This is a genomic window from Bradyrhizobium sp. WYCCWR15520 (genome assembly GCF_056174665.1).
Genome location: NZ_JBWBWM010000002.1, coordinates 225943 through 283236, shown reverse-complemented (window position 1 = coordinate 283236; position 57294 = coordinate 225943). Strand labels below are relative to the sequence as shown.

Genomic DNA, 57294 nt, shown 5'->3' with positions numbered 1-57294 from the left:
CTCCACCGGCCTGCCGCCGCATCAATGGCTGCTTCGCCAGCGCGTGAAGACAGCCAAGCAGCTGATGACTGTCCGCGATCTGCCGCTCTCGGAAATTGCGATCTCGGCCGGGTTCGCCAATCAAAGCCATTTTACGCGGGTGTTTTCGGCCGTGGTCGGCGTCAGTCCAGGGGTTTGGCGCCGAGATGCGCAGGACATCCCGGAAAGCGAGACCTGATCCAACATTACGCCGGCCGCCTCGTCCGTTCATCGGCGCTTCGCCAGTGAAATGACGTAGGCGGCGCGGCGCGCCGCAAAGATCTCGTCCGGTGGATGCCCGATGCCTTCGGCGAGATTTGCCGGATCGAAGACGGACGCGTCGCACGCGTCATCCGCCTCAACACCCGTGATGACGATCGTTCCCAGCCGCACCGTGTCGCGACTGTCCTCATCCGGCCATCGGACGGTCACGTCCATGGTGGGATCGCCGGGACGGTCGAGCAGCGCCATCACATTGAACCGGACATCACCTGCAGCGATCCGGCTTTCGAGCTCGTCATGCAGGAAGTCGGCAGGCTTTGCTCTTGCTTCCTCGTCGGTCAGCGTGACGTCTTCGCCCACCGGAACGGCCTTGAACTTGATGAACCGCGTCTCACCCTTTGCATTCGTCGCTGGAAAAGCGTGCACACCCCAATAGGTCGTGGCCACAAAACTCGCCGGCAGCGGATGGGCGGCGATGTAGTTCGCCTGATGCAGCGTTTCGGGATTGGCGGCGGAGAATGCCATGATGTTCGCCATATCCGGCTTGCCGTTCGTCCCCACCATGCGCGCCATGAGGAAAGCCAACATCTGATCGGGCGTCCTCGCAAAATGTACCGGTACGCTCTGCAGGAGAATGTTCGAGCGATGGTCTTCGTCACCGAGCCTGAAGCTGAAGCCGCGCGGCACGAATTCGTTGGTATCGGCCACGTGCGGATCGCTACCGCCCACCGAAAAGCGCGCCAGCACGCGCGATGGCCTGGTGAAGCTGCGGGATTTCGTAATCTCTTTCGCCCGGTCCGAGGCGGCATAGGTGCCGCGAACGCACCGGCCTTTGGCAAAGCTCGCGCGCGCCTTCGGATCGCTGGCTACCCCTTTCAGGGCGTCGACGATTGAGGCGGGCGTGGCGGCGCCGGTTGGGAACTCGGACATACTGAAATCTTGAGCGTGAGCGTTCGGTGTGCGTTTTGGCGCCGGACAGAACCGGTGTCTTCCTCAAAACGATCAGGCCTTGTCCGATCCTGCTGCCGGCTGCCCATCCACGAGGCACCATGCGCCCGGCTACCAGGCAGCGAACCGGTCTCTCCGCCCACGGGCTAATTCACCCTAGACCAGGAGATTAGAAATACGAGCCTCCCGTAGGGTAGCCCGGACGACGCCACGCGACGCATCCTTGGCGCAATCTCGTCAATGGAAGTGGGAGAGAGAGATGCGCGCAAGCGAGCGGCGACAGGGAGCGGCGAGGCCGGTTCGGCGTCGGGGAACGGTCCTTTCCGGGCGGTTCGATGCAATCCGCCATGACAAGCTGGCCTATGCTGTCGGCAGCGGAATAGAAGCGGAGAGCTTTTCCGACGAGATGCTTCTGAAGGGGGTCGCGGAAGGCGACAAGGCGTCGATGCACATCATGTTTTCCCGCCACCGCGCAAAGGTGTTTCGCTTCATTCAGAAGATCGTTCGGAATGCGGCCATTGCCGAAGATCTGGTCAGCCAGGTGTTTCTCGACGTCTGGCGATCCGCAAACAGGTTCGAAAATCGCGTGCGGGTTACCACATGGCTATTCTCGATCGCACGCCTCAAGGCGTTGTACTCGCTGCGGGAACGAAAGCATGAGGATATCGATCAAGACGATGTCGTCGGGATTGCCGATGTCGTGGATACGCCCGAAGCCGCGCTCGATCGCAAGAAAACGAGTGCGATTCTACGTTCATGCATCGAAAAGCTGTCTCCGGCGCAACGCGAAATCATCGAGCTGATCTATTATCACGAGAAATCTGTCGCCGAAGCCAGCCGGATTGTCGGCATTCCCTCTGCTACCGTGAAGAGCCGGATGTTCTACGCACGCAAGCAACTTGCGCGGATGCTTGTCAACGTCGGTTTTGTGGCTGCAACGGCCAGAACTGACATTGATGAGAGAACGGAAGAACCGCCATCGCGTGGATTGCCGTTCGAGATGTGGCGGGGGTCATCGGCCGTTGCACAGGAGGCGTTCGAACGTCGCACATGATCCGCTCGATGATGTCGGCGCGGAGCGCGCAGAGCGGGGAAAGCAATTTTCGCATTAATGATGTTCCAAATGAATCATTAAAGGAGTCTCCATACTAGCGGCAATTCCGCCATTTCGACCCGGATGCAGGCCCAAAAGCCGTAGTATTTGCAGGCTGTTTGTCGCCGCCCTGGGGCCGTCTCAGGCAGGCTCCTCTTCATGAGGCCATTATTAAAATCCTAACGAATGCGTTGGGCTGGAATTATTCATGCCCCGGGAGGCGCAACGCCTTCGCACACGAAAGAGCCATATGGATAAAACTGTAACGGTCGGTTTGAGCGGCGGGCAATAGTCTCCCCGCCAAATGCCCCTGAGAGCCTGCGAGAGGCTCTTTGGGGGTGTCCGATGTTTTCACGTGATCTGGCCGGTCCGGCCAGCAGAGATGCGATCGATGGCTTCGATGCGATCGCCAATGCGCTCGATCAGGGTTTGGATTCCGCCAACAGGAAATGCTCCGGGCTGACCGACTTCCTTGCCATCGCCGCGGGCTGGCTGGTTCTCGGCGCGATTATTTTTTACCCCAGCCTCCAGCTCGTTGCGATCGTGGTCTGCGCAGCTTTCCTGGGAACGCGTTCGTTCGCGCGTCTCATCCTTGGCCCAAGCCCATCCGCCGTGCAGCCGCGCGAAGGCAAACCGCCGCTGGCGGCCTAACTATTCGGCTGCCGCGCTATCAGCAGCCACGGCTGGCTGTGGCAACGTAAGGTCGCCCATGTGCACTGGGTAAGAGTGCGAAGTCTTGTCCCAGACGAGAGCCGTGCCCGATATCCGGTGACTGAGATAGATGCGCACGGCGCGCCAGGTTGCGAAGAAGTTGACAAAATTGCCGACGACCAGTCGCGGCGCGGCCATCAGGGCGTGACGAAGGTTGTAGATCATGCCTGTGAACGTCATTCGGTTGAACAGGCGCCAGACCAGAAACAGGAAGTTCACGAAGAACAGCCACATCGCCCAGTTCTGGTTCAATAGCGTATAGACAAACTGCCTTTCGGGATCAAAGACCGCCCGATAGAGTTCGAATATGGTCAGATTGGCGAGCGCAAAATAGGCGAGCATGACCGCCGGACTGGTGATCACGCCCTTTCTGTCCCGCGCCAGAAAATACTTGGTCCCGAGCGAGCCTTTCCAACCGTGCTCCTGCGCGCCCTGGAACACGATGCCAAGCAACCAGCGCGCGCGCTGGCGATAGGCGGCCTCGAGACCTGACGGAAAGAATTCGCGGGTCGCCACCGGCAGGGTCCGGTGGAGAATGCCGGGGTTGCCGCTGTCGATATCGATGTCGATCGCGTAGCTGGCCGGATAGGCGATGAACGCGGAATTGAACCCGAGCTCCGAGACGCGGAACGCGATGTCGTAATCTTCCGTGAACGACGACGTCCGGAAAGCCTCGCCCTTGTTCTGATCGTTGAGATGCTGGATCGCCTCCCGGCTGAAGCATGCCGAGACGCCGGCACAGGGAATGACGCCACTGATGCGCTGGCGGACCTCGAGGTCCTTGGTGTGCATCTCGGCGAACTCGTCCATGTAGAGGCCCGCGATGAGCGAGGTGATCGGCCGGGAGAACGAGTAGACCGGCAACTGGATGAAGTCGTAGACGTCGACCAGCTTGTTGAAGAGCTTGAGCTCCAGCGGATGAATGAGGTCCTCGGAATCGTGCATCACGATTCCCGCGAACTGGATGTTCTGCTCGGCCTCGAACATGAAGATGTCGGATATCGTCTGGTTCAGACAGTCGGCCTTGCTGGTCGGGCCGTCATGCGGCACCAGCACCATGTGGATGTTCTTGTACAGCCCCTGTGCCTTGCGAACCTCGGCCTGGGTGAGGGGATCGTTCAGATATACGCCGACGAAGTAATGCGCGTGCTCGTAGCGCACGAGCCGGGAGTTCGATGAAAGCATCGAAAAGATGACGTCGTGCTCCTTCCAGCACGGCACCATGATGGCGATCGGGCGCTCGGGGATCTGCTCGAGGATCTCCACGCTCGGCAATTCCTTGGACTTGCTGTCCGCCGTGCCCATCAGCCGGCTGGTCCAGTACAGCAGGTCCACGAATAGATCGTCGAAGCTGGAGATCGTGATGATCACAGCCGCGATCAGCATCAGAATCTCGACGACATAGAGATATTGAAAGATAAAGGAAGGGGCTTGTGTCATTTCTCAGGACGCGTGGTGAAGCTGAGCGATTTCGGCGGAGCGCATTTGCGGCGGCAGGACAAATTGCCGGTAGAGGGCCTCGACGATCCGCTTGCTGGCGTGGCCATCCCCATAGGGAAATACCGGCCGCGCCATGCGGGTGTATTTCGTGCTGTTCTTGTTCAACTCGGACAACGCGCCAAATACCGCGTCGCGAGAGGTTCCGACCAGTTCGACTACCCCTGATGCTACCGCCTCAGGCCTCTCGGTCACGTCGCGCAACACCAGAACGGGCTTGCCAAGCGCGGGGGCCTCTTCTTGAAGGCCGCCGCTATCCGTCACCACGCACCAGGCATTCTGTATCGCGGCGACGACATCGCGGTAGCCGAGCGGATCGACCAGCCTGATCCGGGGATGACCCGAAAGGATCTCGATCGCTGTTTCGCGTGCGTTCGGATTGGGATGAACCGGAAAATACACGGCGACGTCGGGGGTGAGATCGACGAAGGCCCTGATCGCGGTGAACGCGTCGCGCAGCGGTTCGCCAAAATTCTCCCGCCGATGCGCCGTGAGAAGGATGGTCCGCAGCCTGGGAAAGTCGGCGGGCAGCACCGGTTTCGAAGCCGCGACTTCCAGCAACGAGTCGATCACCGTATTTCCGGAAACGATGATCTTCTCCCGCGCAATGTTCTCCCACACAAGATTCTGTGCCGCGGCCGACGTGGGTGCGCAGTGAAGAGAGGTGGATACGGCAATCGACCGGCGGTGAAATTCTTCGGGGAAGGGCGCATCAAGGCTTGGCGTGCGCAATCCGGCTTCCACATGCACAAAGGCGATCTTGCGGTAGAACGCCGCGATCGACGACGCATAGGCGGTCGTCGTGTCGCCCTGGGCGAGCACGCAATCGGGGCGAACCTGCCCGAAATACCGGTCCAGGCGGCGAATGAGCAGGCTGGCGAGGGCCGCCGGCGTGTGACAATTGCTCCGGTGCCGGATCGAGAGGTCCGGACGGAGGTCGAATTCGGCAAGGGTGCTGTCGAGAAGGTCGCTCTGCTGGCCTGATGTTACGACCCGAACGACCGCCCATTCGGCTTTGCGCAGCCTGCGAACGATGGGGGCTACCTTGATGACTTCCGGGCGGGTACCAACCACGAAGACGAAGGTGCGGACAGGCGTCGAGTTGCTGAAATGCTCTCTGCGAGGGTGATGCATACCTTGCTTTCTAAAAACATCACGTCGTCCCCACGACACGAAATACCAACCGAAATACCCGTCCCATTATCCCTGCCCGGACGGCACGATTAGAAATCGGCGGCAATTTAGCCCGCAGCCCTAAATCAGACAATTGATTTAAATGGATTTTCGGAGATTACCGTGGAAATGCGGAGGGGATTTCGATCCATGGTAAATGCGCGCCCGTATTTATACGTGCAGCATAATGCTTAACCATCAGCCCAGAAGCGGTTTTTGGTGAGGTAAAGACCGCCGAGTTGGAAGCGGATCTCGCACCAACTCGGTCAGTTAATCCTGAACCGCTTTAAGAGAAGCATTTGTGAATCGGTCATCCGCGAGCCGCGGGCTTCCATGGGCCTGGCTGGGAAAGAACGGTTCGGCGGACGCGGGAGAGAAATCCCGAGGTCGAGTTCCGCCTTGCGCACCTCTTTGCGAAGCTGCTGAATCTCAAGATAGGTATTTACTATATCGACCGGCATAAAGGTGATCTCAACCGAGCAGCCCGAACTCCGAAACCCAATCCCTTGGTCGGGTAACAACACCATTAGGAAACCGGCAATGGCCTGCGGACGCCATGCCATACAAATGGGCTTGCACATGGGTTTGCCGGCGATTTCGCCGCTTGCGCGATAGCGGTGGAAGGATCGGATATTTTGCTGGCTGCCGGTGGTTTACCGCAGGACGCCACTCTTTACCGCGAAGACAAAGTGGTTGACGAATGTCTCAAGCCCGTCGCGCCGATTTCCCTCGAGGTTTTCGGCGGCCATGCGCAGGGAGGGATGGGGGCGTTGTTCAATGGCGTCCAAATCCGCCGAAACGGCTTCAAGGGCATATCGCAATCGCCTCAAATCGGAACTGAGTTTGGTATCCACGGCCGCCACCGCTGGAAACAGAATTAAAAAATTAAAGTTTAAAGCTAGAATATAATATTGTGGCGGTCAATGCGGCGGGGATTGAAAGTCTTAAACGATTTTAGGGGCTTACGCCCGTAAAACCCCGGTCCGGCGCCATTCTCACATTATCTGACTGGCAGGGCGGACCCGACACAAGCCTGTAATCTCGTTTTTGCAATGGTTGCCCACGATGCGGCGGCGCGACCCACACCGAAGCTGATGTCCGCTCGATCTTGGAACGACGTATTTGCTGCGCAGCGGCTCTAGCGCGGGACAAAAAAGAAGCCGCCCTGCGGCGGCTTCTCAATCCAGGTCGGAGCACTGATCAGGCCGCGAGTGTGCCGTTGCGACGGCGATAAGCCATATAACCCACACCTGCGAATCCAAGGATCAACATCGCCCAGGTCGAGGGTTCCGGAACGGCCTCCACATTGAGCGATACGTTGTCGAAGTATTCCGCGTCAACGCCGACACCCGGAGCGAAGCGGCGCGTCACTTGCAACGATAGCGTATGCTCGCCCGCGGACAGCGTCGTCGTGAAGCTGAGCGTGTCACGCAGCGTCCACCCTTGGGGATTTGCGGTGACGATGCCGAAATCATGGCTGTCCATCAACTGGCCGTCGAGCAGGACGCTAAACACGCCGATGCTAGCAATGCTACCGCTAGCGCTTAGCCAATGGTCTGCAATGTTGGCAAAGAACGTCGCCGTGCCGCCCGTGGTGGTAAAGGTCTGGGTAACACCGCCACCTTCCAGGGTCGAGCTGGAAGGGTTGGCTCCCGCGTTCAGGGCCAACGCGTTCGACGGGCCGGATCCCGACACGTTGAAGGATTTGATCGCAGGGAGGTCGCGCGTCCCACCCGCATAGCCCGGAATTTGCGAGATCGTACCGTTCGTGGTGACGTACCCGGTCCAGCCTGTAAGGCCCGATTGAAAGTCGCCGTTTGTGATCACCTCGACAGCTTTGGCTGGCACGGTCGACACAGCAAGAAGAACAGCGCAAGACAGTTTGGCGATAGTGCCAACCATTTAAGTAAGCTCCAGTTGAGAACCCGCGGCGGACGCTGAATGGTCCCCGCTACGGCTCGGTCGATGACTGCATCCCAAGGCTGGGCCTGAGTTCTTATTCAATTCAAAGTTAGCCAGCCGCCGACGGGTCTAATGTTTTATTATGACACGTTAATGTATTTTTAATGGTGCTGTTCCCGTGTTGATTGCCTATGCGCTCAGGCGAGCAAGTGCGTTGCTCGCGCGCGCTCTGTGCGCCGATATTTCCGGGCGCTTATCCATTGTTCTGTGAGCACGGACATTTGCGCCAAAGAGAACGCCTTAAAGAGGCGGGCTTTAAATCTAGGCTCAGGCGAGTGAATGGGCTTCCATCGCCCGCCGATACACGATGAGGCTAACCGCCCGGTGGCCGCGAAGTGCGTGCCTGCAGGGGGCGCGTGACGGAGGCAATTGCTTGCTACCTGGTTTAGCGAAATTTATCGGCCGCCGTCCGAGCCGGGCGATGATGATCGTGGGCTTCGCTAGTGTTGGCTTCTGACTTACCTCTCAGAGGTCGTATCACGCCAGACGCTGGCCTCGTAACCGTCAATCACCTGCGAGGTGTGGGTGAATTCCTCGAGCTGACGCAGCGGCTCGATGATCTTGCGTGCCACCAGCACGGTATTGGGTTCGGCGTTCTTCTGCATGTGGCCGGCGACGTCGATGACGCGATCCGAGATCGTCTCAAGAGGGGTAGAGTCGTCGAAGTAGACCAGGCCCGCGTTCACGCCGCAGCGAACGGCGAAATCCGCCTTGGACAGTTTCACCTCGCGGTTGAACACCTTGAGGCTCTTGATAACGTCCTTGCCCGACTGGCAAGCGTCCTCGACATGGGCGAAGCATGCCATCACGCCGTCGGGCGTCCAAGCCGTCTTCAACACACCTCTGGCGCGGAAGATGCGCTCCACGAGCTTTCGATACTCTTCGAAGTCATACTGAATTGATGCATGGTCCTCGCCGGCCTTCATTCCCGCCGAGCCAACCACGTCGATGGCAAGGAAAGCCACTTCGCGGCCGAACGTATCGAGCTTCTTCTTGGTTTCGGCGAATACCCGCAACAGCTCCTGACGGTTCACGGCCTTGCCGCTTTCCGCCATTCGCAGCGTCGTTTCCAGTTCGGCGTCGAGCCTCGAGCCCGGCTTCACGCCTTCTTTCCGGCGCCAGGCCTGAGCCGACTTTCGCAGCAGCCGCCGGTTCTGCGCGGTCTGCGAGCGCTGGGCGACGGCGCCAGAAAAAATGGTAACGAGAATGGCGAGACCGATCAGGATCCAGTCGGAGCGATCGCTGCCGGCAATGTTAGTCGGCACATAGCGATGCAGAATCGGCACCGATTTACTGAGGACATACTCGCGCGCCTCGAACAGCTTCGCCGGAACCGTTGCATTCCTTGGATTGTCGAACAGGACAAACAGCTTGGGGCCGAGCAGAACCACGATCAGGGCAAAAGTTGCAACACCCAGAAGTTTCCTTAGTCCAAAAAGCACGTGAACCAGGATCGATTTAGGAGCTTCACCATGAACCACTTTGATTGTCCCCAGGCTGAGCGGGCGAGACGCTCAAGCAGCCGCCCGGTCAGCTTATAGCTTGCCATCCGCTTGAGTGGCAAATCGCCCACTTCAACCAGACGCAGTACCAGCGATTTCCGCAGCCAGCTTTGCGACGAGTGTCGCCGTCAGGTCATCGGTGACGGCGTTCCATCTGCGTCGCCAACGTTAGGCTCGAGGGCGGACAGTGCCGCCGTCTTCAGCCGGACCGGATCGCGCTCGCCGTCGCCGGCTACCTTCAAAATGGTCGCGGCGATCGAGCGAAGCTGCTGGTCCGATGCCGGTTGCGGCAATGAAGCCTCGGCGTCCTCCAGGGCTTTAGACATCAGTTCGATCGTTCGTGGACCAAACGAGGGACCACCAAATTTTCCGTGGTCCAATTCCTCGATGATCCGACGGGCCTTTCCGTTCGGTGCGTATTCCGTGGGAGCCGGTGCGGCGTCTTGCAAGGCTTCGTGCTTCGGATCCGACGCGAGAGTCCCGCCTGGGTGCATGAGCCGCTCAGGCACGAACAGTTCGAGAGCAAATTTGAACGTGTCTCGAAATCTCATCTTGCTTCGGTCCGGTCGTCACCTCGGCATATGCTTGGCAATCCTACACGCTTGCACGCTTGTCGCTAATCCGGAAAATCCGAATCATCCAGGAATCTAGCCTTTCGTTTTTCCTGAAAAAAGCAACATTGTTGATTGGGCATCAGTTCGGTAGGCTGCACACAACTTCTTTTCCAACGTTGGTCTCGCGGTCTGCCGGTCGGGCGAGCAGCGCAGCGAAACCGTAACGCCAAGGAGACTCGATATGGCACGAGCTTTCAAGGTTCGTTCCGCGGAGCGCGATGCTCAGACCGACAGCGAACGGCTCGGCTCGATTTCGGCGGCGATCGAGGCCGCGGTCGCTTCAATCCGGAAGGAGAGGGACGCGTTGCGTGCGCGTGTCGATGCCGCGCGCGATCAGGCTGCCTTTGCCACGGGCACCGACTACGATGAATATCTGACCCGCGACGCCAAGGACGCGGCCAGGATCAAGGAATACGAACAGCAGATGGCGACCGGCGAAAAGCGCACGCAGGAACTCGAGCGTCAGCTGGGTGGCCTGGGTGCCGTGCAGGAAGCCTTCAACCAGTATTTTGCCGGCAAGGTGCGATAGGTCCGGCCCGCAGAAAATGCGGATAATCCGCCTTTAAATCGTGGTCCCGGAATTATACCCGCTCAGAGTGCCGAATATTGAGCCGAGATCGCAAATGCAAATAGGCCGGTCGGCTCGTCAGCCCTAGAAAATACCCCACCTGAACGGTGAGTATTGGAAGCAGCACCACGGTTATACTGTCCAGCAAACCTTGCCCGTTGGCCCAGGCCGAGACGATATACGCGCCGGCGCCCAATACAGAGAGCGGAAGCAGCGCCAGAATATTAAAATGAAGGCCCACATAGATGCCGGCACCGCAGGCGAGAATGGGCAACATTTGTCAACTCGCTCCGTAAAACGGTTAAAGGCGCATTCAAACTGATTAAATGTTGCGTCGCACTCCGGCCGAGTGTATGGTCGCCGGCATTAACGAAGAGTTACTTGGACCTTTGAAGGTCTGTCGGATTTATAGGCTCTCAGCCGATAATCAGACGGTTGGTTTCAGTAATACTGTGCGGGCATTTTCTCATGTCGATTGGAGCGGATATCGGCAACAAGGTGGGCCAACTCGACCAATCCGCTGGTGGTCCTCCGACTCGTTTCTCCAGCAACGCCGTCCCCTATCTCTTATCGACGGCAGATGCCTTCGTGATCCTGCTCTCCAGCGTGGCAGGGGGCATCGGTTATCAGCTCTCCGTCGGAAACTCGGTGCCGAACATTCTCCCGCATTGCGCAGTCGGGTTGTTGGCGAGCTTCATTCACATCCTGCGCATGAGCGGAAGCGGCTATTACGATTTTCCTGACAGCGCCAAACCGCGCGTCGAGATCGGCGAAATTCTGATTTGCTGGTTCACGACGGGCTTGCTGCTCGCGTTCTTTGCGTTTCTGCTCAAGATCGGCGTCGATTATTCGCGCGGCGCCTTTGTGGTGTTTTATTTTGTCGCGCCGGCAGGATTGCTCGCGGTCAGGAAGGGCACCAAGCTGGCCCTGGCGGCGGCGGTGTCGCGCGGCATGATCGGCCGACGGGATATCGTGCTGATCGGCGATTTCGAGGAGATCGCCGCATTGGAGCCCCGAGATCTCCTGGTCTTCTTCGGAACTTCTGAAGTCAGCCGCTTCACGCTTAGTTCGGACGAAGACCAGCAGAAGCGCGAGTCGACCGACGTCAACATCATCAACGCAGCCGCAAACTTCGTCAGGCGCAACAATTGCCGGGAAGTTATGCTCGCCGTGCCCTGGGAGGACGCGGGCCGGCTGGAATTCATTCGCGAGCATGTCAAGACGCTTCCGGTGGCGGTGCGGCTGCTGCCCGACATCCGGGTTCGGACGTTGACGAATTATGCGTCATCGGCGCGTCAGCGCGTCCTGGCCATCGAAATTCAACGCGCCCCGCTCAGTGCCGCGGAGCGCTTCGTCAAGCGCGTGATGGACATTGTCATCGCATCGCTGGCGCTCGTGTTCTTTCTGCCCATCATGGCGCTCACGGCGATCGCTATCAAGCTTGACAGTCCCGGGCCGGTTATTTTCCGGCAGTTCCGAAAGGGATTTAATGGCAAGCAGTTCGTGATGTTCAAATTCCGCACCATGATCGTGCAGGAAAACGGGCCTGCTGTCGTGCAGGCTACGCGCGACGACCCCCGGGTGACATCCATCGGCCGTCTGTTGAGATCGGCAAGCATCGATGAACTGCCGCAGCTATTGAATGTCTTGAGGGGAGACATGTCCCTGATCGGTCCGCGACCGCACGCGCTGGCCCACGACAATTATTTCGAGACGGTGTTGAGCGAGTATGCTTTCCGGCATCACGTCAAGCCCGGCATGACCGGTTGGGCGCAATGCAACGGAGCGCGCGGCGGTACACCTACGATTGAGCACATCTCCGAACGCGTAAAACTAGATCTCTGGTACATCAACAACTGGAGCCTGTGGCTGGACATCCAGATTGTGATCAAGACTTTTTTCGAAGTATTGCGTAAGCGCAACGCTTACTGATCGAAGCGATGTGGCTGCCGCTCGCTGGCGACCTTCCAAGACTGACCGGTTCCGCCTGATGGCGACGAGGGAACTTTGCTACCTGTGGTCTAGTGACTATCGCTCCGCCTGCGAAAATTGAGGAAAATGTTAAGGAATGTTCGCGGCCCAGAGCGCGATTTGAGAGGTATTTGAAGCACTTAGGGTTGGCGCCCAGCAAATTCGCGTTGTGCGGAGATTTTCGACCGAATCTACAATTTTGCTGGAAAGGCCCAGCGCTGGATTTATAGTTCATTCCGAATCGTGATGGTCTCGAGTGGGATGAACAAGAAGCCAAATTTCGATGGAATGTCGGTAGACGAGTTGTGGCAGCTCCATGAGGAGCTCAGTCAGGTGTTGTCAGTTCGATTGACGTCGGAAAAGCGCGAGCTTGAGAAACGGTTGGCACAACTTCGGCGTGAGAAGGAAATGCGCCAGCCGGAAGCCGCGGAGGCGCGAGGTGCGCCGCGCGAACGCCGGAAGTATCCTCGCGTATTCCCGAAGTATCGAAATCCGGACGAGCCTTCCGAAACCTGGTCGGGTCGCGGAAAACAGCCTCGCTGGCTTACGGCCGCGCTCAAGACCGGTCACAAGATCGAGGAATTCGTGATTGGCAAGCCGGAGGGCAGCGGCGAAAGCTCTCGACGCCGCCGCGCATAGGCGTCTTTGGCGGCCGCGCACGCCGGATCATCGGAGGTCTCCATGAAGCTCGCACTCTGTGCAGCGTTGTCGCTGCTGCTGATTGGAACCGCCACCGCAGGCCAAAGCAACGTCTCGATCGGCAAATTGCGCCTGGCCGATGCTGCCAGTGATGCCTGCTTTGCCAACTGCGCCAGCCAGAATGATGCCTGCAAGCGCGTCTGCCCGACCACGCTTGGCGCGCCCTGCCAGAACGCCTGTGACAGCCAGGCCCAAACCTGCCGGCAGAGCTGCCGGAGCAAGTAGCGGTTAGACTGCGATGATCGCGCCCTAGGCCAATCCGCCCGACAAAAACGCCTTTAGCTGGCTTGGCGCAGGAAGTCGTCGATCTGACCTTCGGTCACCGTGCGCATGTTTTCTCTGTTCTGGTAGGCACGATACCAGTCCGCAGTGAGCATCAGGCTCTTTTCCAGATCGAGAACCGGCTTCCAGTTCAACTGGCTCATTGCCTTGCTGCAGTCGAGCTTGAGATAGGAGGCCTCGTGGGGGTGCTCGCCGCCGTCGACCTTCCACGAGGCCCTTGGCCCCCACAATTGGACGAGACGGGAAATGACATTCGAGACGGGCACTTCGCTGGCTGCTGAAGGGCCGAAATTCCATCCTTCCGCATATTGGGAGCCATCCTGGTAAACGCGTTGCGCGAGCAGCAGGTAGCCCGAGATCGGATCGAGCACATGTTGCCAGGGCCGAATGGCGTTGGGATTGCGTATCCGGACCATTTGGTCCGCCATGAACGCGCGGATCGCGTCCGGAACGAGCCTGTCTCGCGCCCAGTCGCCGCCGCCGATCACGTTGCCCGCTCGCGCTGACGCAATGTGCGATGACCCGTTGGGGGGAAAAAAGCTATTGCGATAGGACGCGGTTACGAGTTCGGCGCATCCCTTGCTGTTGCTGTAGGGGTCATGGCCGCCGAGGCGATCACTCTCCCGGTAGCCCCAAACCCATTCCGCGTTCTCATAACACTTGTCGCTTGTCACGACGATGGTTGCACGCGTGGCGGAACAAGCGCGCACCGCCTCCAACACGTGAACTGTTCCCATTACGTTGGTCGAATAAGTAGATACAGGCTCTTCGTAGGACAAGCGGACGAGAGACTGTGCGGCCAGATGGAGAACGATTTCGGGATCGGCCGCGCGCATGCACGCGGCCAGCCGATCCAGATCGCGCACGTCGCCTAGTTCGTGCCGATGCAATGCCGACTGGACGTCGGCCACTTCGAACAGGTCCTGCTCCCGTTCTGGTGCCAAGGCAAAGCCGGTAACACTGGCGCCGAGTCGCTTGAGCAAAAGCGACAGCCACGCGCCCTTGAATCCGGTGTGGCCTGTCAGGAATACGCGGCGTCCGTTCCAAAAATCAGTGTCGATCACGTGCCTGTCCATTCCACGAATATAATCAGCGGGCGTCACTCGCCCCGTCGATCCATATAGAACGCCGCGTGCGCATTCCACGCCTCGAATTCACTCCAGCCGCCCGCAGTTACGTCAATTCTCTCCATGTTGATCCGGGTCTTCGGCTCGCTGAAATCGGTTTGCTCCAAAAAATCGATCGGGCAAGCCACGCCCAGCCGCGGAGCCATTTCAGCAGCTAGACGAGTGGCGAAAGCGCCCTGAGTTTCGACATACAAACTCGGATTGTATCTCAATTGTCCGCGTTCGCGCGGCACCCTGTCGACGAAATCGGCATAGGCAATGGATAACAGATCGGCGTGGACATTGTCGCGCACATAGTCGGGTGTCCGCACGGTCGGAGTCTCGCCTTTCAGCCATGACCGGATCAGGAAATTGCAGAAGCGTGGCTCTTCATAGGGGCCGAATGGATTGGGGATGACGAACTTGCCGAGCGTGAAACCCATAGTCTCGCTGAGGAAGCGGTAGTGCTGCCAGGTCAGCCCCTTCGACAAGCCATAGGGCGAAACTGCGCGCAACGGTGCGTCGCCGGCACCTTCGTCCTGTTCGAACACCGTACCCGTCAATACGACGCCGGCGAGCCCGCGATCGAGCATCAGTTTCAGGACCGGCACGAGGTTATGGGTGTTTTCGGCCAGCGCGCCTGCGACGTCGAACTCCGGACTTCGATAGTCGCCGACGCGAGAGGCGTGCTGACACAGAATATCCCAACTGTCCGCCTGAACGAGGTCCATGAATGCGGCGGATCCAAACGGACAGCTTTCGACTACTTCAGCAACGCGGCCCAGCTCCGTCACGCGCTCTTTGCGCAAACCGGAATACTCGCCGCGGGCTGCTTTGAGAGGCGCCACGACCTGATGTCCGGTTGCCGCGAGCCGGCGTGCGAACCACAAGCCAGTGAATGAGCTTGCGCCTGTCAGCAGGACTTTCAAACCAGGCCTCGAAGTGATTCAATGCCGTGAAAGTGAGGGTCGAAATCGGGCCACGTCCGATCCTTCTCGGAAATTTCGGTAACGGACCGCGGCCACACGATTCCAAAGCGCGGATCGTTGTAGCGCAGGCCGCGTTCCCGCTGCGGATCGTACGGCGTGCTCGCGAGATAAAGCGTTTCGGCATCGTCGGTGAGGGTCAGGATGCCATGCGCAAAACCGCGTGGCGCGTACATCATCAGTCGATTTTCGGCGCTGAGTTCCGCGCCGAACCACTGTGTGAACGTTGGCGAGTCCGGCCGAAGGTCGACAATGACATCATAAACGGCGCCCCGGATGCAGCGCACGACCTTGATTTCGGCGGAAGGCGCCAACTGATAGTGCATGCCGCGAAGCGTGCCTGCCCGTGAACTCAGTGCATTGTTGATCTGGGCGATCGCGGTGGGGATGCCGGCCGCGCCGAATTCCTGATCGCAGAACAGGCGAGCGAAGAAACCCCGATCGTCGGCACGCTTGTCGAGTTCAATGGTGAAGGCGCCGGAAAGTGGGGCGGGGTGAAACTTCATGTCTGCTATCGTTCTCGTTAGTTGCCGCCGGTTGCGGATCGACCCGGACGAGTTGCCCGCCGGCCCGCCGACCTACCAGGTTTTCCAAGGCGCCTTGTTGTTGGTCCACAAATCTTCCAGGTAACGCCTGTCCCGCAACGTATCCATCGGGTGCCAGAATCCGTCGTGGAGGAATACGCTGAGCTGGCCTTCATTCGCCAAATTCGTCATCGGTTCCTTTTCCCACACGGTGGCGTCGCCTTCGATGTAGTCGCCGACCTTGGGCGACAGCACGAAGAAGCCGCCATTGATCCAGTTGCCGTCGCCGCGCGGCTTTTCCTGGAAGCCGGTAACGCGGGGGCCCTGATGGTTGATGGCGCCAAAGCGGCCGGGCGGCTGTGTGCCGGTCACGGTCGCAAGCCGTCCCTCGCGGCGATGGAAGGCGATGCTTTCGGTGATGTCGATATCGGCCACGCCGTCGCCGTAGGTCAGGCAGAACGCGTCGTCATCGCCGATGTAGGGGAGGATCCGCTTGATGCGGCCGCCGATCATGGTTTCTTCGCCGGTGTCGATCAGCGTCACCCGCCACGGCTCGGCGTGCTTCTGCAGAACCTCCATCCTGTTTTCACGAAGGTCGAACGTGACGTTCGACTGATGCAGGAAGTAGTTCGAAAAATATTCCTTGATAACGTAGCCCTTGTAGCCAAGGCAGATGATGAAGTCGTTGATGCCGTGGCTAGAGTAGATCTTCATGATGTGCCACAGGATCGGCTTGCCGCCGATTTCGATCATCGGCTTGGGGCGAACGTCGGTTTCCTCGGCAAACCGGGTTCCCAGGCCGCCAGCCAGCAATACAGCGCGCATTAATTTGCCATTCAATTCGTTGAGCTTAATAGGGTTGCCGGTATCACTACATGAAATGAGGAAGGGGCGCGAGGCCGTGCCGTCATTTCGTAACAGAATGGTTTATTTGATTTCGCCCGTCAATTTACGGGGTTCCCTTGCGGCAACGGCTCATCAATCGGTTGCCGGGACCACGCGCGTTGAGGTTGAACGCAGCCTGGTAAGGTTGATGGGTTAGCTTAATCTGTGGCTTTAATTGAACCGTTCACGGGCGAAGGTATGATGAAGCATGAAGCGAAATCGCCCGCAACAGAAGGTTGTCACAAAGCGTAAACCGCGGGCTCGACCCGAGGATCTCGCGAAAAAATATCGGGAAGTGTGCGAGCTCCGGCGCAAACTCGAATGCATTACAGCCGCGGTGGCTTCTCTTCGTTCCAGACAAATTGAGGTGTGAACACGCCGTCGCCAGCGCCGGCGCGGCTTGCATTTTAGTCCCGGAGTTAGTCCGATGAGCCGCTACAATCTGTTTCAGAGCACGTCGCTTAGCCCGGAGAGGGCGTGGGCGGACACCTGGCATCTCTGGACGGTCATGGTACCCAGGCGCTCGATTACCGGGCGGCTGTTGTGGGGCAAGGTATGGCGCCGGCACGATGGCAGGCGCTGGATCTACAAGAAGTTCGTCGAATACGAGCCCGACGACCTCGTTTGATGGATTGGCCGCGCGCTCAGGCGTTGCGGGACGTGCCGCTACGTCGCTCGGCGCGAAGTGCCAGCGTAACGCCGATGGCGATGATGGTCATCGTTGCCAGCAGGCTGGCCGGAGCGGTGCAGTTGATGCAAGTTCCAACAATCGACAAGGTCTCGCTCACGGGAGCTGCGACAAGGTTCGTCATACGGTCATCCCTGACATTCAGGCTCAAAAGCCGGAATTAAATGTAGCAGCTTCGTCCCGATCCAGCTAGCGCCGCCGGCGCTCGCCCAGGTCAAATCAGTGATTTTCACTCTACCTTGGGTACATTTTAATGGTCCGAAGCGGCCCCATCGCTCCCCTGATTTTTCTCGTCGCAAAGCTGTTTTCGGAAGCGTCGCAGCTTCGCGCCTCTCCCGCAGCATGGCCCCGATTTACTGTCGATTAACCATGATGTTTTACCGATTATTTACGCGCCAATTTATTTCAGGGCGCGCGAAGTTTGTTTGGGGGTTTTCCTTTGTCGTTTTCTCGTAGCCTTGCGACGAGATTTGCCGCCTGCTGGGCGGCAATACTCGTTGTGTCGGGCTGCACCACCCCCATCGCGACGCCTCTGACGACGGTGTCGCAACCCAGATTGACTTCGGGACAGCCGGTTTCTCTGGAGGAAACCTATGCCCAGGCCGGCGGTCCTACCGGGGCCGTGCCGCTTCCGTCACCCTCATCGCAGGCGGTCGCCGTCATGGACGGCGGCAGCGGTAGCATGATCGGCGGAACCTATTCGAAGCGGAAGGCCGCCGGCGCCGATGGGAACGTGGTTCTCAATCTAGCGAGCGTTCCGCTTCAGCAGGCCGCCAAGACCGTTCTCGGCGACATGATCGGCGTGAACTACGTCGTCGATCCCCGCGTCGACGGTGTCATTTCGGTGCAGACGATGCGTCCGGTCAGCAAGGCCGAAGCGCTGGAGATGTTCCAGACCGCGCTGGCGCCGATCGGCGCGGTGCTGGTGCAGAGCCGCGGCACCTATCGGATTGCGCCGGCCGACCAGGCGGCCACCGGCGCGATCGCGACCGGCGACGGTCCAGCCGATAGCGCCGTCGCCGGCAACGGTATTCGCGTGGTTTCCCTGAAATACGTTTCCGCCACCGAAGTCGCCCGCGTGCTCGAGCCGATGGTGCCGAAAGGCGCGATCGTGCAGGCCGACGACCAGCGCAACATTCTCGCGCTGAAGGGCTCTCCAGCGGAAATCGAAAGCATGCTCGACTCGATCTCGGTATTCGATGTCGATGTCATGAAGGGCATGTCGTTTGCCGTGGTCCCGGTGAAAACTTCCCAGCCGGAAAAGATGGTCGACGAGTTGAAAGCGATCTTCGCCGCCGAAAAGGAAGGGCCGCTCAAGGGGCGCGTCAGGTTCATCGCCAACACCCGGCTTGGCGCCATACTGGTCGTGACGTCGCAGCCGAGCTATCTGCCGCGAGCGCAGACCTGGATCAGGCGGCTCGATGCCAAGGCCGCCGGCTCCGAGCGGCAGCTTCATGTCTATCAGGTGCAGAACCGGCCCGTCGCCGAACTCGCCAGCGTGCTGCAGTCGATGTTCTCGAGCGAAATGAAAGTGGTGAAACAGCCGACGCGCAGCGTTTCACCGCGATCGAAGCAGGCAAGCTTCTCGGCAAGCTCGGCCAGGTCGCCGGGACCGGGCGGCTCGGTGACGGATATGGATCAGGGCGCCGCAGCCGGGCTGCTCCGGGGTGGTGTCAATCCCGGCAACAATGATCTGCAGAGCCTGCAGCGCGCGCTGAACAACGAGCCGGAGGCAGTGGCGCAGGATCCGATGGACCAGTCTCCGTCTTCCAACGGGCCGGGCGGCGAACCGCCGCTCAAGATCGTGGCGGATGAAACGAAAAACTCGCTTCTCATCATGGCCAATGACAGGGATTACCAGCGCGTGCTTCGCGTCATCCAGGGGCTGGATGTCGTCGCCAGCCAGGTCCTGATCGAAGCCGTCATTGCGGAAGTGACGCTTAACGACAAGCTGCAATATGGCGTGCAATGGCAGCTATCGAAGAAGGGCACGCCGACCGCCTCGTTCTCGAACGCGCTGACCGGCGGCGTGGCATCGGTCTTCCCCGGCTTCAACTATGCCGTCAACGCCGCCAGCATAGCGTCGACGCTCAGCGCATTGAACGCGCTCACGCGCGTCAATGTCATTTCGACACCCTCGCTGATGGTTCTCGACAACAAGACAGCGAGGCTGCAGATCGGCGATCAGGTGCCCATCACCACGCAGACTGCGACCAGCACCGTGACCGCACAAACGGCGATCGTCAATTCGATCACCATGCAGGATACCGGCGTGATCCTTTCGGTGACGCCGCGCATCAACGAGAGCGGCAGGGTTCAGCTCGAGATCGAGCAGGAAGTCAGCGCTGTCGTAAAGACCACGTCTTCCGGCATCGACTCGCCGACCATCCAGCAGCGCCGCGTCAAGACCACCGTCGTCGTCAATGACGGCGAGGTGCTGGCGCTCGGCGGCATGATCCAGGAGCAGGCCAGCAAGACCAGCAACCAGATCCCGCTGCTCGGCGACATCCCCGGGCTCGGCGCCGCGTTCTCCAACCGGGGCGATCAGGTTCAGAAGACCGAGCTCGTCATCCTGATCACGCCCAAGGTGGTCCGCGACGGCACCGAAAGCCGCCTCGTGACGGAAGAGTACCGGCGCAAGATGCATGTCTACATGCCGCATACGACCTCGCGCGAGCGTACGCCGGCAAATACCTTTCAGCGGATAACGTCACAGTGAGGAAGCGAGCCGCAACCTGTCTGAGGAATTTCTCGCTGCTGTCGAGCCTGGCCTGCTCGCTGGCCGGCTGCGTGACCTATGCCTATCCGATCATCGAACCGCCGCCGCCCTATGCCGTCCTGCCGGTCGATGAATCCATGAGCTGCAGCGGCATTGCGGCGTCCTTCCGTTATGCGGCGCGGCGTGCCGCCCGGCTGGAATATTGGCTCGCCGTGGGGCCACTGGCGGGCTACGGCTACGAGCGTTATCCGCTCGATGCGCCCAAGCAGCTCATCGACGAGCGCAGGCGGCTCGATGCGCTGGCAGATCTGCAGCGCTACAAGGGCTGCACCGTGATGGAGCCGGGCCCTGCCGTTGTCGAGGAGCGTTTGAAGCTCGAAGGCTCCGTTCGTCCGCCACCACCGCCGCCTGCGCCGCCGCCGGTCGTACTCAATTCCAAAGGCTAGTTTGCGGCTTGATAGCCGTTGCGGAAGCTCAGCTTGCCGCCGTGTCGCGAACGCGAAGGCACGCCGGTCCCGTGCCTTGGGCGCGTTCCTGCCGCGCGCCTGATGAATCGATATCGCCACGCCGCCATTCGCGGATGACGAACGGCCGTCCGTTGCCGCCCTCCAGCGAGATCAGCGCCTCGCGTATGAAGCGCGTGCCGTCCGAGGCGCTGATATCCGCGCGGATGGTTATACTGCCGCCTGTGGGCAGCCCCCGCTTGCCGGCCGCCTGCTTCGGCGCGACATTGAGCAACCTCAGCGTGGCAGGAGAGGCAGCTTCCATGTCGGGCTGGGGCCGTCCGGAGCGAACCGTGACGTGGCGAAGCGCTGTCCGGAACAGAAGGGGCGACATGCCGTCGATCTGATCGAGCTGCATCACGGTCGTGAAGCGGACTTCAGCAGGCACGGCGCCCGGCGTGCTCTGCGTCTTAGGTTTGCGGAATTCGACGATCTGCGAGGCAATGCGGCTGCCCTTCGACTGATCGCCTGTGAGCGCGGTGAAGAAGCGCGTCAATGTGGCGGGGCTCGCCGCGTTCAGGTCGATCTTCCCCGTCTCTTCCTCGATCGTGATGGTGGCGTGTTCGCCGCCGGGCAGCCGGCACCGTAGCGGAAAACTAACGGTTTGCTCAGGCGTTGGGGCCAGCGCCGTGGCGATTGCCAGGTTGACGGCGCTCTCTGCCGCCACCTCGGCGGCGGCCGCCGAGGCGTAGTTCGACGACGTCTTGGTGCGGTAACGTGCGCCGACGATGACGGCCATTCCGAGCAGCGTAATCAGGCCCAAGGTCCAGATCACGGCGACCAGCGCGAAGCCTGATTGGCTGGCCTTGCGGCGGGGCAGGAAAGGGCATTCCGGCCGGCCGGGGATGAGAAATCGGTTCGTTCGAGCTGTTGGCCGGTCTGCCACGTCGGGAAGCCTTTGGGACGGCCAGGCCGCCTGACCCTGCATCTTCGGCCGATATTTACGCAGGAATGGCAAACAAAGCGTCAAAGCTTTGGTTAATCAAAACCTCCTAGAATCGCGCCGACGGAAAATCCCGCGAGACTGCCGAGCGCGCGAATGTCATTCGATATCCAGGAATTGTTGCGCCCGGCCGCGCCCGTGAACCGGGCAGCGAAACTGCCGGGGCCAAAGGACGCCGGCTTCGCCCAGGCGTTTTCCGATCTTCTGGTCGGCAAGGACCTGGTCGATGCCGCCGCCATCGGCCGCGCGCGGCGGGCCGCGGAGGCGGCCTCCGAACGTTTCGACCTCGTGCTGGTCAAGCTCGGCCTGATTTCCGAGACCGATCTCTGCCTGGCCTATGCCACCTATTGCGGCCTGCCGCTGATCGAGCCGGCGGACCTCCCGGCACGGCCCGTTCTGGCCGACCGCCTGCAGCTCTCCTTCCTCAAGACCAACCGGATCCTGCCTGTCACGTTCGACGGCCGGCGCCTGTTGATCGCCACCGCCGATCCCTTCGTCGATGAGTGGGCCAGGGCTATCAGCTACATGCTCGACGTGCGCGTCGATATCGCCGTGATTGCTCCGGCGGAAATCGAACGCGCCTTGCGGACGCTGTATCAGGACGCGGCGTCCGAGATGCATGCCGAGGAGACCGACGGCATCGCGCTTCCCGGCAACGACGGCAGCGAGTTCGACGTCGAGCGACTGCGCGACATCGCCAACGAAGCGCCGGTCATCCGGTTGGTGAATCAGATCATCGCGCGAGCCGTCGAGCGCGGCGCCTCCGACGTGCATGTCGAACCCGGGCGCGATGCCGTCGCCGTTCGTTACCGCATCGACGGATTTTTGCAGCAGGAGCGCCTCGTGCCCGCGCCACTGCGGGCCGCGCTGACGACGCGCATGAAGATCATGGCCAAGCTTGATATCGCCGAGCGGCGATTGCCGCAGGACGGCCGCATCAAGACGGTCGTGCGCGGCGTCGAGATCGACATCCGTGTCTCGACCTTGCCGACGGCGTTCGGCGAAAACGTCGTGATGCGAATTCTCGACCGGACACGGGTGGAGCTGGATTTCACCAAGCTCGGGCTCGACGGCAGGACGCAAGGATCTCTCCAGCGCCTGATGGCACTTCCGAACGGCATCATTCTCGTGACCGGCCCGACCGGCAGCGGCAAGACGACGACGCTCTACACAGCCCTGAAGGATCTCAATCGGCCCGAGCTGAAACTGTTCACGGTGGAAGACCCGATCGAATATCAGCTCTCCGGGATCAACCAGATCCAGGTTCAGCCCCAGATCGGTCTCGACTTCCCCACCGCGCTTCGCTCGATCCTGCGCCAGGACCCGGACATCATCATGATCGGCGAAATCCGCGACCTCGAAACCGCGCGCATCGCAATCCAGGCGGCGTTGACCGGCCATCTGGTGTTTTCGACCCTGCACACCAACAGCGCGATTGCCGCGATCACGCGCCTGATCGACATCGGCCTGGAGCGTTACCTTCTCGCCTCGACGATCGCGGGCGTGATGGCGCAGCGTCTGGTCAGAAAGCTCTGTCCGGCCTGTTCACGACTGCATAGCGAGAGCGAACGGGCCCATGGCAAGCTGAAGATGGCGATAGCTGGCCATCCGCAAGTGGATTGGTCGCACAGCCGGCAGCCAGCTGGCTGCGACGCCTGCGGCAACACCGGCTATAGCGGCCGCACCACGATATCGGAGCTGCTCGTCATCGACGACAGCATCCGCGAAGCGATCGGACGGCGGAGCCAGGACCAGCGCACGGTCGAGCAGCTTGCGCGCAAAGCGGGCTTTCACACGCTCTACGAGGATGGCCTCATGAAGGTTGGGGCCGGCGAGACTTCGCTCGAAGAAGTCCTTCGCGTCACCCGCGCATCCTGAAGGGAGCACCGGCCTTGGCGACTTTCCATTACAAGGCTTACACGGCGCGAGGCGCGGTCACGGCAGGAACGATCGTTGCCGAAGGCCTCGATGCGGCGATCGACGCGCTCTATGGCTCGGGGCTGACCCCGTTCGAAACCTATGGCGTCGCCGACCATGCCCCAGCACGCGCGAGCCAGCCATCCGTATCGCCGCAAGAGGTGGAAGCGTCGATCTGGAAGCGGGAGATCGTTCAGTCAAACCGCTTCAGCCTGAAGGAGCTGACGGCCTTTACGGTTGAGCTGGCTTCGCTGATCAATTCCGGGCTGACGCTCGATGCCGCATTCCGCATCATCGCGGGACCGGGCGCTGCGCCGAAAACCGCGCGTCTTGCCAACGGGCTTCTCAAGGACGTGCTGGCCGGACTGCAGCTCTCGGAAGCGATGGCGCAGCGAGCGGACGTGTTTCCGTCGGACTACCGCGCCATTCTGGCCGCCGGCGAAGCCGGAGGGGTTACCGGGCAGGTGTTGACGCAGATCGCCGAGCTGTTGGCGCGTCGGCTCGAGATCCGCAACAAGATCACCTCCGCGCTGATTTATCCGATGGTCCTGATCCTGATGTCGCTGGTCTCGGTCGTCGTCATCGTCTTCGTGCTGATACCGAGCATTTCGCCGATCTTCACCGACGCCGGCCTTCCGCTGCCGGGCATCCTGCATTTGTTCGAGGAGGTTCAGGCCAACTGGCTGATCGTTCTGCTCGTGTCCGCGCTTTGCGGCGCGGCGGGTTTCGTGGCGTGGGGGAGGGCGAAACAAAACCCCGAGATCATGCTCGGTGTGGATCGTTTGAAATGTTCGCTGCCGATCATCGGCCGGCTCGTGCAAAGCCGCGAGGCCGGCGGCTTTGCACGGGCGCTCGGCACGCTGCTGGTCGCACGAGTGCCGCTGATGTCGGCGATGCAGACCGCGCGTGCGCTCGTCACCAACCGGCACCTGAACGCGCTCTACGGGAATGCCATCAAGCGTGTTCCGGAAGGTACGCCGCTGCACCGCGCCTTCGATAGTGACGGCCTGTTGCCACCCGCATCGCTGCGTCTCGTTGCCGTCGGCGAGGAGTCCGGTCAGCTCGGCCCCATGCTCATTCAGGTGGCCACCGTGATCGAGGCCGACCTGCAGCGGCGCATCGAGCGCATGGTCGGCCTGCTGACGCCGGCGTTGACGCTTCTCATCGGCGGCAGCATCGGCGGGCTCATCATGCATGTGATGAGCGCGGTGCTGTCGATCAACAATCTCGCATTCCAATGAAACGCCCCGCGCCATCCTCAGCCGGGTTCACGCTGGCCGAACTGCTCGTGGTCATCGGCATTATCGCCCTTGTTCTTGCCGGCACGCTGTCCGCGAAACCGAAGGCCGCGGCGACGCGTGTCGCCGTCACGGCCCGCTCAGTCACGGCGACGCTTCAGCTCGCGCGCGCGCAGGCGATGTCGAGCAATGCGGAAACGCTGTTCCGCATCGATGTGGAGAAAGGCCGGTTCGGCTTGCCGAACTCGATGCATGCTCTACCGCGTGGAATGGCTGCCGCGGTGGTGGTTGCCGAAACGGAACGTTCCGGCGATACGGGCGGTATCAGATTCTATCCGGACGGCCAGTCGTCCGGCGGCGAGATCGCGCTGACGCTGGACGGGCGGTCGGCGCGCATCGCCGTCAACTGGCTGACCGGCGAACCGCGGTTGATCCAGTGATGGGCATGCGATCCACACGGTTGCTGGTGAGGCGCAAGGGCGAGCGCGGCTTTGCGCTGCTCGAAATCCTCGTCGCCTTCGTCATCCTGGCGCTGGGGTTAGGCGCAATATCGACGGGCGTGATGGTGGCGATGCGCTCCGATGTGCGCACGCAGGTCAATCGCACCGCGCTGCGGGTGGCGCAGGCCCGCCTCGAAGCTGCCGGCGTTTCCGAGACGCTCGTGGCGGGCACCCGCGAAGGTTTGGTCGCGAACAAATTCCGGTGGCGGCAGACCGTTACGGAAGTCCGTGTCGCCGGCGACACGCGTGCGCCGCAGGGCGTCCGGCCGCCCCCCGCAAGTGGTGCCTTGAGATCGTTCTGGGTTGAAGTAGCCGTGGAGACACCGGACGGCACCGCCACCAGGCTCGCGGCATTGAAGCTTGCGGCAGGGGCGAAGCAATGATGCCGGTCAGGCACAACCGGCTGATCCGTCGCGTTGCTGCGCGCCGCAGGGGCGAGCAGGGGCTGACGCTGATCGAACTGCTGCTGTCGCTTGCTATCCTCGCGGTCTTGACCGGCTTCCTGGCCGGCGGATTGTCGATGGCACGGCGGGCTTTCGGCGCCGATCGCGCCAGCGACATCGGAAGCGAGACCAGTGCCGCGATCCAGACCGTGGCGGCGCTGGTCGGGTCGGCGCTGCCGGTCCGGTTTGACGGGGCGGGCCCAAAGGACGCCATCGGGTTCGACGGCCGCGGCGAGGCGATCTCCTTCGTGGGCTTGAGCGAGGGGCGGTCGCTGCGGGGCGGACCGCACAAGATCGTCCTGCGACGGAGCGGTGGTGATATCGTTGCTGATTTCACGGCGTTTACCGGGGCGCGCTCGAAGGAGAACCCCGAACCAGCCTCGACCCGGGTCGTGGTGCTTAGCGGCGTGCGTGAAATCCGTATTGGATATTTCGGTACCGTAGATGCCAAGATCAAGCCGGCTTGGCGCGCTGATTGGGTTCGCGCCGAGCGGCTGCCAGATCTGGTTTCGATCCGGATCGAGTTTGAGGATGAGCGGCGTAATGAGCCCGCCACCATCGTGGCGCTGCGTCAGGGCTAGCGCAGGATGAGATTGGATTGGGCCGTGACGACGGACCATCTCGTGCCCGGACGTAAGCCGCGTGCGTGCTACGACCCGGCCCATCTTACTTTGCATGGGGTTGTTTTCGCGATTTTGTATCTGGGACCAGCCGAAGTTTCGAATAATCGCGTCCAAACAAGACGGTAAACGAATGATCAAACCCAGTTAAAGCACGCTCTGAAGCTTGCCGCGCACCTCACGCAGCTCACGAACGGCCGCTCGTTACCCTTCGTAAAGAATTAGTAAATAGGCTTCGCTCATTCGAATCGAATGCCTCGATCCGGAAGTGACGATCATGCCTGTCGCCGATCTGCCCGCAGCCCAAGCCGGTAGCCTCCACGTCCTCATGGCGTGGGGCAGGGGCTTTGCGCAGTGGTGGCTGTCCGGATTGCGCGATGCGGTCCCCGCGCGCTGGCGCGAATGGGCTGAGGGCGCCGCGAGACCGGTTATGATGCTTTGGCGGGATGGCGACAGTGTCACGTGCCGCCTGATCTCCGCCGCTGGCCCGGCGGAAATCCGGATTCCCTTATCCCGCTTCAGCGTCGCCACATTCGAACAGTGGCTCACCGAACAGGGAGTATCGCGGGAAGCTGTGACAGTCGCTCCGATGATTTCGCGCGAGCTTTTCTTTCTCCGCGAGTTGAGCGTGCCCAAGGCCGCTTTCGGTGCCCTGCCCAGGATCCTGGACCAGGACATTTTGCGGCGGACGCCGTTCCAGCTTCCGGACATCTGGCATGCGGCAACCGCCGTCGGCGAGGAATCGGACGGCGTCGTGCCGATGTGCCACTGGATCATCCGGCGCGATCGCGCCGAGGCCGCCCTGTCGGAGCTCGGCCTGGCCTCGCGCGACGTCGACTGTCTTGCGGTCACGGATGCCAACGGTGAGGCCGTGCCCGTGATCACGTTCCGCACTGTGAGCGACGAAGATCCGGCCTGGGCGTTGCGCGCGGTCCGGCTGCTGGCGGTCACAGCCCTCGTGGCCGTCCTGCTCGGCCTGGTCGTCTTCGAATGGCGTCAGGCCAGCGTTGCCGCCGCGCTGGAGGCGGCACTCATCGATGCCCGGCTATCAGCTCAAAGCGGCCGCGACGGCATGGATCCCGCGGCGCGCCTGTTCGCGATGAAGGCTGACACCGGTGTTCTCGCCGTGTGGGATGAGCTGTCGCGCATCCTGCCCGATCATACTTTTCTGACCGAAACCCGCATTGCCGACGGCACGGTGACGCTATCCGGGTTTTCGGCGGATGCCGCCGGTCTGGTTCGCGTCATCGACCAGTCGCCGCTGTTTTCTGGCGCGACGCTGACGTCTGCGATCACGACTGATGCGAACGAGCGCAAGGATCGCTTCAGCATTCTGTTCAAGCTGCGTGGCGCCCGCGCGGCGCGGCCGGCCGCAAGATCCCGGCCTGCGCCATGATTGGGAATCTGAAATTGGCGCGCGGAACGCCCTTCCTGGCATTCAACGCGGCCGCCATCCTTTTCACAGCCATCTTCATCTTCGCGCCCATCATGGGTCACTTTGCCGCCAGGGGCGAAGAGATTTCGGACCATGCGGCACAGCTTGCGCATTTCCAGAACGTGACGCGTGCGGCAAAGAAGTCGGCCGTCAGCGTCGGGCGAACAGGCGATCCTTTCCTTCCCGGCAATGAAGAGCGCGTTGCCAGTGCCGATCTGCAGGCCAGCCTGAAATCGATGGCCGCGAATGCCGGTGTCAATCTGCTCGCGATCCGCGGATTGCAGGGCGGCCGGTCTCAGCCCTTGCACCTGATTGCCGTCAGCGTCGAGCTCGAAGGGCCGTTGAAGGCCATTCGCGACATGATCTTCGCGATCGAGAATCAGACGCCGCTGTTGTTTGTCTCCTCCGCCTCGTTCCGCAGCCTGGCGGATGGGGAGGACGGTCCGATCAGGGCGGAGTTGAGGGTTCAGGGCGCTATCCGGGACGGCCCGCAACCACCCGGTGACCGGGCGGTGGACGGCCAACAAGCCGGCCGCCGATCGACCCTGGTGGAGCGGACGCCATGACGTCGTTGGCCCAGATGGTTCAGCTTCGGCTGGCGGGCATGACCGGCTCGCCGCGACAATTCGTAAGCTCCCGGCTCGCCGCCATGCTCGGACGGGCCGAACTGCCCGGCCGAAGCGAATTGGTGGCGCTGCGGCCCGCGACGCGTGTCCTCATCATCGGCCTTGCGGCCGTCATCGGGCTGGCCGCGGTGGCAACGTTCAGCGCGGTGATTTCGCTCGAGCTCTCGACGGTCACGGCCCCGACATGGCTTGGCAGCCGCGGCTCGGCCGCCAAGGTCGCCGGTGCGCGCGCCTCTGCAGGCTTTGAGAACATCCTGCAGCGACCACTGTTCTCGCGGAACCGGCAGATATTTGTCGCGGCGGAGCTGGCCCCCGCGCCGCCGCCGATGGCGGCGGCATTGGACTCCGGAATTTCCCTGAAAGGGGTGTTCATGAGCGACGGGGTGGCCAAGGCGTTCCTGATGACGTCGCAAAATCCGGTGGGCGTGTGGGTTCAAGTCAACGGCCAGATCGATGGCTGGCGCGTCGCCGCGGTTACGCCGGAGCAGATCGTGTTGGAGGGGCAGGGCGAAAAGCTGACCGTTCCTCTGCATGCGAGCGGGAGATGATACGCGCGCTCCGCAAAACCTGCGACCGTACCGGCCGCTTTTTCGGCGACACGCTGGCGTGGCAGCCGTCCGGGCGGCAATACGTCGTCGTGGCATGGGGCCTGATCGCCGGCGCGATCTGGCTCGCTATCAGCCTTGCAGGCGATCCTGGCTGGACATTCCCGGCCTTCGCAGGCTGCTACCTCGTCGTTCTCTTGGCCAGCGTATGCGCCATAGACGGCCGTTACGGCATCATTCCGGACAGCATGGTCCTGGCGCTGGCCGCAGGCGGAGCGCTACAGGCCTATCTGTGGGGCCCGGCAGACGTCTGGTCGCGCGGGGTGGAGGCTGCGCTGGTCTTTGCTGCCGCAGCCCTGTTCCGCGCCTGTTATCGCTGGCTGCGAGGCCATGACGGGCTGGGTTTTGGTGACGTGAAATTTGTCGCGGCGGGCACCTTTTGGATCGGCGCGGAAGGAATCCCGGGCTTGCTGTTGATCGCGGTTGCTTCCGCCCTGGTCAGTCTGCTGATCCTGAGAGCGCAAGGACATGAGCTGGATCGCAAGCAGGCGATCTCGTTCGGCCCGCACCTTGCCATCGGCCTCTGGTGGATCTGGGTTTTAGGGCAACAGGCAGTTTAAAGCCTGTCGGGTTCTCAGGAAAGTACCGTAGGCATAACGAACCAAAGAAGAAACCGCCCAAAGGCGGCTTCCCACTTTGCCTTCAAAGAAGATCAGGCGACTCGTATAGCAGGCCTGGACTTCCGCCGATGGGCGATGAAGCCAACGCCAGCGAAGCCGAGAATCATCATTGCCCAAGTCGAGGCTTCCGGAACAGCCGTCACCGCAACATTATCAAGCGCCGGCCCATAACAGCAATTCTGCCCGGACGTGCTGTTGAAGGACAATACGGTTGTCGTCGAAGTCGCCGTGAAGTCCATGAAATAGGAAGCCCAATTCATGTTGCCGTGGCTATTCGGCGGCACATTAAAATTGTAGTTGAAAAAGCCGCTGATCGCGTCAGCAGTAACCTTCAGCTGCCTAGAATCCGGATGACCGTCCAAGTGATCCGGATTCGCTGAAAGATCGAACGTCAACCGATAGGCTTGACCGATCACGGTGGTTATCGATTGCTGAACCCCACCCAGCGCGAGACCATTCATGTCTACGCTATGAGTACCGTCGCTCGCCTGCCAATAACCATTGATCCAGTCGACGCTACCAACCACGGTCCAGCCGGTGATCGAGCTCGACGAACCAGGAATCGTTGCGAAATTGCCCGAGGCAGGATTGTTGGTCCCGAATTCAAAGCTTCCGTTCGTCACAATGTCTGCGCGAGCGGCACCGGAACAAAAAACCGCTGCTATAACAGCAGCCGCAATAAATGTCTTTTTCATTCCCCAGCCTCATTAGTATGAGTTGGAATCAGTTCATTAATATTTAAATACTATTAATAACCTTGGCTGGAAGTTCTTGCGATGTCAAGTAAGTCTGCAGCACTCCAACTCAGATTATTGCGCAGAAACCTTGAGCGCTGGCCCAATAGACGGCAAATCGCGATCGGATACGCAGTTCAAGAACCAAAAGCCGCTTCGAGGGGCGGGGCGATCGTCACGTTGTCCAACAGGCCGTCTAAGCTGGATGTACTGGAAACTCGAATCGCGGAATTGATTTCAGGACGGACGTTCCTTTGCCGACCATAACCGCCGCGCAGTTCTCGCAAAGGCGATACCGGCGGTGCCGCCCGCCATTTTTTCCAGCGCATCGATCAATGTGCCGTGCCGGTCCGGTGTCACGGTCTGCAATATCTCCAGCAGGACCGCGGTGCCGAAAACCATGCAGCAAACCAGGATCAGGCGCCGAGGGTAGGCAAACCCGAACAGGGCGCCGAGGATGGCAAACGCGATCACGTGCTCGAAATGCGCGTAGGTCTGCATCGCCGGCCGCATCAGGAATGGCGAGAGCTCGAAATAGATCGCATAAACAAAACCGACATGCGTCAGCGTGGCATAAGCAATCGCGATGACCGCGATCCACGCCGCAACAATGGCAAGCTGGGCAATACGTCTGTTCATCGTGGCGTTTTGCACCGGTCCAATGCTTCTTTCGAGATAATTGGATCTTTAACCTTACCTCACCCGACCCGCGGGGCGGTAAATTTTCCGATAAGGGAAACCATCGACTGCGGGGCGATCGCTTAGGCGAAGTCCAATGGATTTTCGCTAAGATTGCCGAAACACAAAATCAACAAAGATGAGTGGGGTCGGGGTGTTTGTGGATCGGCGAAAAAGCGAACGTCGCGCCTGCCACGGGGCGGCAAAGATTCAGTTGGGGGTCGGCTCGCTGCCGCGCGATTGCACGATCACGGACATATCTGACGGCGGTGTGCGGATTATCGCTGAAAATCTCGATGTGCCGGACGAATTCACGCTGATCTTCTCAACCGGCCGCCCGCGACTGTGCCGGTTGGCCTGGCGCATCGGGTGCGAATTCGGCGCTCAGTTCATCGACCATCTGGCCACAGCTTCGTCACACCATTCCGCTCCGCGGGGTAGCGCAAGGACGCCGGAATATGCGTAAAGCAAGTTCAGCTCTGTTTGCGCTTTGCCTGGCGCTTGTGATCGTCCCTGAAGTGGCGGCAGCGGACGGTACATTTGTCGTCGTCCCGGGATTTCGCGGGATTGGTTATCCAGGCAGCTTTGGCTACGCGCGCCTCTACGGTCATCCATTTGATGACGGCTACGATTATCCGTTCGGCTATGGCGAATATGCCGAGTACGGTCCATGGGCTTATCGCGGCGAGGCTGCCTGCTATGTGCTGCGCCGCGTCTGGACTGGCAGGGGCTGGCGGCAACGAGCGGTCAGAGTCTGTGATTGAGCGCAGGCTTCGAGACGGCGCGACGTCCGTCCTCAGACCAGCCTAGAAATCAAACGCCCAGGCGAGGCTATGCAGAAGCAGCCACGACCAGCCGATCATGGCTGTGGCGATAGCAAACAGGTAGGCGCCCCTGGTAACGGTCGAACGCATGAGGTTACTTCGCGACGAACCGATTGACGGCGGCCGGCGCCTGCAGCGCGGCCTGGGTCTGGCATATGGCCCGACGCAACCTCAGCACTTCAGCGTAGCGGTCTCTCAGCGACTTCGTGGTCGGCAATGCCCGGACGTTCTTGGGTCTGCTCAAAGGCTGGCGCTTCACGTAATACCCCGCAAGGTGATGCAATCAATTCGGCCGAATTCGGTAACTCGAAAACAACCATAGTTTCTCGCAGGCCATTCGCAACGCAACTCGCGCGTTAAGCTTGATAGCCGCGGAAAAAGTTAAATCGGGAACTTTGCGCTGACGCTTGAGCGATGCTTCGCCCGATCTCGGCGCGCGCCATGGCTGCTAAAAAACCTCATCCTGGGGAGCCCGCGAGATGCGGGCGTCTCGAATGATGCAGGCCACGGACGGGGCCGCATGATTCGAGCCGCGCTTCGCGCTCCTCACCATGAGGGGTTTGTGATGCCAGTAAGGTTAGCCGGAGCGATCCCAGCTTATTTGGAGGACGCCCCAAGTGCTCCACCGACGTTCGTACGCCAGGGCCAAGTCGAAAGTATGCGCTCGGCGTCGGCTTCGAGAAGTTTCTGTTTCGTTACGACTTCCTCCTTCACCGCGCTGAGGTCTTCATCCTGATAGAAGAAATCGGAGCAGCGTGAATTGTAGTCGTTTGCAAGCGCGTTATAGGCGCGGATGTCTTCGGGGCCTCGAACCTGCTGCTTCACGACACGCAGCCGTTCTTCCTGGAAGCGGCAGTAACGAACATATTCTCGCGCGAAGCGCTGGCCCTTGCCGACGGGGGGAAGCAATTCCGGCTCTGCCTTCGTCTCGGGCGGATTGGATGCTGAGGCGACGGAGAATGCCGCTTCTCTATCGAAAGCCCAATACGCAACCAGAAACCCAAGCATGACCAGCAGCGCTGCGGCCGCGAGCGCGTCCTTTCTGACATGATGGAAGCCGGCGTTCTGTACCGGCACCGCAAGGCCCTGGTCCTGTACGATAGCGGTCGAACCGGCCTGCAGCATTTCGCGCAGTATTTCCCCGACTTCGGCGAGGCGTGCAGCCGCATCCGGAATTGACTCGAAAGCGGCGAGGGCGTGTTTCAGAACCTGCTGTGCCGTACGGTAATGCCGCTGGCTGCTGAGATCGCCGAGCAAGTCAAAGACGCGACCAGGAGTGATATTCGTTTTGCCGTCGCTGAACCCCTGGCGTGCGTCCAGCAATAGCAGGGGCTCGCATAGCGAAGTCCAGAGATGCAGCGCATCGGCCAGTTTCTCAACCGATGACGCATCGCCCGGTCGTTGCTCCAGCGCTTGACAGGCGCTGTCGACCTGCTGATCCGCCTTGGAGCGCATCTCCGCAATCGCTTGCCGATAGGCGTCCAATAGCAGCGAATGCGTTTGAATGAGCGTCGGTTCGCGGGTTGCGAGGATCCGGCGAGTAGCTTCCAGCAGCGGTCCTGCGGCTGCTTCGATTGGATCGTAGGCCTCAATAACGGCCACGCAATGTGCGTCCAGGAGATCGTACAGTCGATCCCTCACGCTCGCCAGGGAGGGCGGAGGCCAACCGGCCCGATTCCGGAGCGCCTGCAAGGTCTGATAGATTTCCATCACATCGATGGAATTGTGCGCGTCGATCAGGCCAAGGAGCAGTTCGCTGGAAGCGCCGTGCCGCGCCGCGTGACGCGCAATGAAGTTGGCCGTTGAGAGCGGCGCAAACTGAACCGATGTTTGCAGGACGTCGTCGGAAGCATCGGCGGGCCAATCGGTGTAGAAGAGGTCAACGCGATCGGGCGTGCTGCCGAGAGGATAGGAGAGCTCGCTCGCCAGACGTCTGACCGGATCCAGAACAACTGTAGATGCCTCCGCCAGACTTGTCTCCGGCGCGACGTGCATCTCGCGTGCCCGGCCGAGAGCGGACTGGATTTCCAATGCCGTTGCGCCAGGATCGATTCCGAGGAGGCGGAATGGCTGAGCTGACGGATCAAATCTGGAGGGCAAGATGGTGTTGGCCGAATTGATTGCCATATCCAGGATTCCCGACGTGCTCTCCGCTGGCGCAACCATGTGGAATGGTTACGGCGAGCCGCCGATGGAGACGGTTGATGTATCAGCCACGTCGAAGTCGTTTCTGAGCCGCACGCCGATCTCTTGCACCCGGGAACGCCCGACCTCGCGATCGATACGGGGGCCGGCTTCCGGCCGAATCGTCAGCATGGCATTCCAGGGGTTTGACCCATAGACCGTAACGACAAATCCGCGAGCAAAGCAACCATCGATGGTGCGCAGCGACTTCATGATGAGGCCTGCGATTTCATCCGCATTACGAATCTGTTTGCCGACTGCGCCGGTGGCCGGGGCGGGCTGGGTGTCCGGATCAGCTTGCTTGCTGGGTGGAAGCGGAGGCGGCAGGCTCTGGCTGCCGATTTTGGCTGCGGCCGGCGGTCCGTCGGAAGCGTCTGGCGGCGGCTGTTCGGAACGAGCTTCGTTCGCGATACTCTTCGGTATGGCCGCGACCTTTGGGCAAATTCTATCAGGCTTCGACCAATCTGCTCTTCGGCGGGACATAACGAAATCCCGGGATCAGGTTTGAAAATCACGAGGTCAAGGCCGGATTCTTAACGTCGATCACCTTGAAGCCTTTGAAAAACACGCTGTGCCGGATTGAATCGGAAAGGTGCTGCGGAGGCGTGGTATCTTCCTTTCCCGCGAGAATGACCCGCAGCCGCCAGAGTGACAGGCCCGCAATTCTGCAGATGTCGACCATGGCCGCGTAGAATGCGCCGTAATTCTTCAGGAAGTGGCGCCTGCGCGCTTCCAGGAGATAGGGGGGCAAACGCTTCGGTTTGCTGTTCACGCCGGTCGACTGACCGACGAGGTGCACCACACGGCTTGCCGGAACATACCAACTCGGCCAGCCCCTCTTCTTGGCATTGAAGCAATAGTCGATGTCGTCGAAATAGGTGAAATAGCCTTCGTCGAGCAATCCCGTCGCTTCCATCGTCTCGCGCCGGATGATCATGCTGGCGCCGGAAACCCAATCTGTCTCGAAAGCATGATCGACCACGGGAGGGGCCACCACCCACCGGCTCAGGAGCTTGCTGACCAACCCAAGCTTCAGGCTGCCTTCGAACTCGCCCAGCGGTGTTTGAAAACGGAACGCCGACCGTTGTGGCGTGCCGTCGGGCTCTTCGAGCCGGCTGCCGGCGATTCCGACTTTCGGATTATCGTCCATGAAGTCGACAAGCGCCTTGAAGGCGTTCGGCCGGACGATCGTATCGGAATTGAGTAGCAGGAAATATTGCGGCTTGTCGGCAGATTCCAGCGCCGGCCGTAGGATCGCATTGTTACCGCCAGTAAAGCCGAGATTTACGTCGAGCGCCTTGAGCGTGCACCAGGATGACCAGCCATTGTCCTCGATCGTCCGCCGCAGGAGTTCGGCGGAACCATCTCCCGATCCGTTCTCGCAGATCGCGACATGGATGTCGGGGACGCTGGCGATTTCCTTTGCGACCGAATGCAGGCAATCAATCGCAAGCTGGGTGACGCGATAGTTAACAATGACAACGAGCAATTTCACGGGATGAGCCCAGTTGGTGCAAGCAATCGGCGATCATTAATCTTGCAGGCGGGAAAAGAAAAGACGTCTTTCGGCCTATTATTTTAATGCATTGGGATAAACGTTAAGGGCGGCCATCGTACCTCCGGCATACTGCCTGTTTGCATCGGGTTGTAGGCCTATCGCAATGCCGACGGAGACGACGTTGACATCGGCGAAAGCGCGCCGCGGGATCGCAGTTTTTGGCGCAGCCGGTCGATCAGCAGGTAGATCACCGGCGTCGTGTACAGCGTCAGTATCTGGGAGACGAACAAGCCGCCGATGATGGTGATGCCGAGCGGCCGGCGCAGCTCGGTGCCGGGGCCGGTGGCGATAACCAGCGGAATGCCGGCAAACAGCGCCGCCATCGTGGTCATCAGAATCGGGCGGAAGCGGGCGCGGCAGGCCTCGAAGATCGCGTCCGCCGATGACAGGCCGCGGCTGCGCTCGGCATCGAGCGCGAAATCGACCATCATGATACCGTTCTTCTTGACGATGCCGATCAGCAGGATGATGCCGACGAAGGCGATCACGGTGAGCGGCGTGTTGGTCACCTGCAGTGCCAGCAGCGCCCCTAAACCGGCAGACGGCAAGGTCGAGATGATCGTGATCGGATGGGCCAAGCTCTCATAGAGCACGCCGAGCACGATATACATCGCCACCAGCGCGCCGAGGATCAATAGCGGCTGCCGTCCGCTGGTCTTGTTGAAATCGCCGGCGTTGCCGTCAAAACTGCCGCGAATGCCCTCCGGCATATGCAGTTCATCGACCGCACGCTGAATGTTCGAGATCGCGGTCTCGAGCTGGACGTTTGAGACAATATTGAAGGACACCGTTGTCGACGGGATCGACTGAGTATGATTGATCGCCAGCGATGCTAGGCCACGGTCATAGCGAACGACCGCAGACAGCGGCACCTGCGCGTCGTTGGCGCCTGCTACGAAGATGCGATCGAGATTGGCGGGGTCGCTCTGAAATTTCGGATCGATCTCCATCACGATCATGTATTGGTTGCGCTGGGTATAGATGATCGAAATCTGCCGTTGCGCGAACGCGTTGTTCAGGGCGTCATCAATGTCCTTGACGCGAACTCCAAGTGTGGCCGCGGCATTGCGATCGATCCTCACCATAAGCTGGAGCCCGGCAGCATCGCGGTCGGTGGAAATGTCGGCAATGCCCTCGACGGTTTCCATGCGCTTGGCCACGATCGGCGCCCATTTCTTCAGCAGATCGACGTCGACGCTCGAGACCGTGTACTGGTAGTCGGAGGAGCTGCTTTGACGCCCGCCGGCCCGAATATCCTGAGCGGGGAACATGTAGAGCCGTACACCCGGCATCGTTTCCAGCTTCTCGCGCAAGCGCTCGATTACAAGCTGCGTGGTCAGCCCGGGTCGCTCCTGCGGCGGCTTGAGGCTGATGAAGAATAGCCCCCGGTTTGCGGTCATGCTGCCGAGGATCGAGCCGACCCCCGCCACGGCGTCGTCCGATTCAAGGGCATCCTCGAGCTGTTGCTGAAATCTGGTCATCGACTGGAACGAGGTGTCGGATGAAGCCTGCGACGCACCGACGATGAGGCCGCTGTCGTCGAGCGGAAAGTAACCCTTCGGGATCTTGATATAGAGCACCACTGTCAGCGCGATCGTGGCAAAGAATACGAGCAAGGTCAGGAACGGGAAACCCAGCACAGCCCGAAGGGTCCAGGCGTAAAAGGTGACGATGCGCGACAGCGTGCCCTCGACCAGACGGTCGAACCAGGTCGCGCGATCCGACGTGGCTTCCTTGATGTAGTGCGCGCAGATCATCGGCGTGATCGTGAGCGAGACCAGGGTCGAGACCAGAACAGCAAAGGTCAGCGTCAACGAGAACTCGCGGAGCAGGCGGCCGGCGATCCCATCCATGAAGATCAGTGGCGTAAAGGCCGCGATCAGGGACAGGCTGATCGCGAGCACGGTAAAGCCGATCTGCCTAGCGCCCTCCAATGCAGCCGGATAGGGCGTCAGACCGTGTTCGAGGTTGCGATACATGTTCTCGATCATGACGATGGCATCGTCGACCACGAAGCCGACGGAAATCGCCAGCGCCATCAGCGACAAATTGTCGATCGAGAAGCCGGCGAGCCACATCCCGGCGCAGGTGCCGGCCAGCGCCAGCGGCACCGAGACGCCGGCCGCAATGGTCGGCGTCAGCCGCCGCAGGAAGGCGAACACCACCATCATCACCAGGAAGACGGCTGCCAGCAGCGTGAACTGCATGTCGAGCACGCTGGCACGGATGGTGCCAGTGCGGTCGACCAGCGTCGATATCTCGAGGCCGGCGGGCAGCCATCGCTTCAGCTCGGGCAGCAAGGCCTTTACGCGATCGACGGTCTCGATCACGTTGGCGTCGCCCTGCTTGGTGATCTGGATCAGCACCGCGGGCTGCTTGTTAAACCAGGCGCTCGAGCGGTGGTTGCGGACGGAATCCTCGACCTCGGCGACGTCAGCAAGGCGGACGAAATTGCCGGCCGAGCTCCTGATGATGATGTCGCGGAATTCGGCCGCGGTGCGCATCTGCTGGTTGGTCGAAATCGTCTCGCTCTGGCGGCCGCCGTCGAAGATGCCGACAGGCCCGAGCGGATTGGCGTTGATGATGGCGAGCCGCACGTCGTCGGTCGCGATATCGGCATTCGACAGCGCCACCGGGTTGAGCGCGATCCGCACCGCTGGCTGATCGGCGCCGGAGACGGTGACCTCGCCGACGCCGGGCACCTGCGAGATGCGCTGAGCGATCACGGTGTCGGCGACATCGTACATCGCGCTCGCCGGTAGCGTTTTCGATGTCAGCGCCAGCACGAACATCGGCGTCGCCGACGGGTTCGCTTTCTTGAAGCGCGGCAGCGACGGCAGGTCGCTCGGCAAATCCGCCAGCGACGCGTTGATCGCGGCCTGCACGTCGCGCGCTGCGCGGTCGATGTTGCGGCCGATCGCAAATTGCAACTGGATGCTGGTAGAGCCGAGCGAACTCGTCGAGGTGATCTGCTCGATGCCCGCGATCTGGCCGAGCCGGCGCTCCAGCGGCGCGGCGACGGTCGCCGCCATTACCGCGGGATCGGCGCCGGGGCGGGTGGCGAACACCCGGATCATCGGAAAATCGACGTTGGGAACCGCCGAGACCGGCAGGAAGGAATAGGCGACCATGCCGGCCAGCAAGAGCCCGACCGCCAGCAGCGTGGTGCCGACCGGCCGGCGGATGAACGGCTCGGAAATCGAGGCCATGCCAAATCCCATCCATTGCGCGCCCTCGCGCGGACGCCGAATGCTCTGCTTCTGCTGGCCGGCGTGTCGAATTAAATGATTGTTCCGGCCGGCGTCAGTTTAATTTGGTATTTACCAGACAGTGGCCGTCCCTCAACAAGCCTTTCAACAATTATACCTAGCTTTCCTGATATACGTTACTTGACGTTGACTGTCTTCGAAGCCGGTTCCATTCGTAAACCCTTTGGACACCGGCGGACAACAGTATCGCTCGCGGAAATTCACGAAGATGAATTCAGGGGCGATTAGGATGTTGGGCAAGACACTGGACAGGGCGCGAAATCGTGCCGGGAAGCAGCTTCTAGTCGGGGCGTTGCGCTCCCGCGCCCGCAAAAATGCGGGCTATACGTTGCTCGAACTGCTGGTCGTGATGGGCATCCTGGCGGTTCTGACAGCGATCGCAACGCCGCAGCTGATGGGATATTTCGGCCAGGCCAAAACCCAGTCGGTGCAACTCCAGATCGAGAATATCGGCACCGCGCTCGAGCTCTATTATATGGAAAACGGCGCCTATCCGAGCGCCAGCGCCGGCCTGAAAGCCCTGGTCGAGGCGCCGCCCGAGGCCCCGCGCTGGAACGGCCCGTATTTGAAGAAGGCGAAGAATCTGCTCGACCCCTGGGGCCGGGCCTATCAATATGCCGTCTCCGACGGCCAGTACGAGGTTTATTCGCTGGGGCCCACCGGCAAGGCGACCTCGGCGTCTGTAGTCCAGTCATCATACCGCAATTCAGGAAGCTAGCCGGAGCGGTGAGGCGAGCAATATTTTCCCGCGCCGAGAGTCGTTAGATGCGCCAGCGTTTAGTTTGTGCCAAACGCTTGCAGCGATCCAATGCAAGAAGGGCGGATATCGTTCTGTCCGCGTGGTCGCACCCATCACTTGGTGGATCAAGTGAGTGCGGGCCCTTTGGCGCGACGATGCGAGCATGCAAAGTCATGCGAGCTGCCGTGCGCCACCACACTCCGAATTTTCGCTCTCAGGTAGGCTGCAATCGCGCTGCGCGACGCCTGACAAGGAAAGGCGGAACAGCGGTCGCAACGTTGCGGATCCAATTCTTTACCCGTCAAACGTCACGCTGCGAGATGTTGGATATCGCCTCGAAACATTGGTCGTGAAGGATTTAAGCGAGGCGAGCGATCTGGCGGAAAACCAGGTAACGAAATCGTCGCCTGCTTGGGCGCTTGACACACGGCGTCAGCTAGCTGGTTTGGTTAACTACGCGAATCATGTACATTAAACCCATTCGCTGGGGGCTATGTCGTGAAATTCAAATCAAAGGTATCCGATTTTATGACGCTGATAGCGATATTTATCGCTTTATCGTCTGGGGCCGCGCATGCGGCACTTTTCAACTTCAGTTATAGTTTTCCGACATCCGATATACTGAACTTCCCAAGCGGAATAACCTCCGCTTCGGGTCAAATCACGGCGACCGATAAAGGCGGCGGCGTGTTCCTTGCCACTGCCATAACGGGATTTTGGAATGGGGAAACCATCACCGGGCTCATAGCCGTTGGAGGCTACCAAGGTATCAACGACAATTTGATTTTTCCTTCCTCGTATCCCGTTCTTAATTATAATGGAATTGCGTTTTCGGTATCTGGTCCGACCAATGCAGTAAACGTCTATTATTATCCTACCCTCGGCTACACGGAAGATTTTCCGAGCGTTGGCGTTTCCCCAATTTTCAATTTGACCGTTGCCGTCCCTGAGCCCTCTACTTGGGCGATGATGATCCTAGGCTTCGCGGGGATTGGCTACATAGCATACCGGCGTCGTAAGGCCGTGGCCACCGCTGCCTGACCATGTCGAAATTGCAATCACAGAGACCGCCGCGCTGGCGGTCTTTTTTTGCGCTAAGACCAGAACAGGATTAATCACGTCTAGATTGAACTTTCATCAGCAGCAGTTGGTTTGGGGTTTTGTACGCCAAGCGGACGCTGAGTCCTTTCCTTGCCAAAGTCGGTAGATCGATCTCGAACGTCCCTTCTGTCCTTGGAAGGCGAACGGCTGGTGGTGGCCGAAACGTTGCCGCTCGTTGGCGAGGTCGCGCAGCCGGCCGCACGCTAAGCCGCGCCTGGAGGCGGTAACGGAGCTTCCGATCCGCGTCGACGATCGAGCAGGCCTGTCGTTCCGTGAGTCCACTATTTTTGAAAAGGAGTTCGCGAAGGGCGCGCACGGAGCATCTGCTCGGCCAGTAGCCGCTTCAGCTTCACATTCTGCTCTGAAGCCCCCGTAGCCGCTCTGCCTCACCCAAGCCGCCGAATCTGGCCTTCCAGATCATCGACCGTTGCCCCGGAGATCCGTGCGCGGGGCCAAGGACACCACTGGGGCATGCTTTCCAACCCACCTGCGTAAAGATTGACATCGACCACTGGGCCGCCAAAGCGAAGCACCCGTGGACAAACGGTCGGGTTGAACGAATGAACCGACCATCAAGGATGCAACCGTCTGAAAGCTACGACCAGCTCCATCAGCGTCTGGCCGACTTTGCCTCAGCTTACAACTTCGGTTGAATGCTCAAGACGAACGCAATCCCTTACGTGTTCTTTCTAAGCTTGAGCTTCCCCGGCCGCAATGTTTCTCCACCAAATCCCGAGACTTAAACTTGGCCAAAACAAAAAGAAGCCGCCCGGATGAGCGGCTTCTTTAGCAACGGCTGTTCTTCCGAAGTTAAGAGAGGCGGAACTTTACAGTATTGGTCGCGTTCCGGCGCCGATACCCCAGAAAGCCAATACCTAAGAAACCAAGGATCATCATAGCCCAGGTCGAAGCCTCTGGCACAGCCTGGATAGAAATATCGTCGATCACAAAATCCGCATCAGGCGAACCTTGGAAGCTGGGGTTAAAATTCAGAGCAAATATGTAGGGACCAGCAGCTCCCGCAGTGAACATGGCAGAATAAAACGTCCAGTTTGTCGGCAAAGCTTTCGAGCTAAAAACCGGCGACAACTCGTCAGTGTTCGACGTTGAGGACTGAAGAGTGGCGTCGAACGGGTTCTTCTTGCCGTTGTCGGTCGAATATACCTCGAAGCTCACCAGGTATTGCTTGCCCGGGTCCAAAATGACTGACTGAGAAATGAACTCGGCCTTAGAGTCGCCAACGAAGTATGCACCGGAATTATTTGAGGGCGTCGGATTCGGAACGATCTCGCCGAAGGCGCCAGTCGGATAGTTACTACTTTGATTATACGCGATAACCACCTGAGGGTGGTCGTCTCCGACGGGGCTTGACAAGTTCCAGCCCGCAAAACTGCCGGATTCAAATCCCCCGTTGGTAATAAGCTCTACAGCAGCCTTGCTCGGACCACATGCGAGCAGCAAGCCGGTCACCGCCGTGAATGCAAAATTAAATACCTTAACTTTCATTAAACCCTCCATAAACCGACTTTTAATTATTTAACTAAACAAAAAAGCAATGTCAACCGCAGTGCACCCTTTTTGAATGGTCTCAACCAATATTTAACTACAGGGCAACTTACCGCGAGGCTATTGGAAGGGCAAGCCAAAGGTTCGTATTCAGCGCGAACTCAGGCCGCGATCAACGTATATTGGGATGCGCGCCTGTAGATGCGTTGCAAAAAATTAGACAATTAAATCAGAAGCTTAGAGTTTTAGGATTAATCCCGCTAGCAGCCCGACGGCCACAAGGGAAAAGCCGAGGATGCAAGCCCAATTCCCAGTAGGCTCGGTGAAAAAGGTCGACCTGTTCCTGGCAATCGGCAGGTCAACGAAGCGGTAGTGGCACCAGCTCATTAGTAGAGCTGCTCCGAGGCCCGACGACCAAGCCAGAGGCGCGCTCGTGTGTTTCAGAAGGAAGTGCGCAATAAAAAGTCCAACCCAATGGTTCAGATAAAATGAAAAGGACATACCGCCCAACACTTTTCCAATTTCGTTTTGCTTCCCCTCAAGAGCCATGAGACTAACAATGCAAACGGCGATCAGCGGGAATATCGTGGGGTAGGTGACAAAACCGGCGGCCATTAGTGTGACTGCAGAGGCTGCAACAAAAGATATCATCGCAAGTCGCTTCGGCGTGCCGTACCATACACCGAACCGTTCGCGGCTTATCGCAAACAAAACGCCAAACGCGATGGCAGCGAAATCGTGTGCAATGAAGCAATTCAAGGTCACTACCGCGATGAGCAGGGCGACCGAAAGCCACTGGGGCATAAACAAGAGCACAAAAGGAATAAGCAAATAAAACTGCTCTTCGACGCATATGGACCAAAAATGGTTTCCTGTTCCATTTAGTGGCATCTGCGTCATTGAGGCCGCCAATTGTGGCGGTCCGAACCAGTTGTAAACGAACGTGATCTTGTAGAAGAAAAACTCCCATAATTTGGGATCGAAAAGATTCTGCTTGAGCATGGTCACTGCGAGCAACAGCAGAATCGCGATCAAGTAAGGTATCCAGATTCGGGTCGAGCGGTTGAAATAGAAGCGCGCCAGATCACCTCGGCTGGATTTGAGAAGAATTCCGCCGATGAGAAATCCGCTCAGGGCGAAAAAAATCTGCACGCAGGCATTGCCAATATTGTCGGCAAAATGGGCATGCGAAACGAAAACACCTATCGCAAGGACGATTCGGAGATAATCAAAAGCGGGGAAGTAAATGGGGGCAACCCGGGAGTGGGATTGGCCATGGCTGAGCGCTGCATGTTGAAAATTCATTGACTAATGCTATGGGAAACTGCTCGGCTCGCCTAGGGTCTTTTACCTAACGGGGATTTCCCTCGGCATGGTTAGTGGATTCGTCCATATGCAACGATATGGGGAAGCGTGGCGTGATTGTCCGGAAGCCTATGCGCCTTGCTCGACGATTTACAATCGCTTGACCAAATGTCGCTTGAAGAGATGATTTTCAGCATGTTTTTTTCCAGCAAGATGCCAGGATTGCGATGAGGCTGGGATATCTCGTTCCCGAGTTTCCGAGTCAAACGCATATTTTCTTTTGGCGGGAAATCCAAGCGCTGCGGGCGGCTGGCGAAGATGTAATCCTTCTGTCCACGAAAAAGCCTCCCGCATCGGTCACGCGTCATGAATTCGCCTCGATGGCGATCGCGCAGACGCACTACTTATTTCCGCCTTCGACCACCGCTCAGGTGGCTTGGGCGATGGGCGGACTGTCCGGATTATCGGCAGGGATAGACTATATTCAACAAATCCAGGACCGGGGTTGGCGTAGCCGCCTCAAACATTTTGGATTGCTGGCCTCGGCAATTGACTTGGTCCGTTGGGCTAAGGACAACACAATCGACCATATTCATGGGCATTCCTGCGCAAATTCAGCGCATCTATTGGCGATATCGCGTCGTATGGGAGGGCCCCCGTACAGTCTTACCCTTCATGGTGACCTGGATGTCTATGGGACGGACCATCAACTGAAAATGGCCGAGGCTAAGGTTGTTTTCGTCGTCGGGGCTCATTTGCGCGATCAGTTGTTGCGAATCGGGGTGCCTGAAGACAAGATTGTTGCAACGTTCATGGGCATTGACTCAGCTCGGCTGGCAACTCTGGGAACAGAGCGAAGGAGTCACGTGCCCGGCGAACTTCGACTGGCAACCGTCGCTCGTTTGGATCCAGCAAAAGGGCATTTTCACGCACTAGCTGCAATCGCGCGCGCCCGTGAGGCTGGTCTGAACGTCAGCTATACGATCGCAGGTGGAGGCTTTTATAGAAGTGCGATTGTGTCGAAGGTCGAAGAGCTGGGGTTGTCTGACTGTGTGGAACTGACCGGCACGCTTTCGGAGACTGAGGTCTGCTCCTTGTTGTCAAAAGCGGACGCCTTTGTCTTGTCCAGTTTTGGAGCCGGCGAGGCGTGGCCTGTTTCCGTGATGGAAGCAATGGGAGCTGGCCTGCCCGTGATATCGAGCGATATCGGTGCCACATCCGAGATGATCGTATCGGGCGTGGATGGGATTCTGGTTCCGCAAAAGGATGAAACCGCGATATTTAATAATATCTGCTCGCTTGCGAACAACATTGAGGCGCGAGTGCAGATGGGGCATGCAGCTAGGAGAACCGCAAGTCAGCGATTCGACGTCAATACAACGGCGCGTGTTTTAAGAGATGCCGTCGCAGAAGGTGGCCTTGGTTCAGAAGGTCGGTCGTAAGAAATAGAGCCGGTTTTGGTTAGATTGCTTTCGAGCTAATTCAATTCCGCTCGCAAGTCCATGCAGCGAGGCATCGCCCCTGCTTCGATCGACAACGCTGGCGAATCCCTGGTGGAGATAACGCGATTTGCTCAAGGTGCTCGTTCATTCGGCGGAAGTTTTGCTACAATGGCGAAATGTGATTGCGAAAATAAGATGTTTCCGGCGGAAGAGGCTGGGCGTGTTGGGTACATAAATATCTGCTCTGCCTGCCGAGCAATTTCACCGTAATTGTCGAACAGCGAATATGGATACCACCAGCCGTCTTCTTCCGAGTATCCGCGCCGGTCAAATCCTTGGCGAACATAAGTCGCTGCGCTTAGCAGTCCGCATAATCTGAGCCCCATCCTCAAGCGACGCGTCAGGTCGCCGCCGAAAGCATAGTTGTTGTGGTCGCTTATCAGGATCGCCTTGCGGGCAACGCGAAACATTTCAGCGATAACTTTCGCGGGGTTGTCGACGTGGTGCATGATGCCGGTTGCAGTTACCAAGTCCATCGACTTGTCATCAAAAGGAATATTTTCGCCGGAACCTTGAAGTAGGTTCGCACCAGAAATCTTTTGAGCGGCGATCGAGAGCATACTGTCCGAAGGCTCGAGTCCGTTGAGTTGAATCTTTGGGTTAGTTTGTGCGACCCACGCCAATCCTCTTCCTGTACCGCAACCGACGTCTAGCACCGATTCTACATTGTTGCCGACTAGTGGCCATCCGATCTCAAAGGCTCTGGTGTGTTCCGGTTCGCTATCACCATGCGTCGCATCGTAGGTCGATGCGGTTGCGTTATAGTAATCAGTCGTATGTTTCAGTGTCATTCTTTGAAATCTGAACGGTTTGATTTGGTGCTTCGATAGCATGCAAATGGGCGTGCTTTTTTCCTTCTACCGACGGTACCCCACGTCAAATCCCTCGCCTAGTCCCAATTCGACTCCCAAACACGCTCGAAGATGGTTTGTGAGTCCGTACCCGCAACAAGAGAGGACTACGATCTGGACACGCTAAAGCGCAGTGGTTACAGGATATTAGAGTTGAACTCGTGGGCACGGCATCCTTATGGAATCTAACTGGATTGCATACTCAGCCCTATTGATTTGGCCGCTAGTTTCGATCGCGCTGTATTTGTCGCTCACGCTCTGTCGGGCGACCGTAGGAACAATATTGGGCGCCTATTTGCTGCTGCCCGTCGGCACTACCATAAAATTCGAAATGCTTCCGCCGATCGACAAGAATACGGTCCCAGCGTTTTGTGCGCTCGTCGGCTGCTTGATATTTAGCAGGAGAACCAAGCCACAGACAAGCGCCGGTACGACCGGCTTCGGATTCGTCGTCGGATTGCTAACGCTTACATATGTTCTGGGTGCACTTGTTTCGTCGCTCTTGAACAGCGATCCAATTTTAGTTGGGGAGCGTTTTCTCCCGGGAACGGGAATTTATGACGGTATATCAGCAGTCGAAGCCGCAATTATTTCAGTCATTCCCTTCTATCTGGGGCGCAAGTATTTTTGGAGCTCATCGGATAGCGTTGAAATACTCAGGCTCCTTGTGATCGCCGGGTTGATCCATTCACTGCTCATGCTGTTCGAAATTCGATTCAGTCCGCAGCTTCACCGCTGGGTATACGGTTTCTTTCCCACAGACTTCCAACAACAGATCCGGGGCGAGAGTTTCCGTCCAATGGTGTTTACCGGCCATGGCCTTATCGCCACTTTGTTCCTCATGACGGCGGCGGCCGCATCGGCCGCCATGGCGAAGGCCCAATACCGGGTTTGGCGCTTTCCTGCATCGGGCGCGAACATTTACCTGGGTGCGGTGCTCGTCCTCTGCAGGAGCGCTGGAGCGATCGTCTATGGCGTAATATCGGTCGCGTTGATTTGGCTGGCCAGTCCCCGCATGCAGATTCGTGTGGCGGTTGTCCTTGTGACGTTTTCGCTTGGTTATCCGATATTGCGCTCGTTAAACCTCGTTCCAACCAATTTTATCGTAGATATTGCGCGGTCTGCAGGCGATGAGCGTGGCAGATCCCTTGCTTACCGATTCCAGAACGAAGATTTGTTGTTGGATCGCGCTTCGCAACGCCCCTTTTTTGGTTGGGGCAGATATGGGCGAAATCGGGTCTATGATCCTGAGACGGGAAAGGATCTCGCCGTGTCGGATGGAAAATGGATCCAGACATTCGGCCAGTTTGGATTTCTTGGGTTCCTCTCGGAATTCGGACTTCTGAGTTTGGCGGTCTATCGTTCCATGTCGGCGATCAAGTTTTGCCGAGATAGACGGGAAAGGATCCTTCTTGCCGCGCTGTCATTGATCGTCAGTCTTAGTATAGTTGACCTCCTGCCAAATTCGACACTGCGCCCTTGGACGTGGTTTGTTTGCGGTGCGCTATTGGGACGGAGTGAAAATTGCGTGGCTGCCAGGCGAACAATTAGCCGCCGTCCGCTGGTTTCCAGCAACGTTGCCTGAACCATGCTGAGCACGACAGCGGTGTCGGCGACTGCAGGCTCTCGTCCGGTCAAGTTGCTAATCGACCAGGTTGACAACTGAAAGCTCCCGAAGTGCTACGAGCGATCAATCGTCCTGCTCGAACGAGAATTAACCACGAGCCTGCTGGCTACTAGCAATTTTGGCATTTTTTATCCATTTACGTAGGCGCAAGCGCTCGACAAGTTGGCATTCCGGTCAAATGATCCGTCCACCTTACGTCGAACAGGAATTCAATGTTACGACGATTTAGACAATCGGCCTTTGAGTTGCCCGGCTTCGCACACTGGGGTGGCTTCGGATGAACGTGGTGTCGCTCGACCAATCTGAAGCTGCAGCACAGTCTTTCAAGTCCCGGGTGTTGGGCGCCGGAAGCTGGACTTTGGTGGGACATTGTCTGGCGCTTGTTTTGCGGCTGATCGGAACGCTGATTTTAAGCCGGATTTTTTATCCTGAAGTGTTCGGCATCTTGGCGGTGATCGCTGCGGTACAGATCATCATAACGTTGCTCACGGACATCGGCCTCAGGCAGGCGGTTGTTCAAAGCGGGAACGGCTCCAATCGAGAATTCCTGAATACCGCATGGACGGTTCAAATTCTACGAGGCTTTGCCATCTGGGGCGTAGGTGGTTGTTTTGCGGCTGGCCTATCGCTCGCCGACGATCTTCACCTTTTGTCGCCAAATTCAGTTTACGGCCATCAAGGACTTCCGGCTTACATCGCAGTCGCATCTTCGTCGGCGGCGATTCTTGGCTTCCAGTCGATGAAATGGATAACGGCAAGCCGGAATCTAAACTTGCGGCGGCTGATTACGATTGAGTTGGCGGTGCAGATTGTCGGACTGGCCTTTACCATCGGATTTGGTTGGTTAACCGGTTCGATCTGGTCTTACATCGCCGGATTGGTTTTTATCTCTGTCATAACGGTGCTGTTGAGCCACACCTTCCTGCAAGGACCTGCGGACCGGCTTTGCTGGGACCGCGCCACCCTCCGCGAATTGTTGGGGTTTGGCAGATGGACATTCATATCCTCGGCGCTTAGCGCGTTCGCGGTAAATGGCGACCGCTTGTTGCTGGGCGGTTGGGTAGATGCGTCGAGGCTGGGTTACTATTCACTTGCCGGCAATTTGGCTTCAGTTGCTGAGGGCTCAACGAATCAATTGTTTGGTAGCGTGGCTTTTCCGGCCCTGAGCGAAGCTGCGCGCGTCAGCCCCCGTCGCCTCATTGACGTTTGCAATCGGATGCGATGGTTCACCGACACAGCGCTGCTCTGCTTGGCCGGATTCTTGTTCGCGACGGGCGCTCTGATCATCAGGATCCTATATGATCAGCGGTATGCAGACGCGGGCTGGATGCTGGAGTATCTTTCCTTCGGCCTCGTGTTCGTTCGTTACGGTCTTTGCCAAAGTGCTTTTCTCGCTTTGGGGCGGCCCGAATACATCACCGTCCTTAACATTACCAAGTTGGTGTCACTTTTTACGTTCATGCCAGTTCTCTACTATTCATTTGGTTTGCGCGGTGCTGTCATAGGCTTCTCAATCCATATGCTTCCCACCACGTTATGGATTTTCTACTTCAATGCAAAACACGAGCTCAATAATCCTCGCATCGAAATAGCAGCGCTCGGTGCCTGGATCGCTGGGTGGCTAGGTGGGCTCGGCTTTGTAAGGCTGGCGGCCGCCTGCTGCTGAGAGTCCATCAAGCCGGCAGCAGCCTAATCATCTGAAGTCAAGCGGGAGTGTGAATTGAGGAATCAGGCGAAGGTGAATCCAGAGAGGAAGTTGCGGGTCCTGCTGATTGCGGAGGCTGCAAACCCTGAGTGGACTAGCGTTCCGCTCATCGGCTGGAACCTCTCGCGCGCGCTGTCAAAACATGCAGACGTTCATCTGGTTACTCAAATTCGCAATAGGGATGCCTTGCTGCGCCATGGATTGATCGAGGGCCAGGACTTCACCGCAATCGATAATGAATACATAGCATCACGGCTGATTACACTTGCAGCCAAATTGCGCGGCGGAGTGGGCAAGGGATGGACTACGATTTCCGCCTTTTCAGTATTCTCCTATTACTCGTTCGAACAAGAATTGTGGAAGCTCTTTGAGAAGCAACTGGTCGCGAGAGAGTTTGATTTAGTTCACCGGATCACGCCGCTCAGCCCGACCAGCCCCAGCCTGATCGCAAATCGTCTGGCTCGTCTCAATATTCCTTTTGTTCTTGGTCCATTGAACGGAGGAGTACCATGGCCGAAAGGCTTTACGCATCGGCAACATGCCGAGCACGAGTGGCTGTCTCACGTCAGGGGTTTGTATAAGCTAATGCCGGGCTACCGATCAACGCGTCAAAATTGCTCCGCGATCATCGTCGGTTCGAAGTTTACTCAGCAGGAAATGCCCCGTTGGGCGCGTGAAAAGTGTATTTACATTCCCGAGAACGCTGTCGATCTGGAGCTTTTCAATAGCCCCAGAATTTCGCAGAAGGCGTCGCCAATCCAGGCAGCATTTGTAGGACGGCTAGTGCCATACAAAGGAGCCGATATTGCCATTGAAGCTGCCGTGGAGTTTTTGCGCGCGGGCTCCTTGCAACTGCAGATCATCGGTGACGGACCACAAAAGGATTTCTTGATCGCAAAAGTGAAGAAGCTGGGCGTCGAAAGAAGTGTTCAATTTCACGGGTGGCTGTCTCAGCAAGAAGTGCAGAAGAGGCTGAGCGCCTGTGATTTTCTGGTGTTTCCCAGTATTAGAGAATTTGGGGGAGGTGTGGTCCTCGAAGCAATGGCACTCGGCGTTACGCCGGTCGTTGCCGACTACGGAGGGCCCTCTGAGCTGGTTGATGAGGCAACTGGTATTCGAGTTCCTTTCGTTGATGAAATTAGCCTGGTGGAGGGATTTAGAGGCGCGATGCGAGCGATCATCAGTGCTCCGGATACCCTCAATCGATTGGGATCCGCTGCCAGACAGAAGGTTATCAAGGAATTTACCTGGGAGGCAAAGGCAAGAGAGATCAGCTCCATCTATCATTCCGTCGTTTCTAAATTTTAGCTACCGTTCGCTGCGAACTACTAAAGGTGGGGTTACGACCCTTAGCGCAAGATTTACTGTCTTGAGGCGCTTGCTTGAATGCTGGCATTTCGCCGCCGTGAAATTGAATGTAAATGGTTCCTAAGCTTCTATTATCGACCGCCAAGCAGATAATTCTCGGACAGCAGCAAGAGTTGCGTTATCGTCGGAATTACTGGAAAAAATCGGACCTTCATATATCATTTCCTCGGGTTATTTTACTGCACGATAACGGTGTTCCAACCGGGTTCCATTTAATCAACCACTTGGAAAGGTAAGCCATACAGGATTGGCCGAGTCCGCCAGAGTTAAGGGATCTATGACCTCCTTTGGACAGTCAGCGGCGCGACCGAGCGCGTGCTTTCAGTAGTGGATTTGAACCAACCAACGTGAAGCGAGGTTACCTGTGAATATTTCTCGACGGCACTTTTTGGCTTCAGCATCGGCGGCTGGCATCCTTTCTTCCTCTGGAGCGCTGGCGCTGACGCGTCCGTTGGTAGCGCCGGTGGTTCCTACTGGAAGGAAGAATCTCGTAATAGGAGCGGCCGTGGAGCCCGGGATTTTCAAAAACCTGGCGCTTACTTTGGGGAGTCTTCAATCGACGCCAGGCTATGCCTATCCGGCCATTCTCGACGTTAACGGTTACCCGACCGCTACTCCGACCAATAACGTCTACGGAACGGTAAAATTTCCATCCAACTTCACCGTTTCTGACCAAATGGTGTTGAAGTGGAATGGTACGGGGACCATTCAGCTTGGTCGAGGTTCACCTGGCTTCTCTATTGTATCTGGTGGAAATTTTGTCGCGGGCGGCACTGGCTTCAATTTGAAGGTCGTGGGAACCAACCCGCGCGTGGTGTTTACGTTCGTGTCTTCCGTTCCTGGCTCGGTTTCTTTCTCGTTTGTAGCGGGAGAGAAATTCTCCGGGATGTCAAACGTCGTGCTGTGTAAGCTCTCGGACGAGTTAGCGATCGATCGCGGAACGACACCTGAAGAGATGTTCGCTGACGATTACATCAGTACCTATCAGCAACTGGCTCCCAGCATAGTGCGTCCCATGGGGTGGACAAACCCGAACTTCGGAAACGTTTCTCAGCTAAGATACGTCGCTCCATGGCGGACTAGCATCAACATCAGCAGCCAACGATGGGTACCAGGCGCTTGGGCGGGATCAACGTCAGGGATCAATGAGTACACCTGCTCAGCTCCTCCGGATGCAGCCAAGACGTATGTCGATGGAGAGATGATCCACCTTCAGTTCGCGCAAGCTAACACGGCTACGAATGTTACGATCAATTCCGGGGCTAGGGGCCCTGTGCGGCTACTGTTGGGAACAGGTGGAGCCACTGGCCAGCCTATGCCCATTGGGAAAATTACCGCCAACTCGCTTGCAACCTTGACCTATGACGCGGTTCTCAAAGCGTTCATGTGGCAGCCCGATGGCCAAACGCCCTGTATCCCCTATGAGTTGCAGATCGCTTTTGCCAACAGGGTGAATGCCAATTATTGGTGCAATTTTTCAGGATATATGGATGACGCTTCAGTAAAGTCCCTCACGGCAATGGTACGCGATAATCTTCGCTTGGGAGCAAGCGCATATTTTGAATACGGAAACGAGATCTGGAACAACGGATTTCCTGCAACTAGATGGGCATTTGCGAAAGGAGCGGCGCTCGGTTTCCCTGCCGACAATAATCGACAAGCCTACGGCTGGTACGGACTGCGCGTTCGGCAAATTATGGGGATTGTCACTTCGACCTGGTCGCCCCGCTCCCTTGCTGAACTAAAGCGGGTGATGGCATTTCAGGCGTTTGGCCCGACCGCGGGCACAAGCCTTTATAGGATGCAAGGTGCCGATCTGAATGGGGCTTCATATCCAGTCTATGCCAAGACTGGTTACCCCAATTACAACGTTGCGCCCAATCGGCCAATTGATTATTGCGACGTGCTGTCTTACGCGACGTACTACTCCGGCGCGCAGTGCACTAATTTTGACGTAAATTATGTGTCGAATGGTGCAACGAATATTGCGGGTCTGCTCGCTGCGGCCGACGATTATGCGAGTGCTGTGCCATCGAAAATGGCGTCGGCGTTAGCGTTTCTGGACAACGACATTCGGGCTGGAACGCTGAGTAATGGGACCAAGGGTGCGCAGACCTTGCTCGCCCTGAACAGCGGAGCTAACGGGAAGGGGATTTATCCAGCTTGGGAAGCCGTCGCCACAACCTTTAATAAATTTGTCGAGTGTTATGAAGGCGGCCATGAAAGCTGGTACCCTTCAATACAAACCTGCACGACCTTGGGGATTTCGTCTTCGTATGGTGGGCCGTCGGGCAAGATAGCTAACCTCCTCACCGCTTATAAGATGAGCCCGGCATTTGGTCTTCTCGTACAGGATCAGTTATCTCAGTTCATGATCCAACCACATTCACGAAGTGCTTCGTGGCTATTGATTCCTGGATTGAATCAGTGGGGACTGAGCACTGGCGATAACTATGCGCCTAAATTCAAGTCGTGGGACGCACTTCTTCAAACCAAGTAGATGAGCGTAATACGGCAGCATTCCACTTCTCTGCTGCCGTGTAATGTGGGAGTCGGTCAGCTAACGGAAACGCGCGATATGCGGGCCTTGGATTGCCGGAATTGCAATTTTGCAGGTGAAGTCCAGCCTTCGCAATCGAGAGCATTAACGATAATCGGCTCAAGAAATCCCTCGACTGATGGAATCTTGCGTTGAAGTTGTTCGACAGGGTAATATGACGGGATCATACGTAGGTAACCATGTCCCCGTTTAAACCCCGGCGCCTTCTTTTCCGCAAATGAACGAAAGGCTTCCAGATCACCCGAATGAAGTGTCGGGAGTTATTGTAATGACACCCTCTAATGTATTGGGTCAGACTCGTCGCGCGTTTATTCGAAAGCTTATTGCAGTGGGTTCCTTGGTAATGTCGGGCTCAATCCTCGCTGGATCTAAGGCGTTAGGAGAAGCTCAAAATTGCGACGAGGGATTCGTCGTTGTCAACGGTTGGGTTCTGACCGACAAGGACACTCGATATCAACAGGATTTTTCAATGCATGATTTTTGATTTTAATGAGGCGTGGACAAGAGTAGGTGCCGCTGGTCCATATGACGTCTGTATCTGCGGAACGGGGCCCGCCGGCATCACTACGGCAAGAAAACTAGCGGCAAGCGGCAAGCGGGTCCTTCTTCTTGAGGGCGGTGATCTTTCGTACAGCGAAGCATCTCAAGATCTTTACCGCGGAAGAAGCATTGGTCGGCAATATTGGCACGTTCAAAGCGGGCGGCTAAGGTATTTCGGCGGCACGTCGAATCATTGGACCGGCCGGTGTGGCGTTTTTGATCCGATCGATTTTGAAGACCGACCTTACTTTGGAATGCCTGGTTGGCCCATCTCAAGAGAGCAAGTTCTCGCGGGGCTCGACGAGGCGAAAGAAATTTTGGATATCATCGACAGTGATCTGTCTCCATACGAAGATCCGGAATTCCGATCTACAGCCTTTGTTCAGAGCGGGTATGCGCTAAGCCCGCCCACAAGGTTTGCGGAAAAGTATGAGGCCGAGCTAAGTCAATCGGAGCGCGTGGACTTTTTCTATAACGCAAATCTCGTCGACATACAGCTTAACGGCGCTCAAACATTGGTTACAGGTCTCTCGGTTCGTAATTTCGCTGGTCAGGAAACAACAGTATCGGCAGGCCGCTATGTTTTGGCGCTTGGAGCAATCGAAACTGCGCGGCTGCTGTTAAATGCCAACAAGCAGACCTTGGAAGGTGTTGGCAACCGAACCGGAATGGTCGGACGTTGTTTTATGGAGCATTTGAACGTTCCAATCGGACGGTTCTTAGTCACAGCTCCCGGCTTTTTCCGCAGGGATATCTCACTCACGCCAACCGACGCCTTCCTGCAACAAAATAGCATCGGCAACGGAATTGTTCACTTTGAGCGAAATTCATCGCCGCAAAGTTCTGGCAGGTTACGTGTACTTAAACAGTTTCTTCGCGAAACGAGTTGCCTTCATCCCAGTCTTACAAAGATCGCGCGGGAGGTAGTCGATTTTGATTGCGCCGGGGATGGCGTGGTTAGCTCTCTGATCGAACAATCTCCGAATCCATCCAGCCGCGTAAAGTTGTCGCGAGAGGTTGATAAACTGGGCTTGCGCAGCGTGGAGTTGGATTGGGAGTTCAACGATCAGGATAGGCGAACAATAAGGACTCTGGCGATGAAAGCCGCGCAAGAAATGGCGCGGCTTGATAGAGCTCGTGTGCAGTTAGCTCGCTTCATCCTTAATCAAGACCTGGAAATTGAAATTGGCGGCCACGCCCATCAGATGGGTACGGCACGGATGTCGTCAAAGCCCCAATTTGGTGTTGTCAATGAGGACTGCAGGGTACATGGGACTGAAAATCTTTATCTTATAGGAAGTTCGGTTTTTCCAACGGGCGGCGGCACGAATCCTACACTCACGATTGTCCTTCTGGCGCTGCGTTTGGCAAATCACCTAAGTTTGGGATAGGCAAATGTCCACTCGTTACGTGGTTGCGCGCCATTGCTTTGGGGGGATTGGAGACCACCTGTCATGTCTTGTAGGTGCATGGTGGCTCGCCAAACGAACAGCAAGAACGCTCGTTGTGGATTGGAGAGGATCGCGGTTCAATCCCGATCCGACCATGCACCGCAACTGTTTTTATCAATATTTCGAACCCCGTCAGAAGTTCGCGGGTGTCGACGTTGTCGCTGACGACAGCGTACAGTCACTCCTCTATCCGGCGCCCTATTGGCCTGACAAGTGGACGGCGTCGATCCTTGCCACCCCTCATCATGTAAAACATTCAGCCGGTGAGATCGCCGCGGTCAATCACATGGTGACATCTGACGAAGATCCAGCCGAGCCTACGATCGTCCTGAATCAATGGGTTGAGCCCCCGCCACCCCGTCAAGCAGTTCGCGAGTTGTTGGATGAACTACAACCCGTCGATTCCATTCGCGCCGAGGCGAAGGAGTTTTGGGATGATCATGTCGGCACTGCACCAGCAATCGCCATTCACATTCGTCACGGCAATGGAGAAAACGTTGGCGCTCGTGCCGCGTATTGGCTAGGTCCGATCGCTCTGATCCGTCAGCTCGCCATGAACGCTCGCAGTAACATGCACACGCCCGGTCTATTTGGAGCATTTTCTGACAATATGCCGCCGTCGTTGGTTGGCACACCAAGTCAAGCACGGGCCGAGCGACGTTTTTGCAGCGAAGTTGCCTCGCAATTTCGGAACCTTACCCATAGAACCGGACTCCGAGAGGCCGTCCCAATACTGTTCTGCGATGCGGCGCACGTTGTCGACGTCATGCGCGAAGCCCTCCCATCCGTCGTGGCTCGGCCCAAACAGCTCCTCGATGATGGTGCTGGCCCCTTACATCAGTTTCGTGCCGACGCCGTACAGTACGGCGAGCAGGACAGCATCAAGGGCGGAACTATTTCCGAGAGAATAACTCACGATATGTTCATAGAACTGGAGCTCATGCGAAGGTGCAGCGCCGTGTTGTATATGGACAGTGGGTTTTCGCTTCTTGCGCGTATCAATTTGGATGACGGTAGGGTGTGTCGCCTTAGGCCCAGTCTTGCTAACAGGTCCATCACGAGAATAATGTCGCGGCTATCTGCACATAGTTAGGTTTGCAAAGCGTCCGCCACATTGTTGCAGGTCAGTTACGCCTAATCGCACTCTGATCTGTCAATCCGGCGGATCCCTTTGCGTCTCGACAACGTGAAAAAAAATTCAGTACGGATAACGCGTTCAGTGTAGATGAGCCGTGCGCGTCAGAGGATCACCCATGGACTCGCTTGCTAAAATAATGAAAGATCGATTGAAGACGCTCTTATTAGCGAACAACATACGCATTGGGCGAACCACGGAGAGTCCTCGCCTGAAAGAATTTTTCAAGACAGTCAAGCCTGTCAGGACGAACCGTGATCTCATCCGCGTTGGAGGGCAGTCCGACGGGGGTTATTTGGTGCCCGATGATTTGGAAAACGTGGAAATTTGCTTCTCGCCGGGGGTCTCCGTTATAGCAGATTTTGAACAGGATCTTGTGAGCAGAGGCATCAAATGCTTCCTGGCTGACTATTCGGTCGAGGAGCCGCCTTTCAAGCATGAGCTAATTGATTTCGAGAAGAAGTATCTCGGCCCCATCGAAGATGGCGTGTTCATTACGCTGGAGAATTGGGTTAATCGAAAAGCTCCGAACAAGACTGATCTCATTCTACAAATGGATATTGAAGGTGCCGAGTACGGTGTTATCTTCGATACTAGCGTTGAAGTCTTTAAAAAATTCAGGATTTTAGTTATTGAATTTCATGGATTGGGGCAGTTATGCGACAAGGCAGGATTTGAGTTGATCAATCTCACCTTCACCAAACTTCTGAAAAACTTCGAAGTAGTTCACATCCATCCGAACAATTGCTTCCCGCCAATTAGATGTCAGGGATTTGAGATCCCGCCTATTTTGGAGTTCACGTTTCTGAGAAAAGACAGGATATCGAACAAGCAAGGCTCTACCGAGTTTCCACATCCCTTGGATAGAAAAAGCGTTCAAGCGAATGAAGATTACCCGCTTCCGAAATGTTGGTATGCGGTAACTGACAATTGAAGCCGAACCGCACTCGTCGAAAGTGCCGATGCACGAGACATGAGTAGTAGTTCGGATTAGTCGCCAAGGAAAAGCTTGGTGGGCGAGGTCCGGATGTGAGTTTGG

The 57294-nt window shown here is 58.1% G+C and carries 51 protein-coding genes and 4 pseudogenes (1 of these 55 only partly in view); 32 read left to right on the top strand and 23 right to left on the bottom strand.

Annotated features, from left to right (window positions below):
• Positions 1–217, top strand: the 3' portion of a protein-coding gene (locus AC0QUY_RS03310; protein WP_475385803.1) for a helix-turn-helix domain-containing protein. Its footprint begins 716 nt before the window's first position; the window shows 217 of its 933 coding nt (coding positions 717–933); its start codon lies beyond the left edge, outside the window; its stop codon occupies positions 215–217.
• A gap of 29 nt (positions 218–246) precedes the next feature.
• On the opposite strand, the gene AC0QUY_RS03305 is transcribed toward AC0QUY_RS03310, so the two are convergent.
• Complete coding sequence (locus AC0QUY_RS03305; RefSeq protein WP_475385744.1) at positions 247–1170, bottom strand: catalase family peroxidase; 924 nt, start codon at positions 1168–1170, stop codon at positions 247–249.
• A 358-nt stretch (positions 1171–1528) separates the two neighbouring features.
• On the opposite strand from AC0QUY_RS03305, the pseudogene AC0QUY_RS03300 reads away from it, so the two are divergent.
• Both AC0QUY_RS03300 and AC0QUY_RS03295 read left to right on the top strand, forming a co-directional pair.
• A pseudogene (locus AC0QUY_RS03300) lies at positions 1529–2113 on the top strand (sigma-70 family RNA polymerase sigma factor); the annotation flags it as partial.
• A gap of 513 nt (positions 2114–2626) precedes the next feature.
• On the top strand, positions 2627–2932 hold the full coding sequence (locus AC0QUY_RS03295; RefSeq protein ID WP_475385743.1) for a hypothetical protein: 306 nt from the start codon (positions 2627–2629) through the stop codon (positions 2930–2932).
• Here AC0QUY_RS03295 and AC0QUY_RS03290 read toward each other — a convergent pair whose 3' ends face one another.
• From AC0QUY_RS03290 to AC0QUY_RS03280, 3 genes are all read right to left on the bottom strand, one after another.
• Positions 2933–4432, bottom strand: a complete 1500-nt coding sequence (locus AC0QUY_RS03290) for a glycosyl transferase family protein (protein ID WP_475385742.1) — start codon at positions 4430–4432, stop codon at positions 2933–2935. It abuts the gene before it with no gap.
• Between the two features lie 3 nt (positions 4433–4435).
• The gene (wecB, locus tag AC0QUY_RS03285) at positions 4436–5623 is read right to left on the bottom strand and encodes a non-hydrolyzing UDP-N-acetylglucosamine 2-epimerase (RefSeq protein ID WP_475385741.1); all 1188 of its coding nucleotides are present in this window, start codon (positions 5621–5623) and stop codon (positions 4436–4438) included.
• 305 nt (positions 5624–5928) lie between these two features.
• Positions 5929–6243, bottom strand: coding sequence for a hypothetical protein (locus AC0QUY_RS03280; RefSeq protein WP_475385740.1), 315 nt, complete (start codon positions 6241–6243; stop codon positions 5929–5931).
• A 36-nt stretch (positions 6244–6279) separates the two neighbouring features.
• On the opposite strand from AC0QUY_RS03280, the gene AC0QUY_RS03275 reads away from it, so the two are divergent.
• Positions 6280–6543: a hypothetical protein gene (locus AC0QUY_RS03275; RefSeq protein ID WP_475385739.1), complete on the top strand. Its 264-nt coding sequence runs from the start codon at positions 6280–6282 to the stop codon at positions 6541–6543.
• A 319-nt stretch (positions 6544–6862) separates the two neighbouring features.
• Here the strand turns inward: AC0QUY_RS03275 and AC0QUY_RS03270 are convergent.
• The 3 genes and pseudogenes from AC0QUY_RS03270 to AC0QUY_RS03260 all read right to left on the bottom strand — a co-directional run.
• Positions 6863–6958 (bottom strand): annotated as a pseudogene (locus AC0QUY_RS03270) (PEPxxWA-CTERM sorting domain-containing protein); the annotation flags it as partial.
• A 1124-nt stretch (positions 6959–8082) separates the two neighbouring features.
• Positions 8083–9105: a hypothetical protein gene (locus AC0QUY_RS03265; protein ID WP_475385738.1), complete on the bottom strand. Its 1023-nt coding sequence runs from the start codon at positions 9103–9105 to the stop codon at positions 8083–8085.
• Between the two features lie 149 nt (positions 9106–9254).
• The gene (locus AC0QUY_RS03260; RefSeq protein ID WP_475385737.1) at positions 9255–9452 is read right to left on the bottom strand and encodes a hypothetical protein; all 198 of its coding nucleotides are present in this window, start codon (positions 9450–9452) and stop codon (positions 9255–9257) included.
• 469 nt (positions 9453–9921) lie between these two features.
• Between AC0QUY_RS03260 and AC0QUY_RS03255 the strand changes: the two genes are divergently transcribed.
• Entirely contained in the window at positions 9922–10269 is a 348-nt protein-coding gene (locus AC0QUY_RS03255) for a hypothetical protein (protein ID WP_161856117.1), read from the top strand.
• A 52-nt stretch (positions 10270–10321) separates the two neighbouring features.
• Here AC0QUY_RS03255 and AC0QUY_RS03250 read toward each other — a convergent pair whose 3' ends face one another.
• Entirely contained in the window at positions 10322–10585 is a 264-nt protein-coding gene (locus tag AC0QUY_RS03250) for a hypothetical protein (RefSeq protein ID WP_475385736.1), read from the bottom strand.
• 191 nt (positions 10586–10776) lie between these two features.
• Between AC0QUY_RS03250 and AC0QUY_RS03245 the strand changes: the two genes are divergently transcribed.
• From AC0QUY_RS03245 to AC0QUY_RS03235, 3 genes are all read left to right on the top strand, one after another.
• Entirely contained in the window at positions 10777–12240 is a 1464-nt protein-coding gene (locus AC0QUY_RS03245; protein WP_475385735.1) for an undecaprenyl-phosphate glucose phosphotransferase, read from the top strand.
• Between the two features lie 300 nt (positions 12241–12540).
• Complete coding sequence (locus AC0QUY_RS03240; RefSeq protein WP_161856114.1) at positions 12541–12918, top strand: H-NS histone family protein; 378 nt, start codon at positions 12541–12543, stop codon at positions 12916–12918.
• 42 nt (positions 12919–12960) lie between these two features.
• A complete protein-coding gene (locus AC0QUY_RS03235) occupies positions 12961–13203 on the top strand; it encodes a hypothetical protein (protein WP_475385734.1) in 243 nt (80 codons plus the stop codon).
• Positions 13204–13256: 53 nt separating this feature from the next.
• Here AC0QUY_RS03235 and rfbG read toward each other — a convergent pair whose 3' ends face one another.
• The 4 genes from rfbG to rfbF form a co-directional block, all read right to left on the bottom strand.
• A complete protein-coding gene (gene rfbG / locus AC0QUY_RS03230; protein ID WP_475385733.1) occupies positions 13257–14324 on the bottom strand; it encodes a CDP-glucose 4,6-dehydratase in 1068 nt (355 codons plus the stop codon).
• 35 nt (positions 14325–14359) lie between these two features.
• The gene (locus tag AC0QUY_RS03225) at positions 14360–15295 is read right to left on the bottom strand and encodes an NAD-dependent epimerase/dehydratase family protein (RefSeq protein ID WP_475385732.1); all 936 of its coding nucleotides are present in this window, start codon (positions 15293–15295) and stop codon (positions 14360–14362) included.
• Positions 15292–15858, bottom strand: coding sequence for a dTDP-4-dehydrorhamnose 3,5-epimerase (gene rfbC / locus AC0QUY_RS03220; protein ID WP_475385731.1), 567 nt, complete (start codon positions 15856–15858; stop codon positions 15292–15294). The genes AC0QUY_RS03225 and rfbC overlap by 4 nt, the downstream gene beginning before the upstream one ends.
• Positions 15859–15930: 72 nt before the next feature.
• Positions 15931–16701: a glucose-1-phosphate cytidylyltransferase gene (gene rfbF, locus AC0QUY_RS03215; protein ID WP_475385730.1), complete on the bottom strand. Its 771-nt coding sequence runs from the start codon at positions 16699–16701 to the stop codon at positions 15931–15933.
• Between the two features lie 487 nt (positions 16702–17188).
• On the opposite strand from rfbF, the gene AC0QUY_RS03210 reads away from it, so the two are divergent.
• Positions 17189–17389: a hypothetical protein gene (locus AC0QUY_RS03210; RefSeq protein WP_475385729.1), complete on the top strand. Its 201-nt coding sequence runs from the start codon at positions 17189–17191 to the stop codon at positions 17387–17389.
• A gap of 16 nt (positions 17390–17405) precedes the next feature.
• On the opposite strand, the gene AC0QUY_RS03205 is transcribed toward AC0QUY_RS03210, so the two are convergent.
• Entirely contained in the window at positions 17406–17573 is a 168-nt protein-coding gene (locus AC0QUY_RS03205) for a hypothetical protein (RefSeq protein ID WP_475385728.1), read from the bottom strand.
• 432 nt (positions 17574–18005) lie between these two features.
• Between AC0QUY_RS03205 and gspD the strand changes: the two genes are divergently transcribed.
• Positions 18006–20168 (top strand): type II secretion system secretin GspD, encoded by a 2163-nt coding sequence (gene gspD, locus AC0QUY_RS03200; protein ID WP_475385727.1) that lies wholly within the window; start codon positions 18006–18008, stop codon positions 20166–20168.
• Positions 20165–20614, top strand: coding sequence for a hypothetical protein (locus AC0QUY_RS03195; RefSeq protein WP_475385726.1), 450 nt, complete (start codon positions 20165–20167; stop codon positions 20612–20614). The genes gspD and AC0QUY_RS03195 overlap by 4 nt, the downstream gene beginning before the upstream one ends.
• Positions 20615–20642: 28 nt before the next feature.
• Here AC0QUY_RS03195 and AC0QUY_RS03190 read toward each other — a convergent pair whose 3' ends face one another.
• Positions 20643–21557, bottom strand: a complete 915-nt coding sequence (locus tag AC0QUY_RS03190) for a hypothetical protein (RefSeq protein ID WP_475385725.1) — start codon at positions 21555–21557, stop codon at positions 20643–20645.
• A 153-nt stretch (positions 21558–21710) separates the two neighbouring features.
• On the opposite strand from AC0QUY_RS03190, the gene AC0QUY_RS03185 reads away from it, so the two are divergent.
• The 9 genes from AC0QUY_RS03185 (at position 21711) to AC0QUY_RS03145 (ending at position 29558) form a co-directional block, all read left to right on the top strand.
• Entirely contained in the window at positions 21711–23492 is a 1782-nt protein-coding gene (locus tag AC0QUY_RS03185) for a GspE/PulE family protein (RefSeq protein ID WP_475385724.1), read from the top strand.
• Positions 23493–23506: 14 nt separating this feature from the next.
• Complete coding sequence (locus AC0QUY_RS03180; RefSeq protein ID WP_475385723.1) at positions 23507–24772, top strand: type II secretion system F family protein; 1266 nt, start codon at positions 23507–23509, stop codon at positions 24770–24772.
• The gene (locus AC0QUY_RS03175) at positions 24769–25209 is read left to right on the top strand and encodes a GspH/FimT family pseudopilin (protein WP_474416177.1); all 441 of its coding nucleotides are present in this window, start codon (positions 24769–24771) and stop codon (positions 25207–25209) included. The genes AC0QUY_RS03180 and AC0QUY_RS03175 overlap by 4 nt, the downstream gene beginning before the upstream one ends.
• 5 nt (positions 25210–25214) lie before the next feature.
• Entirely contained in the window at positions 25215–25652 is a 438-nt protein-coding gene (locus tag AC0QUY_RS03170) for a type IV pilus modification PilV family protein (RefSeq protein WP_475385722.1), read from the top strand.
• A complete protein-coding gene (locus AC0QUY_RS03165) occupies positions 25652–26293 on the top strand; it encodes a prepilin-type N-terminal cleavage/methylation domain-containing protein (RefSeq protein WP_475385720.1) in 642 nt (213 codons plus the stop codon). Before AC0QUY_RS03170 ends, AC0QUY_RS03165 begins: the two co-directional genes overlap by 1 nt.
• Before the next feature lie 316 nt (positions 26294–26609).
• Entirely contained in the window at positions 26610–27728 is a 1119-nt protein-coding gene (locus tag AC0QUY_RS03160; RefSeq protein WP_475385719.1) for a PilN domain-containing protein, read from the top strand.
• Positions 27729–27742: 14 nt separating this feature from the next.
• On the top strand, positions 27743–28333 hold the full coding sequence (gspM, locus tag AC0QUY_RS03155) for a type II secretion system protein GspM (RefSeq protein WP_475385717.1): 591 nt from the start codon (positions 27743–27745) through the stop codon (positions 28331–28333).
• Positions 28334–28371: 38 nt separating this feature from the next.
• Positions 28372–28941 (top strand): hypothetical protein, encoded by a 570-nt coding sequence (locus tag AC0QUY_RS03150; protein WP_475385715.1) that lies wholly within the window; start codon positions 28372–28374, stop codon positions 28939–28941.
• A complete protein-coding gene (locus tag AC0QUY_RS03145) occupies positions 28938–29558 on the top strand; it encodes a prepilin peptidase (protein ID WP_475385714.1) in 621 nt (206 codons plus the stop codon). Before AC0QUY_RS03150 ends, AC0QUY_RS03145 begins: the two co-directional genes overlap by 4 nt.
• A 92-nt stretch (positions 29559–29650) precedes the next feature.
• Here AC0QUY_RS03145 and AC0QUY_RS03140 read toward each other — a convergent pair whose 3' ends face one another.
• On the bottom strand, positions 29651–30313 hold the full coding sequence (locus tag AC0QUY_RS03140) for a choice-of-anchor C family protein (protein WP_475385713.1): 663 nt from the start codon (positions 30311–30313) through the stop codon (positions 29651–29653).
• 276 nt (positions 30314–30589) lie between these two features.
• Positions 30590–30991 carry a VanZ family protein gene (locus tag AC0QUY_RS03135; RefSeq protein WP_475385712.1) on the bottom strand — a complete coding sequence of 134 codons (402 nt, stop codon included), beginning with the start codon at positions 30989–30991 and terminating at the stop codon, positions 30590–30592.
• 178 nt (positions 30992–31169) lie between these two features.
• Here AC0QUY_RS03135 and AC0QUY_RS03130 point away from each other — a divergent pair.
• A pseudogene (locus AC0QUY_RS03130) lies at positions 31170–31427 on the top strand (PilZ domain-containing protein); the annotation flags it as partial.
• A gap of 61 nt (positions 31428–31488) precedes the next feature.
• Positions 31489–31794: a hypothetical protein gene (locus tag AC0QUY_RS03125; protein ID WP_475385711.1), complete on the top strand. Its 306-nt coding sequence runs from the start codon at positions 31489–31491 to the stop codon at positions 31792–31794.
• Between the two features lie 657 nt (positions 31795–32451).
• On the opposite strand, the gene AC0QUY_RS03120 is transcribed toward AC0QUY_RS03125, so the two are convergent.
• The 4 genes from AC0QUY_RS03120 to AC0QUY_RS03105 all read right to left on the bottom strand — a co-directional run bounded on the left by AC0QUY_RS03120 (position 32452) and on the right by AC0QUY_RS03105 (position 38805).
• Positions 32452–33981 (bottom strand): hypothetical protein, encoded by a 1530-nt coding sequence (locus AC0QUY_RS03120; protein WP_475385710.1) that lies wholly within the window; start codon positions 33979–33981, stop codon positions 32452–32454.
• A 48-nt stretch (positions 33982–34029) separates the two neighbouring features.
• Positions 34030–34251 carry a hypothetical protein gene (locus AC0QUY_RS03115; RefSeq protein ID WP_475385709.1) on the bottom strand — a complete coding sequence of 74 codons (222 nt, stop codon included), beginning with the start codon at positions 34249–34251 and terminating at the stop codon, positions 34030–34032.
• Positions 34252–34549: 298 nt separating this feature from the next.
• Complete coding sequence (locus tag AC0QUY_RS03110; RefSeq protein ID WP_475385708.1) at positions 34550–35533, bottom strand: glycosyltransferase family 2 protein; 984 nt, start codon at positions 35531–35533, stop codon at positions 34550–34552.
• 158 nt (positions 35534–35691) lie between these two features.
• Positions 35692–38805, bottom strand: a complete 3114-nt coding sequence (locus AC0QUY_RS03105; RefSeq protein ID WP_475385707.1) for an efflux RND transporter permease subunit — start codon at positions 38803–38805, stop codon at positions 35692–35694.
• A 289-nt stretch (positions 38806–39094) separates the two neighbouring features.
• Between AC0QUY_RS03105 and gspG the strand changes: the two genes are divergently transcribed.
• Positions 39095–39583 carry a type II secretion system major pseudopilin GspG gene (gene gspG / locus AC0QUY_RS03100; RefSeq protein ID WP_475385706.1) on the top strand — a complete coding sequence of 163 codons (489 nt, stop codon included), beginning with the start codon at positions 39095–39097 and terminating at the stop codon, positions 39581–39583.
• A 963-nt stretch (positions 39584–40546) separates the two neighbouring features.
• Positions 40547–40645: pseudogene (locus AC0QUY_RS03095) on the top strand (PEPxxWA-CTERM sorting domain-containing protein); the annotation flags it as partial.
• Between the two features lie 870 nt (positions 40646–41515).
• On the opposite strand, the gene AC0QUY_RS03090 reads toward AC0QUY_RS03095, so the two are convergent.
• Positions 41516–42211, bottom strand: coding sequence for a hypothetical protein (locus AC0QUY_RS03090; RefSeq protein ID WP_475385705.1), 696 nt, complete (start codon positions 42209–42211; stop codon positions 41516–41518).
• Between the two features lie 237 nt (positions 42212–42448).
• The gene (locus AC0QUY_RS03085) at positions 42449–43516 is read right to left on the bottom strand and encodes an acyltransferase family protein (RefSeq protein ID WP_475385704.1); all 1068 of its coding nucleotides are present in this window, start codon (positions 43514–43516) and stop codon (positions 42449–42451) included.
• Between the two features lie 227 nt (positions 43517–43743).
• Between AC0QUY_RS03085 and AC0QUY_RS03080 the strand changes: the two genes are divergently transcribed.
• A complete protein-coding gene (locus AC0QUY_RS03080; RefSeq protein WP_475385703.1) occupies positions 43744–44958 on the top strand; it encodes a glycosyltransferase in 1215 nt (404 codons plus the stop codon).
• 131 nt (positions 44959–45089) lie between these two features.
• On the opposite strand, the gene AC0QUY_RS03075 is transcribed toward AC0QUY_RS03080, so the two are convergent.
• Positions 45090–45809, bottom strand: a complete 720-nt coding sequence (locus AC0QUY_RS03075; protein ID WP_475385702.1) for a class I SAM-dependent methyltransferase — start codon at positions 45807–45809, stop codon at positions 45090–45092.
• Positions 45810–46152: 343 nt separating this feature from the next.
• On the opposite strand from AC0QUY_RS03075, the gene AC0QUY_RS03070 reads away from it, so the two are divergent.
• The 7 genes from AC0QUY_RS03070 (at position 46153) to AC0QUY_RS03040 (ending at position 57189) form a co-directional block, all read left to right on the top strand.
• Positions 46153–47454 (top strand): O-antigen ligase family protein, encoded by a 1302-nt coding sequence (locus tag AC0QUY_RS03070; protein ID WP_475385701.1) that lies wholly within the window; start codon positions 46153–46155, stop codon positions 47452–47454.
• A gap of 319 nt (positions 47455–47773) precedes the next feature.
• On the top strand, positions 47774–49162 hold the full coding sequence (locus AC0QUY_RS03065) for an oligosaccharide flippase family protein (RefSeq protein ID WP_475385700.1): 1389 nt from the start codon (positions 47774–47776) through the stop codon (positions 49160–49162).
• 54 nt (positions 49163–49216) lie between these two features.
• Positions 49217–50509 (top strand): glycosyltransferase family 4 protein, encoded by a 1293-nt coding sequence (locus AC0QUY_RS03060; protein ID WP_475385699.1) that lies wholly within the window; start codon positions 49217–49219, stop codon positions 50507–50509.
• A 424-nt stretch (positions 50510–50933) separates the two neighbouring features.
• On the top strand, positions 50934–53069 hold the full coding sequence (locus tag AC0QUY_RS03055) for a hypothetical protein (RefSeq protein WP_475385698.1): 2136 nt from the start codon (positions 50934–50936) through the stop codon (positions 53067–53069).
• A gap of 533 nt (positions 53070–53602) precedes the next feature.
• Positions 53603–55060, top strand: coding sequence for an FAD-dependent oxidoreductase (locus AC0QUY_RS03050; RefSeq protein ID WP_475385697.1), 1458 nt, complete (start codon positions 53603–53605; stop codon positions 55058–55060).
• Positions 55061–55064: 4 nt separating this feature from the next.
• The gene (locus AC0QUY_RS03045; protein WP_475385696.1) at positions 55065–56213 is read left to right on the top strand and encodes a nodulation protein NodZ; all 1149 of its coding nucleotides are present in this window, start codon (positions 55065–55067) and stop codon (positions 56211–56213) included.
• Positions 56214–56373: 160 nt separating this feature from the next.
• Positions 56374–57189 carry an FkbM family methyltransferase gene (locus tag AC0QUY_RS03040; protein WP_475385695.1) on the top strand — a complete coding sequence of 272 codons (816 nt, stop codon included), beginning with the start codon at positions 56374–56376 and terminating at the stop codon, positions 57187–57189.
• Positions 57190–57294: the final 105 nt, after the last annotated feature.

What these genes read in the sequence shown, in the direction of transcription:
- AC0QUY_RS03150 (WP_475385715.1), top strand. Translation starts at nt 28,372, where the DNA reads ATGACCGGCTCGCCGCGACAATTCGTAAGCTCCCGGCTCGCCGCCATG.
- AC0QUY_RS03120 (WP_475385710.1), bottom strand. Translation starts at nt 33,981, where the DNA reads ATGGCAATCAATTCGGCCAACACCATCTTGCCCTCCAGATTTGATCCG.
- AC0QUY_RS03250 (WP_475385736.1), bottom strand. Translation starts at nt 10,585, where the DNA reads ATGTTGCCCATTCTCGCCTGCGGTGCCGGCATCTATGTGGGCCTTCAT.
- rfbF (WP_475385730.1), bottom strand. Translation starts at nt 16,701, where the DNA reads ATGCGCGCTGTATTGCTGGCTGGCGGCCTGGGAACCCGGTTTGCCGAG.
- AC0QUY_RS03280 (WP_475385740.1), bottom strand. Translation starts at nt 6,243, where the DNA reads ATGTGCAAGCCCATTTGTATGGCATGGCGTCCGCAGGCCATTGCCGGT.
- AC0QUY_RS03175 (WP_474416177.1), top strand. Translation starts at nt 24,769, where the DNA reads ATGAAACGCCCCGCGCCATCCTCAGCCGGGTTCACGCTGGCCGAACTG.
- AC0QUY_RS03080 (WP_475385703.1), top strand. Translation starts at nt 43,744, where the DNA reads ATGAGGCTGGGATATCTCGTTCCCGAGTTTCCGAGTCAAACGCATATT.
- AC0QUY_RS03065 (WP_475385700.1), top strand. Translation starts at nt 47,774, where the DNA reads ATGAACGTGGTGTCGCTCGACCAATCTGAAGCTGCAGCACAGTCTTTC.
- AC0QUY_RS03295 (WP_475385743.1), top strand. Translation starts at nt 2,627, where the DNA reads ATGTTTTCACGTGATCTGGCCGGTCCGGCCAGCAGAGATGCGATCGAT.
- AC0QUY_RS03185 (WP_475385724.1), top strand. Translation starts at nt 21,711, where the DNA reads ATGTCATTCGATATCCAGGAATTGTTGCGCCCGGCCGCGCCCGTGAAC.
- AC0QUY_RS03160 (WP_475385719.1), top strand. Translation starts at nt 26,610, where the DNA reads ATGCCTGTCGCCGATCTGCCCGCAGCCCAAGCCGGTAGCCTCCACGTC.
- AC0QUY_RS03255 (WP_161856117.1), top strand. Translation starts at nt 9,922, where the DNA reads ATGGCACGAGCTTTCAAGGTTCGTTCCGCGGAGCGCGATGCTCAGACC.
- AC0QUY_RS03290 (WP_475385742.1), bottom strand. Translation starts at nt 4,432, where the DNA reads ATGACACAAGCCCCTTCCTTTATCTTTCAATATCTCTATGTCGTCGAG.
- AC0QUY_RS03090 (WP_475385705.1), bottom strand. Translation starts at nt 42,211, where the DNA reads ATGAAAGTTAAGGTATTTAATTTTGCATTCACGGCGGTGACCGGCTTG.
- AC0QUY_RS03145 (WP_475385714.1), top strand. Translation starts at nt 28,938, where the DNA reads ATGATACGCGCGCTCCGCAAAACCTGCGACCGTACCGGCCGCTTTTTC.
- AC0QUY_RS03245 (WP_475385735.1), top strand. Translation starts at nt 10,777, where the DNA reads ATGTCGATTGGAGCGGATATCGGCAACAAGGTGGGCCAACTCGACCAA.
- AC0QUY_RS03135 (WP_475385712.1), bottom strand. Translation starts at nt 30,991, where the DNA reads ATGAACAGACGTATTGCCCAGCTTGCCATTGTTGCGGCGTGGATCGCG.
- AC0QUY_RS03140 (WP_475385713.1), bottom strand. Translation starts at nt 30,313, where the DNA reads ATGAAAAAGACATTTATTGCGGCTGCTGTTATAGCAGCGGTTTTTTGT.
- AC0QUY_RS03305 (WP_475385744.1), bottom strand. Translation starts at nt 1,170, where the DNA reads ATGTCCGAGTTCCCAACCGGCGCCGCCACGCCCGCCTCAATCGTCGAC.
- AC0QUY_RS03165 (WP_475385720.1), top strand. Translation starts at nt 25,652, where the DNA reads ATGCCGGTCAGGCACAACCGGCTGATCCGTCGCGTTGCTGCGCGCCGC.
- AC0QUY_RS03050 (WP_475385697.1), top strand. Translation starts at nt 53,603, where the DNA reads ATGATTTTTGATTTTAATGAGGCGTGGACAAGAGTAGGTGCCGCTGGT.
- AC0QUY_RS03170 (WP_475385722.1), top strand. Translation starts at nt 25,215, where the DNA reads ATGCGATCCACACGGTTGCTGGTGAGGCGCAAGGGCGAGCGCGGCTTT.
- AC0QUY_RS03115 (WP_475385709.1), bottom strand. Translation starts at nt 34,251, where the DNA reads ATGAAGTCGCTGCGCACCATCGATGGTTGCTTTGCTCGCGGATTTGTC.
- AC0QUY_RS03235 (WP_475385734.1), top strand. Translation starts at nt 12,961, where the DNA reads ATGAAGCTCGCACTCTGTGCAGCGTTGTCGCTGCTGCTGATTGGAACC.
- AC0QUY_RS03105 (WP_475385707.1), bottom strand. Translation starts at nt 38,805, where the DNA reads ATGGCCTCGATTTCCGAGCCGTTCATCCGCCGGCCGGTCGGCACCACG.
- gspG (WP_475385706.1), top strand. Translation starts at nt 39,095, where the DNA reads ATGTTGGGCAAGACACTGGACAGGGCGCGAAATCGTGCCGGGAAGCAG.
- AC0QUY_RS03205 (WP_475385728.1), bottom strand. Translation starts at nt 17,573, where the DNA reads ATGACGAACCTTGTCGCAGCTCCCGTGAGCGAGACCTTGTCGATTGTT.
- wecB (WP_475385741.1), bottom strand. Translation starts at nt 5,623, where the DNA reads ATGCATCACCCTCGCAGAGAGCATTTCAGCAACTCGACGCCTGTCCGC.
- AC0QUY_RS03040 (WP_475385695.1), top strand. Translation starts at nt 56,374, where the DNA reads ATGGACTCGCTTGCTAAAATAATGAAAGATCGATTGAAGACGCTCTTA.
- AC0QUY_RS03210 (WP_475385729.1), top strand. Translation starts at nt 17,189, where the DNA reads ATGAGCCGCTACAATCTGTTTCAGAGCACGTCGCTTAGCCCGGAGAGG.
- AC0QUY_RS03125 (WP_475385711.1), top strand. Translation starts at nt 31,489, where the DNA reads ATGCGTAAAGCAAGTTCAGCTCTGTTTGCGCTTTGCCTGGCGCTTGTG.
- AC0QUY_RS03045 (WP_475385696.1), top strand. Translation starts at nt 55,065, where the DNA reads ATGTCCACTCGTTACGTGGTTGCGCGCCATTGCTTTGGGGGGATTGGA.
- AC0QUY_RS03260 (WP_475385737.1), bottom strand. Translation starts at nt 9,452, where the DNA reads ATGTCTAAAGCCCTGGAGGACGCCGAGGCTTCATTGCCGCAACCGGCA.
- AC0QUY_RS03075 (WP_475385702.1), bottom strand. Translation starts at nt 45,809, where the DNA reads ATGACACTGAAACATACGACTGATTACTATAACGCAACCGCATCGACC.
- AC0QUY_RS03085 (WP_475385704.1), bottom strand. Translation starts at nt 43,516, where the DNA reads ATGAATTTTCAACATGCAGCGCTCAGCCATGGCCAATCCCACTCCCGG.
- AC0QUY_RS03240 (WP_161856114.1), top strand. Translation starts at nt 12,541, where the DNA reads ATGAACAAGAAGCCAAATTTCGATGGAATGTCGGTAGACGAGTTGTGG.
- rfbC (WP_475385731.1), bottom strand. Translation starts at nt 15,858, where the DNA reads ATGAAGTTTCACCCCGCCCCACTTTCCGGCGCCTTCACCATTGAACTC.